Below are 55804 nucleotides of genomic sequence, written 5' to 3'. Positions count from 1 at the left end.
ACGGCGAGCCGGAGCGCAACGACATGGTCCAGTACTTCGCCGAGCACCTCGACGGCTTCGCGACCACCGTGCACGGCTGGGTGCAGTCCTACGGCTCCCGCTGCACCCGCCCGTCGATCCTGTGGGGCGACGTCAGCCGGGAGGGCGAGGGCCTGCGGGGCGAGGCGTTCACGGTCCCGTGGATCGGCCACGCCCAGTCCCTCACCGACAAGCCGGTCAAGGGCATGCTGACGGGCCCGGTCACGATCCTCGCGTGGTCCTTCGTGCGCGACGACCAGCCGCTCGGGGAGACGGCGAACCAGGTGGCGCTCGCGCTGCGGGACGAGGTCGCGGACCTCGAGGCCGCCGGGATCGGGATCATCCAGGTGGACGAGCCGGCGCTGCGGGAGCTCCTGCCGCTGCGCCGCGCGGACCAGCCCGCCTACCTCGGCTGGTCGGTGGACGCGTTCCGCCTGGCCACCTCGGGAGTGCGGGACGAGACCCAGATCCACACCCACCTGTGCTACTCGGAGTTCGGCGAGGTGGTCGGGGCGATCGACGGCCTGGACGCCGACGTGACGAGCATCGAGGCGGCCCGGTCCCGGATGGAGGTGCTGACCGACCTCGAGGCCGCCGGCTTCTCCCGGGGCATCGGACCGGGCGTGTGGGACATCCACTCCCCGCGCGTGCCCTCCCAGGAGGAGATCGAGCAGCTGCTCGAGCGAGCCCTCGAGCACGTCCCCGCGCGGACCCTGTGGGTCAACCCGGACTGCGGCCTGAAGACCCGCGGCTACGAGGAGACCAGGGCGTCGCTGGAGCACCTCGTGGCGGCCGCCCGGACCGCGCGCGAGCGGGCGGCGCAGCCCGCCGGTCTGCCGCTGATCGTCCAGCACGGCGCGCGCGGCTGACCCCGAGCGAACCGGCCGGCCCGCGGGAGCCGGCACGACCACGAGCGTTCGTGGTCGTGCCGGCTCCCGCGGGTCAGGCGACGGTGGCGTGCTCCGGGCCGGTCCGTGCGGCCAGCAGGGCGAACGGGCCGCCGGCCCCGCGCAGCTCCCGCGGCGCGCCCCGCTCGACGATGCGGCCGCCCGCGACCACCACCACCTGGTCGGCGCGCTCGACCGTGGAGAGCCGGTGGGCGATGGTCAGGGTGGTGCGGCCAGCGGCGAGCCGGTCGAGGGCCTCCTGGACCTGCGCCTCGGTGGTGTTGTCCAGGGCGCTGGTGGCCTCGTCCAGGACCAGCACGGGCGGGTTGCGCAGCACGGTCCGCGCGATGGCCAGGCGCTGCTGCTCCCCGCCGGAGAAGCGGTGGCCACGGGCGCCGACCGGGGTGTCCAGCCCGTCCGGCAGTCCGGCGACGGTGTCGGCGATGCGGGCGGCCCCCAGGGCGCGCCACAGCTCGGCGTCGGAGGCGTCCGGATCGGCGAGCAGCAGGTTCGCGCGCACCGTGGCGTGGACCAGGTAGGTCTCCTGGGAGACGACGCCCACGATCCGGGCGAGGTCCGCCGGCTCGATGTCCCGCACGTCGACGCCGTCGATCGTCACCCGCCCCCTCGTGACGTCGTTGAGCCGCGGGAGCAAGGAGCCGAGGGTGCTCTTCCCCGAGCCGGTGGGCCCGACGACCGCCGTGGTGCTGCCCGCCGGCAGCACCAGGTCGATGCCGCGCAGGACGTCGGCCCCCTCCTCGTAGGCGCAGCGCACGCCCTCGAACCGGACCTCCCCGCGCACGGTGGCCGGGTCCAGCCGCACGGGCGCGGCGGGCGGGACGACCTGCGGCTCGAGGTCCAGGTACTCGAAGATCCTGCTGAAGAAGGCCAGCGCGGCCACCCACTGCACGCCGATGTTGAGCAGACCCATCACGGGCCGGAAGACGGCCCCCTGCAGGGCGGTGAACGCCACCAGGGTGCCGATGGTCATCCCGCCGCCGGTGGCCGGGAAGCCGGCGGCCAGGTAGATCACGGCGGGGATCGCGGCGAAGACGATCTGCATGGTGGCCATCCGCCAGCGGCCTGCCAGCTGGCTGCGCAGCTCCAGGCCCACGAGCCGTTCGGAGCGCTCGGTGAAGCGGGCCGCGTCCCGCCCGGTGGTCCCCAGGGTCTTGGCGAGCCGGACCCCCGAGACGGACAGGCCCTCCTCGACCTGGGTGTGGAGCGCGGCGAGCTCCCGCTGGCGCTCGTCGGTGACGTCCCGGCGGATCAGGGCCACGCGGCGGGAGAGCCAGACGGCCGGGGGCAGCACCAGCAGGGAGATCAGGCTCATCGCCGGGGACAGCGCCACCATGGCCACCGCCGTCGCCACGGCGGTCGTGAGGTTGGACGCCACCCCCGTGGCGGAGCTGGTGACCACGGACTGCATCCCGGCGATGTCGTGCGTGAGCCGCGACTGCACCTCCCCGCCCCGGGTCCGGGTGAAGAACCCCAGGGACTGGGCCTGCAGGTGGGTGAAGAGCCGCACGCGCAGCGCGTGCATGACCCGCTGCCCCATCGTGGTGGCCAGCCAGGTCTGAACCACGCCGATCACGGCGGTGACCGCCGCGACGCCGACCATCGAGGCGGAGAGCACCAGCAGCAGACGGGTGTCGCCGTCCGGCAGGGCGTCGTCGATGATGCCCCGGACCAGGAACGGCTGGGCGAGGTTGACCACCGAGGACGCGGTGATGAGCACGACGACGAGCGCGGTCGTCGCCCGGTGCGGGGCGAACAGCGCCGCGATCCGGCGCGGGCTGACGGGGCGCCGGGCGAGCTGCTCCCGGTCCGCGGGGTCCGGGCGGGCGGGGCGGGTGCCACCACCGCCGCCGGTCCCGCCACCGCCGCCGGGACCGGGCGTCCCGCCCGGTCCGTCGGCCGGGACGCCTCCGCCGCCGTGCGCCGGGGTGCGGAGGAGCCCGGTGCGGTGGGTCGTGGTCATGGGATCCTCCTCGGGGAATATCAAGGAGGTTACCTCTCTATGAGGCAGCCCGCAATGGGGATAGGATGGCGCCATGCCCCACGACGATCCCGACCCGGCCCGCCTCGGGGACCTGCTGCACGCCGCCTTCCGCCGGCTGCGCCGTCGGTGGGCCGAGCAGCTGGCCCCGTTCGGGCTGACCCCGCACCAGTTCCGGGCGCTCGACGCCCTGGCCGGGCACACCGGGACCCAGCGGCACCTGCACGCCGGGGCCGAGAACTGCCGCCCGAACGGCGGGCCCGGCCGTCTGCGCGTGAAGGACCTCGCCGACGCCCTGCGCATCGCTCCCCGCTCCGCCACCGAGGTGGTGGACCTGCTCGAGCAGAAGGGGCTCGTGGAACGGGTGCCGGACCCCTCCGACCGGCGCGCCACGCTGGTGGCGCTGACCCCCCGGGGCACCGCCCTGCGCGGCACGGTCCGGGAGGACCGGCGCCGGGAGTCCGAGGAGTACTTCGCCCGCCTGGCCCCGGAGGACCGGGTGGAGCTGGAGCGGCTGCTCCGGCTGCTCGCGACGGACGCCCCGGCCCCGGGCTGAGTCCGGGCGGGGCACCCGCCGGGACTCAGCCCAGCTGCGCCGACAGGTCCGGGAAGGCCTCCGCGACCCCGGCGTGCCGGATGCTCCCGGCGGCCGTGTTGAGCCCGGCCGCGAACTCGGGGTCGGCGGCCAGGGCCTGCTCCGGGCCGCGGGCCAGGCGCCGCAGATAGGGCGTGGTGGCGTTGGCGAGGGCGCGGGTCGCGGTGCGCGGCACCGCGCCGGGCATGTTCGCCACGCAGTAGTGGGTGATGCCGTCCACCTCGAACGTCGGGTCGTCGTAGGTGGTCGGGTGGGAGGTCTCGAAGCACCCGCCCTGGTCGATGGCGACGTCCACGAGCAGCGCGTGGTCGTGCAGCACCCCGAGGTGCTCGCGGCGCACGAGCTTGGGCGCCGCCGCCCCCGGGACGAGCACCGCCCCGATCACCACGTCCGCACCGGAGATCTCCTCCTCGAGCACGTGCTCGTCGCTCATGAGCACGCGGGCCCGGTGCCCGAGCAGGTCGGTGAGCTCGCGGATCCGCGCGCCGTTGGCGTCCAGCACCGTGACGTCGGCCATCAGCCCCGAGGCCATCAGGGCGGCCTGGGTGCCCACGGCCCCGCCGCCGATCACCACGACCCTGGCCGCGGCGACGCCGGGGACCCCGCCCATCAGCAGACCGGGGCCGCCGGCGTTGGACTGCAGGTGGTGGGCGGCGGACTGCGCGGCGAGCCGGCCCGCGATCTCGGACATGGGCTGGAGCAGGGGCAGCGTGCGGCCGGAGCGCACGGTCTCGAAGGCCACAGCGGTGGTGCCCGCCTCGAGCAGCGCCTCGGTCAGCGGCCGGTCGGCGGCCAGGTGCAGGTACGCGAAGAGCGTGAGGTCGGGGCGCAGGAACCCGTACTCCTCGGCCACCGGCTCCTTCACCTTGACCAGCAGCTCCGCCCGCTCCCACACGGCGGACCGGTCGACCACCTCGGCCCCTGCGGCGGCGTAGGCGTCGTCGTCGAACCCGGACCCCTCCCCCGCGCCGGTCTCCACGAACACCTCGTGGCCGTCCCGCACGAGCTGGGTCACCCCGGCGGGCACGAGGCCCACCCGCTGCTCGGCCGGCTTGATCTCTCGGGGAACTGCTACGCGCATGGTCGGCGCTCTCCTCTCGTCGTGGTGCTCCGGCACGGGCCCGCGGCGCCGTCGCCGCGGGCCCCGCCCCCCGTCAGGGGGAGCGGATGTAGCCGGCGTCCTTGTCCACCTGGTTGACCAGCTGCTCCCCGGCCGTCCAGCGCCGGAGGTTGTCCTCGAACTGGGCGGCGAGCTCGTCCCGCCACCCCTCCACGTCCCCGCACATGTGCGCGGACACGTGCACATTGTCCATCTCCCAGAAGGGGTGGTCCGGCGGGAGGGGCTCCGTGTCGAAGACGTCCAGGGTCGCGGCGGCCGGGCGCCCCGCCCGGAGGGCCTCGCGCAGGGCGTCCTCGTCCACCAGCGCTCCGCGGCCCACGTTCACGAGGTGCGCGTGCGGGGCCATGGCCGCGAGCACCCGGGGGCCCACGAGTCCGCGCGTCTGCTCGGTCAGCGGGGCGGCCAGCACCACGTGGTCGGCCCAGCCGACGTGCTCGGCCAGCTCGGCGGCGGGGACGACGGTCCCGAAGTCGGGGTCCCCCGTCCGGGCCGTGCGCCCGGCGCCGCGGACGTCCATCCCCACGGCCCGCAGCAGGCGGGCGGTCTCGCGGCCGATCCCCCCGGTGCCCAGCACGAGGGCCGTGGAGCCCTGGGTGCGCCGCAGCTCCCGGTGCACCCACCGGTGCTCGTCCTGCAGGGCCCGGCTGCGGTGCAGCTGCTTGTCCTGGGCCAGGACCGCGGCGAGGACGAACTCCGCGATGGGCCGGTCGAAGACCCCGTGGGCGTTGGTCAGCCGGACCTCGCCGGCACGCAGGGCCGGGAACAGCATGGCGTCCACGCCGGCCGCCGCGACGTGCACCCAGCGCAGCCCCGTCGCGGCGTCCCACGCGTCGGCGAGGGCGTCCGAGAAGAAGTCCCACAGCAGCAGCACCTCCGCGGGACGCTGCCCGCCGGTCCCCGCCAGGGCCTCGGCGAGCCTCTCCCGCGTCACCACCGTGACGTCGGCGAGGCCCCGGAGGGCGGCCTCGTTGGCGGGCGGTGGTGTGCCGTCGGCGGTCAGCACGACGACACGGGGCGGCTCGCGCACGGTGCTCATGGGGCCACCCTACGGGCCGGTCCGATTGTTGACAATCTGCACGGGCTGTTCCCATGATGAGCCATGACCTCACTGAGCCCTCTCCTGAAGCAGGCGACCCCGGTCGTCGTCGACTCCGCCCGGGGGTGCTGGATCCACGGCACGGACGGGCGGGACTACCTGGACTTCACCACCGGGATCGGCGTGACCAGCACGGGCCACTGCCACCCCCGGGTGGTCGAGGCGGCCCGGGAGCAGGTCGGGCGGGTCATCCACGCCCAGTACACGACCGTGATGCACCCGCCGCTGCTCGAGCTCACCGAGAAGCTGGGCGAGGTCCTGCCCCCGGCCCTGGACTCCGTGTTCTACGCCAACTCCGGCTCCGAGGCGGTCGAGGCCTCCGTGCGGCTGGCCCGGATGGCCACGGGCCGGCCCAACATCGTGGTCTTCCAGGGCGGCTTCCACGGCCGCACGGTGGCCGCGGCGACCCTCACCACCGCGGGCACCCGGTTCTCCGCCGGGTTCTCCCCGCTCATGGGCGGGGTGCACATGGCCCCGTTCCCCTACGCCCACCGCTACGGGTGGGACGAGCGGACGGCGGTGGACTTCGCCCTGCGGGAGCTGGACTACCTCCTGGTGACCCGGACGGCGCCCCAGGACACCGCGGCCTTCCTCATCGAGCCCGTGCTCGGCGACGGCGGCTACCTGCCCACCCCGCCGGCCTTCCTCGAGGGGCTGCGGGAGCGGGCGGACCGGCACGGGATCCTGCTGGTCCTGGACGAGGTGCAGGCCGGGGTGGGGCGGACCGGGCGGTTCTGGGGCCACCAGTTCGCGGACGTGGTCCCGGACGTGCTGATCACCGCGAAGGGCCTCGCCTCCGGCTTCCCGATCTCCGCGATCGCGGCGCCGACCGCGCTCATGGAGCGGGGCTGGCCCGGCTCGCAGGGCGGGACCTACGGGGGCAACGCCGTGGCCGCCGCCGCGGGCTGCGCCACCCTCGACGTGGTCCGGGACGAGGGCCTCGTGGAGAACGCACGGGTCCGCGGGGACCAGCTGCAGGCCGGGCTGCTGCCCCTGCAGCAGCGCCACCCCGGGATCAGCGACGTCCGCGGCCGCGGGCTGATGCAGGGCATCGAGTTCGCGAAGGAGGACGGCTCCCCCGACCCGGCCGCCGCCCTGGCCGTGCAGCAGGCCACCACCGGCCACGGGCTGCTCACCCTGACCTGCGGACCGGCCGGCAACGTGGTCCGGCTGATCCCGGCCCTGGTGGTCTCCGAGGAGGAGATCCGCACCGGCCTCGAGCGCTTCGAGGCGGCCCTGGCCGAGGCCCTTGTCGGGTCGGCGGCGAGCGCATGAGCACCGCCGCCCTGCCCTTCCCGACCCGTCGCGCCGGTCCCGGGAGCACCGCCCCCGGGGCGCCGGCCGGCGGCGAGCTCGGCCGGCGCCTGCACGCGGCCGGCCTCGACGCCGACACCGGCTCCCGCCGGCTCGCGGAGTACGCCTACGACGCGTCCAACTACCGGGTGCGCCCCCGGGCCGTGGTCTTCCCCCGCTCCGCCGCGGACGTCGCCGCGGCGCTGGCCGTGTGCCGGGACCTGGGCGTGCCGGTGACCAGCCGCGGCGGCGGCACCTCGATGGCCGGCAACGCCGTGGGCCCGGGGCTCGTCCTGGACCTCTCCCGGCACCTGCGCGGGATCGGCGCCGTGGACGAGGACGCCCTGACCGTGGACGTGGAGGCCGGCGCGGTGCTCTCCGTGCTCGCCCGCGAGGTGGAGCGGCGCACGGACGGGCGGCTCACGTTCGCCCCGGACCCCTCCTCCCGCACCCGCGCCACGGTGGGCGGCTCCGTCGGCAACGACGCCTGCGGCAACCACTCGGTGCGCTACGGGCGCACGAGCGACCACACCGTGGAGCTCGACCTCGTCACCGCCGACGGCGCCCGCCTCACCGCCGGGCCCGGCGGGCTGCGCGCCACCGACCCGGCGGACGAGGCCTCCGCCCGGCGGGCCGGAGAGCTCGCCGGGGCCCTGCGGGACGTGGCCGCCGCCCACCTGGCCGAGCTGCGCGTGGAGCTGGGCCGGATCCCCCGGCAGGTCTCCGGCTACCACCTCCAGCACCTGCTGCCCGAGCGCGGCTTCGACGTCGCCCGCGCCCTCGTGGGCTCGGAGGGCACGTGCGCCGTGGTGGTGGGGGCCCGCATGCGCCTGGTGCCCCGCCCCCGCAGCGCGCTGCTGCTGTGCCTCGGCTACGAGGACGTGGTCGCGGCGGCCCGGGACGTGCCGATCCTGCTCGAGGAGCAGCCGGCCGCGGTCGAGGGGATCGACGACAAGATCGTCGCCACGATGCGGTGGCGCCGGGGCGCGGACGCGGTGGCCGCGATGCCCCGCGGCGGCGCCTGGCTCTACGTGGACCTCGACGGGGACGATGCCGCCGAGGTAACGGAGCGCGCCGAGGCCCTGCTCGAGCGGCTGCTGCGCGAGGGCCACGCCCTGGACGGCCGGACCGTGCCGGACCCGGTCGAGCGGACCTCGCTGTGGCGCGTCCGGGAGGACGGAGCGGGGCTCTCCTCGCGCCTGGCCCCGGACGCCGCCCTGGACCGCAGCGAGTCGTGGCCCGGCTGGGAGGACTCCGCCGTGGCCCCCGAGCGGCTCGCCGACTACCTGGCCGAGCTCCGGGCCCTGCTCGAGGAGCACGGCCTCGACGGCGTGGTCTACGGCCACTTCGGCGCCGGCTGCCTGCACATCCGGATCACCTACGACCTGCGCTCCGACGAGGGACGGGCCGTGTTCCGCGCCTTCACCGAGGACGCCGCGCGGCTCGTCGTCGCCCACGGCGGGTCCCTCTCCGGCGAGCACGGGGACGGCCGGGCCCGCTCGGAGCTGCTGGGCCTCATGTACTCCCCGCGCGTGCTGGGCGCCTTCGCCGCCGTCAAGCGGGCCTGGGACCCGCACGGGCTGCTCAACCCCGGCGTGCTCGTCGACCCGGCCGCCCTCACCGCGGACCTCGCCCTCGAGGGCGTGCCGCAGCGGCAGTGGCCGACGTCCTTCCCGCTCGGGGAGCTGCGCGCCGGGGAGGACCGCCAGGACCCCTTCGTGCACGCCGTGCAGGGGTGCATCGGGGTGGGCCGTTGCCGCGCGGACACGGGCGGGGTGATGTGCCCCAGCTACCGGGCCACCCTGGACGAGCGGGACTCCACGCGGGGACGCGCCCGCGTGCTCCAGGAGATGGTCCGCACCGCCCCCGACCAGGAGGCGGGGTGGCGCTCGCAGGACGTGCGCGAGGCCCTCGACCTGTGCCTGTCCTGCAAGGCGTGCGCCACCGACTGCCCGGCGGGCGTGGACATGGCCACGTACAAGTCCGAGTTCTTCGACCACTTCTACCGGCGGCGCCTCCGGCCCTTCAGCCACTACACCCTGGGCCGGCTGCCCCGGTGGCTCGGGCTCACCGGCCGGTTCTCCCGCCTGCTCAACGTCGCGCTGCGCGACCGGCCCGCCACCCGCCCCCTGCTGCGGGCGGGGATGCGGGTGGCCGGGCTGACGCCCGAGCGGCCGCTGCCGCGCTTCGCCGGGGCCGCCGACTGGATCCGCCAGGTCGCCGGGGCCGGGGTGGCCCGCCCCGGTGCGGGCACCGGGGAGACGGTCCTGTTCGTGGACAGCTTCACCCGCGGCTTCCGCCCCGAGGTGGCCGGGGCCGCGGCCCGTGTCCTCGCCGGGTCCGGGCGTCCCGTCGAGTGCGCGCCGGACGCCTGCTGCGCGCTGACGTGGATCTCGACCGGCCAGCTGGGCACGGCGCAGCAGGTCCTGCGCCGCACGGTCGAGGTGCTCGACGACGGGTCCGCGCGCCCCGTCGTCGTCGTCGAGCCCTCCTGCGCCGCCGCCCTGCGCCACGACCTGCCCGGGCTCGTGCCCACGGACGCGGCCCGCCGGGTGGCCGCCCGGGTGCGCAGCTTCGCCGAGCACGTCGCCGAGCTCGCGCGGGACGGGCGGCTGCCCGCCCCCGGCACGCCGCTGCCCCCGTCCGTGGTGGTCCAGACCCACTGCCACGAGTACTCCGCCTTCGGCGCCGCGGTCCAGCGCAGGGCCCTGGCCGCGGCCGGCGTCGCCGAGGTCCGGGAGGCCACCGGCTGCTGCGGGGTGGCCGGGAACTTCGGCTTCGAGGCCGCCCACTACGAGGTCAGCCTCGCCGTGGCCGAGCAGGCCCTGGTCCCGGCCCTGCGGGAGACGGAGGACTCCGTGCCCGTCCTCACCGACGGCTTCTCGTGCCACGAGCAGGTCCGCCACCTGCGTCCCGACCGGCCCGGCCGGCACCTCGCCCAGCTCCTCGACCCCCGCCCCGAACCCCGTGACGATTCCCGTGACGACTCCCGTGACGGTCTGCGCACCCGTTCCGACCGGAAGGACAACCCGTGACCACCTCCGCCACCGCCCCCACCACCGCCTCCGACGACGTCCTGCGCCGGTCCCGGGAGGCCGTCGCCGGGGTCAGCACCGGGGTCTTCATCGACGGCGTCTGGGCCGAGGCCGCCTCCGGCCGCCGCTTCGACGTGGTGGACCCTGCCACCGAGGAGGTCGTCGCCACCGTGGCGGACGGCGGCCCCGAGGACGCCGCCCGGGCGATCGAGGCCGCGGGGCGGGCCCAGAAGGACTGGGCGCGGACCGCGCCCCGGGAGCGCGGGGAGATCCTGCGCCGCTCCTACGACCTGATCATGGCCCGCCAGGACGAGCTCGCCCTGGTGATGTCCACGGAGATGGGCAAGCCCCTCGCCGAGGCCCGCGGGGAGGTCGCCTACGCCGCCGAGTTCTTCCGCTGGTTCTCCGAGGAGGCCGTGCGGATCGGCGGGGACATGACCCTCTCGGGCGACGGCAGGACCCGGATCCTGGTGTCCAAGGAGCCGGTGGGGCCCTGCGTGCTGGTCACCCCGTGGAACTTCCCGCTGGCCATGGGCACCCGCAAGATCGGCCCGGCCGTCGCGGCCGGCTGCACGATGGTCTTCAAGCCCGCCAATCTCACCCCGCTGTCCTCCCTGGCGCTCGTGGACATCCTCGTGGAGGCCGGCCTCCCGGCGGGCGTGCTCAACGTGGTGTGCACCTCGAAGGCCTCCTCGGTGGTCGGGCCCTGGATGTCCTCGGGGATCGCCCGCAAGATCTCCTTCACCGGCTCCACCGAGGTGGGGGTCCGCCTGCTCGAGCAGGCCGCCCAGCACGTCATGCGCTCGTCCATGGAGCTGGGCGGCAACGCCCCCTTCATCGTGTTCGAGGACGCCGACCTCGACGTGGCGGTCGAGGCCGCGATGATCGCCAAGATGCGCAACATGGGCGAGGCGTGCACCGCGGCCAACCGCCTGTTCGTCCACCGCTCCGTGGCCGAGGAGTTCTCCGCCCGCCTCGCCGAGCGCATGGGCTCCCTCACCGTGGGCCACGGCGTGGCCGAGGGCACCCAGGTGGGCCCCCTCGTCGAGGAGAAGGCCCTGGCCAAGGTGGAGGAGCTCGTGGACGACGCCCTCACCCGGGGGGCGTCCGTGCTGTGCGGGGGCCGCCGGCCCGGGGGCCGGGGCTGGTTCTACGCCCCCACCGTCCTGTCCGGGGTCAGCCCCGACGCCGAGCTCATGTCCCAGGAGATCTTCGGGCCGGTGGCGCCCGTGGTGCCGTTCGACTCCGAGGAACAGGTGCTCGGGTGGGCCAACGACACCCCGTGGGGGCTCGTGGGCTACCTCTTCACCCGCGACGTGGACCGCAGCTTCCGCGTGAGCGAGGCCCTCGAGGTCGGCATGGTCGGGGTCAACACGGGACTGGTCTCCAACCCGGCGGCGCCCTTCGGCGGGGTCAAGGCCTCGGGCCTCGGGCGCGAGGGGGGCCGCGTGGGGATCGAGGAGTTCCTCGAGACGAAGTACACGGCGGTGCCCCGTGGCCGATGACACCGTGACCGACAGCGCCGTGACGGACAGCCCCGTGACGGACGACACCATGGCGGACGACACCACGGACGGCGGAGCCGTGGCCGACCCTGACGTCCGCCCCGCGCTGTTCAGCGACGAGGAGTACGCCGCCCGGCTGCGCGCGGTGCGGGAGAAGATGACGGAGCAGGGCCTGAGCGCGCTGATCGTGACCGACCCCGCGAACATGTTCTACCTGACGGGCTACGACGCCTGGTCGTTCTACACCCCGCAGCTGCTGTTCGTGCCCATGGAGGGCGAGCTGCTGCTGTTCCTGCGGGAGATGGACGCCAACGGCGCGTTCCGCACGGCCCGGCTGCACCCCGAGCAGATCGTCGGCTACCCCGAGCGCTACGTGCACCGCCCGCACCTGCACCCGTTCGACTGGGTGGCCTTCGCCCTGCGCCGCCGCGGCCAGGTCGCCCCGGCCGCCCGGGGGTGCGTGGGCCTGGAGATGGACTCCCACTTCTTCTCCCCCAAGGGCTACCGGTCGCTCGTCAACGCCCTGCCCGAGTGGACCCTCGTGGACGCCTTCGACATCGTGAACTGGGTGCGCGCCGTGAAGTCCCCGGCGGAGATCCAGTACCTGCGCACGGCCGCCCGCGTCACGACGGCCGCGATGCAGGCCGCGATCGACGCGATCGAGCCCGGCGTCCCGCAGCACCGCGTCGCGGCGGAGATCTCCCGGGCCCAGGTCGAGGGGGTCGGCGACGCGTGGGGCGACTTCCCGGCCATGGTGCCCATGCTGCCCACCGGGGCCTCCGCCGACACCCCGCACCTCACCTGGTCGGACCGGGTGCTGCGCGAGGGCGACGCCGTCGTGGTGGAGCTGGCCGGGGTGCACCGGCGCTACCACGTGCCGCTGGCCCGCACGGTCATGCTCGGTCCGCCCACGGCCGAGCTGGGCCTGCTCGAGGAGGCCGTCGCCTCCGGGCTCGAGGCCGTCCTCGACGTCACCGCCGCGGGCGTCCCGGTGCGCGAGCTCGCGAGCACCTGGAACTGGGCGCTCGCGGAGTTCGGGCTCGAGAAGCCCAGCCGGCTCGGCTACTCCGTGGGCATCGGCTATCCCCCCGACTGGGGCGAGCGCACCATCAGCATCCGCTCGGAGGACGAGAGCGTGCTCGCCGAGAACATGACGTTCCACCTCATCTGCGGCATGTGGATGACCGGGTACGGCTACGAGGTCTCCGAGTCGATCCGCATCACCGCCACCGGGACGGAGGCCCTGACCTCCTTCCCCCGAGCACTCATCAGGAAGTGATCCCATGACCACCACCGCCACGTCCCTCACCACCGTCGACAGCCTGCTCACCAAGCCCACCGCGGGCGTGGGCGGCGACCCCGCCCACGGCCTGCTGCCGCTGGCCCGCCGGGCGGACGGGCTCGTGGGGTCGGTCATCGACTCCTCGACGTCGCTGCTCGCCGCCCAGAGCCACGACATCGTCCGCTTCGCGATGGGCGCCCCGGCCGCCGAGGTGATCCCCACGGGCGAGTTCCGGCGGATTGCCGCCGAGGTCCTCGACGACAGCTCGTTCACGTACGGGGCCACGGAGGGCGAGCCCGGTCTGCTCGAGACCGTCGTGGCCCACCCCTCCACGACCCCGGAGCCGACCCGGCCCGAACGGATCGTCATCACCTCCGGCGGGATGCAGGGCCTCGACCTCGCGTTCAAGCTCTTCGTGGACCCCGGGGACCTCGTGGTGGTCGAGTCCCCCACCTACACGAACGGCTCCGGGACCGCCCTCAGCTACGGCGCCGACGTCCTCGAGGTCCCCGTGGACCAGGACGGCATGGACGTGGACGCGCTCGAGACGCTGGTCGCCGAGACCGGGCGCACCCCGCGGGCCCTCTACACGATCCCGAACTTCCAGAACCCCTCCGGCACCACGCTCAGCGAGCCGCGCCGGCGGCGCCTGCTGGAGCTGGCGCACCGGTGGGGCGCCGTGATCATCGACGACGACCCGTACGGGGGCCTGCGCTTCGCGGGGGAGGACATCCCCGGCTTCCGGGAGATCAGCCCGGACGACCCGCTCGTGTTCTCGGTGCGGACCTTCTCCAAGGTCCTCGCCCCCGGCCTGCGCGTGGGGTGGGTGGACGCGGACCCGAGGCTGCGCAAGCTGCTGATCGCCGGCAAGCAGGCCATGGACACGTGCACGAACGTGCCCGCCCAGCACATCGTGGAACGGTTCGTGCGCCAGGGCGGCTACGACGACCACCTGGCCTGCCTGCGCACGGAGTACCGGCGGCGCAAGCAGGCCATGGACGCCTCGATCGCCCGCCACCTCGGCTCCCGGGTGGTCACGACCGACCCCGAGGGCGGCTTCTTCCTGTGGGTGACCCTGCAGGGCGACGACGCGGCCGTGGCCACTCCCCGGCTGTTCGAGATCGCGCTGGCCGAGGGCGTCGCCTTCATCCCCGGCCCCGCGCTGTCCCCCTCCGGCCGCTTCCAGGACGCCTTCCGGCTGTGCTTCGCGTCCACGAGCCCCGAGCGCACGGAGGTGGGCGTGCGGCGACTGGCCCGGGCCCTGGACATCGCCCGGGCGGAGCTTTCGGACCGGTAGCACCCCGCCGGACGGGCCGGGCGGCGGCCCCGCACCGGGCCGCCGCCCTCACTCCGCGCCGGCGTCCTGGTAGGGGTAGGAGGCGATGACCTCCCGGACGCGGTCGAGGGCCGGCCCGTCCAGGCCGTGGCCCGGCAGGACGGCGGCCCACGCGTCCACGGCGACGTCCCCGTAGTTGTGCCCGTGGCCGGCCGGGACGGCCTCGCCCAGGACCATGTCCACGGCCAGCTGGAGGTAGGTCAGGAGCGGGACCCACACCATCGCGTCGCTCACGTCGGCGGCCCGCCCGCCCTCCGCGCTCGAGCCCGCCAGCCACTCCGGCCGCTGCCCGATCACCGCGGGGTCCAGCCACGTGATGGGGTCCGTGGCGTGCTGGAGGTAGGCGATCCGCGGACGCTCCCACGGGCCGGGCACCGCATCGAAGTCCCCGGGCACGGAGAGCCAGCGCACGGTCCGCCCCTGGTCCAGGACGGGCTGCCACACCGGGCTGCCGGGATCGCGGCGCTCCTGCAGGCTCCGCCAGGGCTGCGCGTTGTTGGGCGGCCCCGTGAACACGGCGCCGTCCGTGCGGCGGGTCATCTCCGGCACGTCCGCGAACACGGACTGCATCCCGGAGGCGCCGAGGCTCAGCCCGTACACCACCAGCTGGGGGCGGTCCCCCGCCGGCATCCGCTCCCACTCGGCGTGCACGGCGTCGAACAGCGTCCGGCTCGAGGCGCGGGGGAGGTCGGGGGCGAAGAGGAACGAGACCCAGCTGGGCTGGTAGGAGTACTGGGTCGCCACGATCGCGGTGCTCCCGGCGTTGAGGTACTCCACGGTGTCCACGGCCTGGCGCTCGAGCCAGCCCGAGCCGGTGGGCGCGGCGACCACCAGGACCTCGCGCTCGAAGCCGCCGGTGCGGCGCAGCTCGGCCACGGCCAGGGCCGCGCGCTCCTCGGCCGTCTCCGCCTGGGCCAGGCCCACGTAGACCCGCACGGGCTCCTGCGCGGGACGGCCCGTCACCTCCTCGATCTGCGCCGGGGCGGGCCCGCCGCCGACGAAGGCGCGGCCCTGCATGCCGAGCGCCTCCCATCGCACCGGCGAGTCCTCGCCCGCCGAGCGCCACCGGGAGCCGGGCTCGACGACGCCCTCGGGGGTCGTCGCGTCCCGCGCCGCGTAGACCCGGTCCGCCGCGGCCAGCACGCCGAGCACCACGAGCAGGACGGCCAGGAGGACGGCCGTGCCCGCGGCGGCCAGGGAGACGGCCGCGGCCGTGCCCGCACCGGCGCCGCGCCGGCGGGCGAGGTCGCGGGCGCGCCGGCGCACGGCGCCCAGCGCGCCCAGGAGCCCCAGTCCCGCCGCGGAGGTCAGCACCCAGGACAGCAGGAACGGAACCAGCTCGGCGGCGGCCCGCGGGGGCATGTCCACGTTCGCGCGGACGTCGTTCTGCCACTCGACCACCAGGGCGGACAGGGCCACCGTGCCCAGGACCACGAGGCCGGCGGCGGCCGCCCACCCCCACGCGGCGGCCCGGCGGGAGGCACGGGCCGGTGGCGGCTGCCCGCCGGTGCCGCGGGCAGCGGCTCCCCGGGCCAGGAGCCCCACCAGGAGGATCCCGGCGCCGTAGCCGAGCGTGAACCCGACCCCGGCGAGAAGACCCTGGAAGACCGGGGGCCGGGGCAGCAGGGAGGGCGTCACGGCGGCCACGGAGAGGCTCAGCCCGAGCACGAGGCCGATCGGGCGCGCCACGGCGGGGCCGGGACGGGAACCGGGGTCCATGGCACGAGCGTAGCCGCCGCCCCGCCCGGCACCTGCCGTGCGCCTCACGCGCGGGCCGCGGGGGCCGGACCGGCACGGTCGGCGCGTGCGGCCAGGAGCCGGTCGGCCACCAGGGACAGCACGGCGGTGAAGACCGAGAGGAGGAGCGCCGCCAGCGCGGCGGAGACCGGACCGGAGACGGTCATCAGGCCCGTCACGGTGGCGAAGGCCCAGATGAGCGCCGCGTTCACCGCCAGCGTGAGCAACGCCAGCAGCACCACCGACGCGGGCTGGGGCAGCCGGCCGGTGACGAACGGGACGAGCACGTTGCAGAGCCCGATGAACAGCGCCACCACCAGGTGGGACACCACCCCGCCGGTGACGGCGACCCCGGGGAGGACCCACGCGGTGAGCTCGACCGCCCCCGCCAGCACCACCCACCGCGCGAGAAGCGACACGCCCATGGCCGTCTCCTGTCCTGTCCCGCCCCGCGCTCTGCCGGACGGTGCTCCCACTGTCACGCCCACCGCCCGGGGCCGCATCACCCGCGACGGGTGATGCGGCGGGGCCGGCAGGACACCGTGCCACCGCCCGTCCCCCTGGAGTAGCCTCGGACCATGAAGGGCGCACCGAGCGGGGCCCGTCCGCCCGTGCCGGACCCGCTGTCCGCCACGCGCTCCTCGATTCCCCGGGTGCCGGCCAGAATGGTGCGGCGCCCGCGTCTCGACCGGCTGCTCGACGACGGGGTGGCCGTCGGCGCCGTCGTCGTGTCCGCCCCGGCAGGATCGGGCAAGACGCTGCTCCTGTCGGGATGGGCCACCCCGCACCGGCCGCCGGTCGCCTGGCTGTCGGTGGAGCCCGAGGACGGGGACCCCCAGCAGTTCTGGGCCCGGGTCCTCGGCTCCCTGCAGGCCGCGCCCGATGTCGGCCCGGCGAGCGCCCTGGCCGGTCTGCGCGCTCCCCCGTCCCACGACCCCCGGTTCGTCGACCTCCTGGTGGACGCCTGTGCGCGGCTCCCCGCACCCCGGGTGCTCGTGCTCGACGACCTGCACCGGATCGCGGGCTCGCCCGCCGCGGAGTCCCTGGCGGCGGCGGCCCGGAAGGACCTCGGCGCCCTCAGGCCGGTGATCGCCACGCGCAGCGACCCGGGCCTGCCCGTGCCGAGGCTGCGCCTGAGCGGCCGGCTGACGGAGATCCGCGCCGAGGACCTCCGCTTCGACCCCGCCGAGGCCGTGGAGCTCCTCGCCGCCCACGCGGTCGCCCCCACACCACCGCAGCTCGCCACCCTGCTGACGAGGACGGAGGGCTGGGCGGCAGGGCTCCGCCTCGCCGCCCTGTCCCTCCAGGACGCCGAGGACGTGGACGCGGCCGTCCGGGGGCTGGGCGGGGACCAGCGCGGCCTCGCCGACTACTTCACGGAGGAGGTCCTCGAGCACCAGGAGCCCGAGCTGACCCGGTTCCTGCTCGACACCTGCGTGGTCCGGCGCGTCTCGGCCGAGCTCGCCGACACCCTGACCGGCCGCGCGGACGGCCGGCGGCTGCTGGCCAGGCTCGAACGCGAGAACCTGTTCGTGGTCGCCCTGGACGACCGGCGCGAGTGGTACCGCTATCACCACCTCTTCGCGGACCTGCTGCGCCACGGCCTGCGGGCGGAGGACCCCGCGCGGCAGGCCGTCCTGCACCGCCGCGCCGCGGCCTGGTTCGCCGCCCACGGGGAGCCGCTGGAGGCGGCCCGGCACCTGCGCGCGGCGCAGGACTGGCCGGCGCTGGCCCGGTTCGTCCTGCGCAGCGCCGGCGCGGAGGCCCTCGGGACGGACCGACCGGCCCTCGTCGCCCTGCTCAACGGCGTGCCCGACGAGCTGGTCGCCCGGGACTGCGAGGTGGCCGCCGCGGTCGCGGCCGTGCGTTACGCCGCCTACGACCCGGTGGGGGTCGCCTCCCACGCCGCCCGTGCCCGCGAGCTGCTGCCCCGGCTGTCCGCGGAGGACGCACGGCTGACCACGGTGGTGCTCTGCACGCTCGATGCCGTCCTCGCGTGGATGCACGCGGACGCCACGGAGCAGGTGCGCTGCGCCAGGACCGCGATCCGGCGGCTGGACGAGGTGCTCCCCGAGGAGCTCCCCGCGGCCCCCGTGTACCGCATCGCCACGACCACGGTGCTGGCCATGGGCCTGCTGTGGACCGGCGAGCTCGGTGCCGCCGAGGTCACGCTCACCAGGACGCTCGCGGCCCTCGCCGACCGCTCCGCCATGACCCCGGTGCTCGCCCTGCACCTGCACGGGAACCTCGCCGTCCTGAAGGCGATGCGCGGCCGGCTGCAGGAGGCGCGCCGCGAGGTGGACGTCGCGCTGGCCGTCGCGGAGGAGTCCGGCTGGACGTTCCAGCCCCTGACGGCCACGGCGTTCCTCGCGGAGGCGCTGATCCGGCTCCTGCAGCACGACGTCGGCGCCTGCGCCTCCGCGCTCGAGCGCGGCCGGGCGTGCGTGGGCCGGGTGCCGGACCGCTACGCGGAGACCGGTCTGGCCCTGGTGGGCGTGCGGCTCGAGGTCTCGAAGGGGGACGTGGCGGCGGCCCGTCACCTCCTGGGACGGCTGCGCCGAGGGACGCAGGACTGGGTGATGCCGCGCTTCCTCGCCCGGTGGTGCGAGCTGGTCCGGGCCGAGATCCTCCTGGCGGAGGGGCGGCCCGGCGATGTCCTGGCCCTGCTGGTCGATCCCGCAGGCACCTCCTCGGCCCCTGGGCGCCCCCACGGGCACCGGGTCGTCCTGCGGGCCAGGGCGCTGCTGGGGGCCAACGACCCCGGGCGGTGCCTGCAGCAGCTGCAGGACCTGTTCCGGGAGACCGACGTCGACGGAGGGCCCGCCGCGGAGGCCTGGCTGCTGGCCGCCCTCGCCCACGACCGGCTCCGCGACGAGGCGCAGGCCCAGGCCTGCCTCGAGCGCTCCCTGGGCGTGGCCGCCCCCGAACGCATCGTGCGTCCGTTCCTGCTCGTGGACGACGACCGGGTCCGGAGACTGCTGCGTCTCCACGAGCGGGCCGTGGGCACGCACCGGCCGTTCGTCGAGACCGTGCTGGTCCTCCTCGGCGGCGGAGCCGCCCCCTCCCACGCCCCGGCGGGGCCGGAGCCGTTGACCAGCCGGGAGCGCAGCGTGCTCCTGCTGCTGCCGACGATGATGAGCAACGCGGAGGTCGCCGCCGAACTCTGCCTGTCGGTGAACACCGTCAAGGTGCACCTGAAGTCCCTCTACCGCAAGCTCGGCGTCGGCACCCGGCGGGAGGCCGTGCTCCGCGCCCGGGAGCTCGGCCTGCGGGACGTCCCGGTCCTCGACGGTCCCGCCGGATCACCCGCACCGGGTGAGGCCGCTCCTCCGGCGGGGCGGGACCCTGGAGAGGGCTCCGGGGACGCCGCGGGCCCCGCCGGACCGAGGAGGACCCGATGAGTTTCTGGGAGTTCGTGTGGCTGCTGGTGATCTGGACACCGGTGGCCCTGCTCTGGGGAGTGTCGCTCGTCGACATCACCCGTCGCGATGACGTCGGGGGCGGGACCAAGGCGCTGTGGACGGTGGTGATCATCCTGCTGCCGTTCGTGGGCCCGCTGATCTACCTGTTCACCCGCTCCGTCGGCGTCGCCGAGGAGGACCGCGCAGCGGCGGGCCGGTCGGGCCGCGCGCCGGTGGCCGGGCACGCGCAGGGCAGCCGCGCCCACCAGCTCACGCTCCTGGCGGACCTGCGGGACCGCGGCGCCCTGACCGCCCGGGAGTTCGACGTCGAGAAGGCCCGGCTCCTGGGCGACCGTTCCCCGGACGCGGACGTGCCGGACACGGGCGTGCCGGACACGAACGGTGCCGGCACGGACGCTCCCGCGGCGGCGGACGAGGAGGGCGCGGGCCGGCCCACGGCGCGGACGGCCTGAGGCCCCCGGACCGGGGACCGTCCCCCGGTACGCTTTGCAAATGAGATCCAGCGCCCCGGGCCGCCGCCTGCTCCGTTCGTTCGCCGTCCGCTCCGTCGTGGGCATGCTGGCCGTGCAGGCGGCGGTGGTGGCCACCCTGGTGGCCACCGACGCGGTCCAGCGCCGGAGCCGCTCGCGGCGCTCCGGTTTCCCACGCCCGGGCACGTTCGAGCACACGGTCGCGGAGACCGGCACCACGGTCTACACCTACGGGGAGGACCTCTACCGGGACATGCTCGCCGCGATCCGGGGCGCGGAGCACCGGGTCCAGCTGGAGACGTTCATCTGGAAGGACGACGCGGTCGGCCGTGAGTTCCTGGACGCCGTCAACGCCGCCGCCGCCCGCGGCGTCGAGGTGCACGTGATGTACGACGGGTTCGGCAACCTCGTGGTGCCCCGCCGGTTCTACCGCTTCCACCCGGACGTGCACGTCTTCCGGGTCCCCGTCCTGCGCCCGCGCCTGCTGCTGAGCCCGCTGCAGGCGACCGGGCTGACCCACCGCAAGCTACTGGTCGTCGACGACGAGATCGGGTTCGTGGGCGGCTACAACATCGGGTCCCTCTACGCCACGCAGTGGCGGGACACGCACGTGCGGCTCACCGGCCCCGCCGCCTTCGAGCTGGGCCACTCCTTCGCCGCGGTGTGGAACCACCCCTCGGCCCGCCGGACGAAGCTCCCGCACGTGAACCCGGGCTCCTGGGACTCCCGGGTGCACGCCATCAACAACATCCCGGCCAGCCTGGTGTACCCCATCCGCAGCGTCTACCTCGACGCGATCCACCGGGCCACGGACCACATCTACCTGACCACCGCCTACTTCATCCCCGACCAGCAGATCCTCTCCGCCCTGATCGAGGCGTCCCGGCGGGGCGTGGACGTGCGCGTCATCCTGCCCGAGGACTCCAACCACGTCCTCGCGGACTGGCTCTCCCGCGGCTTCTACTCCACGCTGCTGGCCGAGGACATCACGGTGCTGCTGTACCGCCACGCGATGATCCACGCCAAGACCGCGACCATCGACGGGCAGTGGTCGATCATCGGCACCGCCAACATCGACCGGCTGAGCCTGGGCTTCAACTACGAGACGAACCTGGAGATCCACGACCGGGACTTCGCCGCGGACATGGAGGAGGTCTTCGCCGCCGACAGCGAGAACTGCCGGGAGCTGACGGCCGGCCAGTGGGACGAGCGGCACCCCGCGGCCTGGTTCGCCGAGACCGTCCTGGTGCCGCTGCGCCCCTTCCTCTGAGCCCTCGGGGGCCTCAGCGCGGTGCGTCCTGCTCTCCGCGGTCCGGTGCGGGCTCGTGCTGCGCCCTGCCGCGGGCGTCGTGCTCCGTGGCCCCCAGCCGGCTCCCGAGGCGCTGCTGGTAGCGCATCCGCTGGTACTTCCACCGCTCGGCCATGCTCGCCCTGGACCGGGCGGTGCCCTGGGGATCGAGCGGGTCCGGTCCCAGCACCGGGTCCTCGCCCGCCTGGTACCGCCCGCTCCACACCTGGATCACGGCCCAGGCCACCGCGGTGATCGGCACGGCGAGGACGGCCCCGAAGATCCCGCCCACGATGGTGCCCACGGTGAGGGCCAGGAGCACGACGATCGCGTGCAGGCTCAGGGTCCGGCCCATCACCACCGGCTGGAGGAGGTCGCCCTCGACCTGGTTGACGACGACGACGACGCCGACGACCACCAGCGCGATCACCGGGCCGTTGGTCACCAGCGCGACCAGGGCCGCCAGGATCCCCGCGGCCGTGGCGCCGACGATCGGGATGAAGCCGCCGATGAACACGATGACGCCCAGCGGCAGCGCCAGCGGCACCCCGAGCAGGGCCAGGGGGACCCCGATGAACAGCGCGTCGACGGCGGCGACGACCGCGGTGCCGCGCACGTAGCCGCCGAGCACCTGCACGGCCCGGTCCCCGGACTCCGCGAGCCTCGCCCGGGTCTCCCCGTGGAACCAGCGCAGCGTGAAGTTCCACATCGTCGCCCCGTCCTTCAGGAAGAAGAACAGGACAACGATCACGAGCACCACCCCGGCGAGGAACTCGGTGGCCGCCGTGAGCCCGCTGATGGCCCCGCCGGCGAAGGCGCTGGACAGCAGGAAGTCCGTGGCCCGCTGGAGCAGCGCGTCCAGGGAGGCGGTGTCCACGGGGAGGGGCCCGGACATGATGAAGCGCTGCAGCTCCTCCCAGCCCTCCACGACCGAGGCCGCGAGATTGTCCCACTCGCTGCGGACCGCCAGGACGATGCCCGTGACCACCCCGCCCACCAGGGCGAGGATGCCCAGGAAGGCCGCCACGGTGGCCAGCAGCCCGGACCAGCCCCTGCTCCTCAGCCACCGCACGAGCGGGCTCACGGCCGAGGCCAGGATGAGCGCCACGAGCACGGAGATCACCACCAGCGACACGCGGACCAGGATCCACACCAGCCCCACGAGCACGGCCGCGACGAGCAGGACCTGGGCGGAGCGGGAGCCGGCCCGTCCCAGGGGGTCCGACCACGGGCCCGCGGCGGAGAGCGCGCGGGGAACGGCCCCTGGCCCCGTGGACCCCGCCGGCGGTGTGACGGGCGGGGCGGCGGGCGGTGCGGCGGGCGGGGCGGACGCGGAGCGGGCCGCGGCGGCCTCCGCGGCGACGTCGGCGCGGGTGGATCCCGTCCCGGGGCGGGAGGACAGCGGGTCGGAGGACAGCGGGTCGGAGGCGGGTGAGGTGCTCATGGGACAACTCCTGGTGGCGGGCCGTGCCGGTCGGGCGGCCGGCACGGGACGTCGTGCCGGTGCTCCCCCGTCCAGTAGAGCACCACCGGCGCGGCCGCGGGAGCCGGGTGCTACCCTTCGGGCGTCGGTGGGCCGTGGAGGAGGTGGGCGGGGTCGTGGTGGCTGTGGAGGACCTGGATCCGAGCGTGGCGTTCGACGTCGTCGACCTGCTGGGCGTGCTGACCAACGGCATCCTGGGCGGGGCGGTGGCGCGCCAGCTGAAGATGGACCCCGTCGGCTTCGCGTTCCTGGCCATCGTCTCCGCGCTCGGCGGGGGTCTGCTGCGCGACACCCTCCTGCAGGTGGGCTTCCCCGTGGCCCTGACGAACCCCGCGTACCTCATCACGGCGATCGCCGGTGCCACGATCGCGTTCTTCCTGCGTCTCCAGGGGAAGTGGACCAACCGCGTGCTGGTCGTGGCCGATGCCCTGGCCGTGGGCTGCTGGGCGGCCACGGGCACCGGGAAGGCGCTCGACGTGGGACTGACCTGGCTGCCGGCCGTCATGATCGGCGTGATCACCGCCGTGGGCGGCGGGATGATCCGCGACATCGCGGTGGGGCGGGTGCCGATGATCTTCGGCGGGAACACCCTCTATGCCACGGGCGCGGTGATCGCCAGCGCCGAGATGGCGGTGCTGCACGGCCTCGGCTACCCCAACTGGGGCATGGCCGCGGCGATCCTCACGGCCGCCACGGTCACCGTCGTGGCCCGGCGCCGGGGGTGGCGGCTGCCCGGGGCGGGCGAGTGGAACGTGCGCCTGCCCCGGCGGGACTGGCCGCGCCCGTCGTGGCGTCCGCGCGGGCCCGGCCGCCGGAACGGCGGGGGGCGCCGGACCGCCGACGGCGGCGGCGACGGTCCCGGCCGCGGCACGGACCCCGGCACGTCCTGACCCGCACGGGAGGCGGCCCGGCGTCCGGTCAGACGCCCAGGACCCGCTCGAGGCCGTCCTGCATGTGCGCCCGCAGCAGGCAGTCCGCACGGTCCCCGTCCTCCGCGTCCAGCGCCTCCACGATCTCGACGTGCTCCCGGAGGCGGGCGTCGGCGGACTCGTAGGTCCCCTGCATGCCGGTCAGGGACATCCGGATCTGGGTGAGCAGCGTCCGGTGCATGTTGAGCAGCCGGGGGCTGCCGGCGAGCTCCACGAGCAGCTCGTGGAAGTGCAGGTCCGCCTCCGACATCTCGTGCCCGTTCGGCTCCGGGGCGGCCTCCCGCATCTCGGCCAGCGGCACGGCCAGGGCCTCGGCGGCCCCGGCCCCGGTGCCCGTGGCCACGATCCGGCGCACGGCCGCGCACTCCACGGCCTCCCGGGCGAGGTACATGTCCCGGACGGCCTCCTCGGTCAGCTCCATGACGAACAGGCCGCGGTTGCGGTGGCCCACGAGCAGGCCCTCCTGCGTCAGCCGCTGCATGGCCTCGCGCAGCGGCCCGCGGCTCACGTTGAGCTCCCGGGCCAGCTCCTGCTCCACGAGCTGGCTCCCGGGCGGGAAGCGCCCGTCGGCGATGGCCTCCCGCAGGATCCTGGCGATGAGCGCAGGAGTCGACTCCTGGACCACGGGGGGAAGGGTCGACCGGGCTGCCATGCTGCTCTCCATCTGTTGCACGGCCCGGGGCGGGGCGCCCGGGCCGGGGATCCATCCTAGTCCGCGCCGCAGTGCCCGGCTCAGGGGTCCTCCGCGCGGGCGAACCGCAGGGTCTCGCCGCGGGCGCCGCCCATCCACACGTCCTGGCACGCGGCGGCCAGCTCGTCGAGGCCGTCCTCGATCGTGGCGAAGACGTTGCCCGGCACCCATCCCACGTCGCCGTTGAGCAGCAGGTTGTTGCGCCCGTAGAAGACCGCGAGGTCGATGAGCAGGCGGTGCTCCGAGGTCCCGGAGGAGGCGTCGTAGCCGTAGGCGGGGTTCTCGAGCACCCCGTCGAAGCTGAAGTAGCAGAGGTCCCCCGGGATGGGCGTCACCGTCTGGTTCTCGGGCCCCGGTTCCTCGGGCGCGAACGCGGGGACCAGCGCGTAGATCTCGTTGCGGGCGAACTTCCCGTGGAAGACCTGCCCGGCCAGGGGCAGCGCCTGCCAGACGGCCTCGGCGGTCCGGGGCGCCTCGCGGTCGAGGAGGCGGGCGCGGGCGGTGACGGCGCGCCGCTCCAGGGTGACGGTGAGGTAGCGGGTCACGGGGTGCTCCCTTCGGGGACGGCGGCGGAGGACCGGGCGGCGACCGGCGGGCGCGGGGCGCCCCGGCCGGCCGCGGCCTCGTAGGCGGCCGCGACGTCGAGCACCCGCTGGTCGCCGTGGCGCGGGCCCACGATCTGCAGGCCGACGGGCAGGCCCTCGTCCGTGAGCCCGCACGGGACGGTGACCGCGGGCTGCTGGGTGAGGTTGAAGGGGTAGGAGTACGGCGTCCAGCTGGTCCAGTCCGGGCTCGGGGACCCGGCCGGGACGTCCGTGCCGGCCTCGAAGGCCGTCCGGGGCAGCGTGGGGGTCACCAGGACGTCGTAGCGCTCGTGCAGCAGACCCATCCGGCGGCCCCAGGCCATGCGGCAGGCCGTGGCGTCGAGGTAGTCCTGGGCGCTGTATCCGCCGTGCCGCTCGAGCGCGGCGCGCAGGGAGGGGTCGATCCGCTCGCGCGCGCCGGCCCCGTAGCCGGCCACCACGGACGCCGCGCCGCTGAACCAGAGCACGTGGTAGGCCCACGCGGGGTCCTCCTCGCCCAGCTCCACCTCCTCGACCACCGCCCCGAGGTCGGCCAGCACCCCGACGGCGGCCCGGACGGCGCGCTCGACCTCGGGGTCGTTGACGCCGTACCCCAGGTCCGGGCTGTAGGCCACGCGCAGGCCGGCCGCCCGCTCCGGGCCGGCCAGCCGCTCGAGGAAGCTCCCGGTGGGGGTCGGCAGCGCCGACCAGTCGCGGGGGTCGTACCCCGAGAGGACGTCGAGCATCGCGGCGGCGTCGGCCACGGTGCGGGCCATCGGTCCGGCGTGGGCCAGCGTGCCGAAGGGGCTCGCCGGGTACAGGGGCACCAGCCCGTAGGTGGGCTTGAGCCCGACGATCCCGCAGAAGGAGGCCGGGATGCGCACGGACCCCCCGCCGTCGGTGCCCACCGACAGGGCACCGAGCCGGGCCGCCACCGCGGCGGCCGAGCCGCCCGAGGAGCCGCCGGCGGTCCGGGTGGTGTCCCAGGGGTTGACCGTGACGCCCGTGCGGGGGCTGTCCGTGACGCCCTTCCAGCCGAACTCCGGGGTGGTGGTCCTGCCGACGAGCACCGCGCCGGCTTCCTGGAGCCGCGCCACCGACGGCGCGTCCTCCTCCCACGGCCCGGTCTCCTCGATGAGCAGGGAGCCCCGCAGGGTGGGCCGGCCGCGGGCCAGGAGCAGGTCCTTGACCGTGGTGGGCACCCCGTCCAGCGGTCCGCGCCCCTCGCCGCGGGCCCAGCGCTCCCGGGACTCCCGGGCGCCGCGCAGCGCCGCGTCCCCCTCGACCTGGCAGAAGGCGTTGAGGACCGGGTCCACGGACCCGATCGCGCGCAGCGTCGCCTCGACGACCTCGACGGGCGACAGCTCGCCCGTCGCGTAGGCCGAGGACAGCTGCACCGCGGACAGTTCCAGCACGTCCTGCACGGGACCTCCTCCGGACGCTACGATTGTCGACAATCAAACTGTAAGCTTTTCGCCGATCCGGTCAACCCCGTGGGGAGGAGGTGCCGAGGCCGTGCACACGGTGGTCATGCTCTATCCGGGACACAGCGCGGAGGACGACTACGAGGTGCTGGAGCGTCTCGTGCCGGACGCCGCCTTCCCCGTGGTGCGCACCTGGGAAGGCGGCACCGCGCACGACGTCGAGGCGCTGCTGGCCCTCGGCTCCCGCCGCCACCTGGAGCCCGCGGCCCGGCGGGCTCGCGCCCACGCCCCGGACGCCGTGCTGTGGGCCTGTACCTCGGGCAGCTTCGTGCACGGCCGGGAGGGGGCACGGGTCCAGTCCGGCTGGGTGGGCGAGGCCAGCGGGGCTCCCGCCTCCTCGACGTCCTGGGCGTTCTCGGCGGCCGTCCGGCACCTGGGGGCCCGCCGGGTCGCGGTGGCCGCCACCTACCCGGCGGACGTCGCGGCCCACTTCACGGCCTTCCTGGCCGGCGACGGGATCACGGTCACGGCGCTGTCCGCCCACGACGTCCCCAGCGGCGAGGACGCCGGGCGCCTCGACGCCGAGTGGCTGTTCGGGGCCGCGCGCGCCGCGGACGTGCGGGGCGCCGAGTGCCTGCTCGTCCCGGACACGGCCCTGCACACGGTGGCCGCCCTGCCGGGGCTCGAGCGGGCGCTCGGGATGCCCGTGCTGACCGCCAACCAGGTGACGGCGTGGCACGGGCTGCGGCTGGCCGGGCACCCCGCCCGCGCCGACCGGCTCGGTATCCTCTTCGGGGCGTGACCCCGGCGCCGCCCGGGCCGGGGCCGCGCGGTCAGGACAGCTCGACCTCCCGGGACGGCAGGGCGCACAGTCGCTGCCCCGGCCCCTCCGGGGCCAGGCCCAGCCGGCGCAGGCCCGCCCAGAGCGTCACCTGGTTGGCGGTCAGCACGGGTTTGCCCAGCTCCTGCTCGAGGGGCGCGATGAGGTCGTAGGTGGGCAGGTTGGTGCAGGCCACGAACACGGCCTGGGCCCCCGGCCGGTCCGCCCGGCGGACGAGGTCCGCCGTCACGGCGTAGGGGACGTGCCAGATGAGCCGGTCCAGCCCCAGTCCCGCGCAGGCGACGACGTCCTTGCCGCCCTCCGCGAGGAAGTCCTCCAGCCGCTGCGTGAGCCGCTCGACGTAGGGGGTGGCGATCGCGAGAGCGGTCACGCCCAGGGCGTCCAAGGCCTCCAGCAGCGCCTCGGACGTGGTGACGGCCGGGACGCCGGCCTCCTCGGCGAGGGTCCCGGAGATCCGCCGGGCCCCCTCCCGGCCGTGCACGAAGCTGCCGGACGTGCAGGCGTAGACGACGGCTTCCGGGGCCACGGCTCCGAGGGAGCGGGCCGCGGCCCGGATCTCGGCGTCGTCGCCGATCCGCGCGGCCATGAGCTCGTCCACGACCATGGGGTGGAACGGCGTGCGCGCCACCGCGAGGGACGTCGTCGCCGGCATCCACCGCCACATCTCCCGGTCGAGGGCCATGTCGTAGGGGTTCACGACGCCGAGCACGCGGTGGACGCCGGGGCCTTCCGGGATGGGCATCTGCAGGGCGGCCATGCCTCCATGCTGGCACCGCGCGGCCCGGTCGACAACGGTCGTGACCGCGCACGACGAAGGCCCGGGGACGTCCGACGTCCCCGGGCCCGGTCGACCGCCGGGTCAGCGCTGCAGCTGCTCCGCCGCCGTGGGGTCGGAGTCGTTGAGGAACTTCTGGATGCGCTCGGCCTCGTCGAACTCGCCGATCGCCGCGGCCGCCCGGCCCAGGGCCGCGAGCGCCCGCAGGAAGCCGCGGTTGGGCTCGTGGGAGAACGGGACGGGCCCGTGGCCCTTCCAGCCGTGGCCGCGCAGGGCGTCGAGGCCGCGGTGGTAGCCCACGCGGGCGAAGGCGTAGCCCTCGAGGGTGCGGCCCTCGGCGAGGGCGTCCTCGGCGCACATGGCCCACGCGAGGGAGGCCTTCGGGAAGCGCGCGGCGAGGTCCTCCGCCTCGTCGCCCGCCTCGATGCGCTCGACCAGGCCCGGGTCCTCGGTGAGGTAGGTGGGCTCGGGGCCGCCGAGCAGGTTCTTGCCGGTGAGGGACATGCTGTGTGCTTCCTAGGTCTCTGTGCGGTGGGGCCTGGACCCCGAATGATCATGTCTCAGCCTACGCGGCGGATGACCCCGGCATGTCGCGGCCACTACAGGTGAGGCCCTCGCCGGCATCAGAGCTGCAGCAGGGGAAGGACGAGAGAGGAAGGCTGGCGGAAGGACGTGCTTACCACTGGTCGCTCATTGCCATCCTCTTCAGCGCCTCCTCGACCTGCGAGGCAAACCGACACAGCTGTGCGGCGCGCAGACGCCCGGGCAGGTCGACATCGTCCGGACTTCGCCTGCTCCAATATCCGAGCTGATCTTCGACCAGTGCGAACAAGAGTCCGGGCGAGCTGTCCGCCATGAGCACCAGGAAGTCGTCCGGCGTCCACACTTCGTAGGGCAAGCCGTCGAGGACATGGTTGTCGACCGCATGGAAACCTGAGTCCTGCGTGATCACCATGTCAACCCCGGCATGGACTGCGGCTGCATGAACATGAGCGTCGTTCGGATCGGTGAAAGGCGAGTCCTTGATCACGTAGCCGGTGATCAGGGCCCGCGGAAAGGCCCCTTCCAGATCCCGCCTCTTCTGACCGATGCTGTTGTCAGGCGCCGCAGGATTCTTCCGCCGCAATTGGTACATCCACTCGGACAGGACGTCCTCCGTCCAGTGGGGTACAAACATTCCTTCCCGGCACAGCAGTGCTCCACGAGCGATCCAATCCCGGCACGCACGGGAGAACAGGACACTGGCGTCGAGGAGGACGTGAGTGGGGCCAGCATTCATGATCGTGAGTCTATGAGGGCCGGCCCCCCGCGCACGATGTCACCGCGCTAGGGCGCCATCTCGAGGTCCCCAGAAGGATCGCGCAGACGTTCGAATGCTTGGTCCCGTACGTCCCAAACAGATTTCCTGTATGCGAGGACGTCCTGTGTGCGAAGACGGGTGTGCTTACCCACCGGGCGCGACGGGATTCTGTGCTCTCGCACCAGCTTCATCAGTGTCGGGCGGGACATCCCCAGCATCTTGGCCGCAACCGTCGTGGTGACTTCCTCCGGCGCACCCCCGACCGATACGTGCTGGCCTTGGGCCACTCGCTTCAGCAGATCTTCCACGAGCCCGGCAAGCTGAGCCGGAACCTCGTGGGAGCTTTCACCTATCTGGATCCGCACTGTCGGGTTCGTCTGGCCTTCGAGAGCTGAGACGACTTCACGCGCCTGTTCGATCTGGACCTTTGTAGGGTCGAGGATCTCGAGCGTCGATGTCTTGGACATGGTTCCTCCTCGCTGACTGAATCATCTCACTTCTGTGCAACATGTGCAATAAGTGAAATATCTGAAAATGACAGAGAGGGAACCTCTGCACCTACACAGAAGGACGACGGCGGCGCCCCGCTCGGGCAGGACGCCGCCGTCGCCGCGGCCGCGGAGGGCGGCCGCGGTGGGTGGAGCGGCTACTTGACGGAGGTCCCGGCGGAGCCGAGGTTCTGGCAGGCCTCGACCACGCGGGCGGCCATGGACTCCTCGGCCAGGGCGCCCCACACGCGCGGGTCGTACTTCTTCTTGTTGCCGACCTCGCCGTCGATCTTCAGGACGCCGTCGTAGTTCGCGAACATGTGCCCGGCGATGGGCCGGGTGAACGCATACTGGGTGTCGGTGTCCACGTTCATCTTGACCACGCCGTAGGAGACCGAGTTCGCGATCTCCGCGGCCGTGGAGCCGGAGCCGCCGTGGAAGACGAGGTCGAAGGGACGGTCCTTGCCGACCTTCTTGCCGACCTCCTCCTGGATCTGCTGGAGCAGCTCGGGGCGCAGCTTGACCCCGCCGGGCTTGTACACCCCGTGCACGTTGCCGAAGGTCAGGGCGGTGAGGTAGCGGCCGTTCTCGCCGGCGCCGAGGGCCTCGACGGTGGCGAGACCGTCCTCGACGGTGGAGTAGAGCTTCTCGTTGATCGCGTTCTCGACGCCGTCCTCCTCGCCGCCGACCGCGCCGATCTCGACCTCGAGGATGATCTTGGCCTTGTTCGTGCGGGCCAGCAGCTCCTGGGCGATCTTGAGGTTCTCGTCGAGCTCGATGGCGGAGCCGTCCCACATGTGGGACTGGAAGATCGGGTCCTCGCCGCGGGCCACGGCCTTCTCGGACTCCTCGAGCAGCGGCAGCACGAAACCCTCGAGCTTGTCCTGCGGGCAGTGGTCGGTGTGCAGGGCGATGTTGACGTCGTAGTTCTTCGCGACCTCGCGGGCGAAGGCGGCCATGGCGAGCGAGCCGGTGACCATGTCCTTGACGGAGGCCCCGGACCAGTAGGCGGCGCCGCCGGTGGAGGCCTGGATGATGCCGTCCGAGCCGGCCTCGGCGAAGCCGCGGATGGCGGCGTTGAGGGTCTGGGAGGAGGTGACGTTGATCGCCGGGTAGGCGAAACCCTTCTCCTTGGCCCGGTCGATCATCTCGGCGTAGACATCAGGGGTTGCGATGGGCATGCTGGCTCCTTCGGTTCGGGTGTGGCCTGGCTCCCACTCTAGCCAAACCGCCGCCGCTGGACGACGGGTGGACGCCGCGGGTCGCCCGTCAGGCGACCGGCTGGCCGAACACGTGCCGCCGGATCCAGGCGTGCATCGCCACCGCGGCCGCGGCGGAGGCGTTGACGGAGCGGGTCGAGCCGAACTGGGCGATCGACAGGGTGGTCCCGGCCGCGGCGTGCATCTCGGGGCTCAGTCCCGGCCCCTCCTGGCCGAGGACCAGCACGCAGCGCTCGGGCAGGTCGTAGGTCTCCAGCTGCTGCGAGTCGGGGAAGTTGTCGATCCCGATCACCGGCAGGCCCTCGGCCTGCGCCCAGGCCGCGAACTCCTCGACGCTCGTGTGGTGGCGCACGTGCTGGTACCGGTCGGTGACCATGGCTCCGCGGCGGTTCCAGCGCCGCCGGCCGACGATGTGCACCTCCCGGGCGAGGAACGCGTTGGCGGTGCGCACCACGGATCCGATGTTGAGGTCGTGCTGCCAGTTCTCGACGGCCACGTGGAACCCGTGCCGGCGGGTGTCGAGGTCGGCGACGATCGCGTCCATCGTCCAGTACCGGTAGCCGTCCACGACGTTGCGCCGGTCCCCGTGCTCGAGCAGCTCCGGGTCCCACTGCTCGCCCTCGGGCCAGGGGCCCCCCCAGGGGCCGACGCCGACCTCCGGGCCGGTCGCCGGGACGCCGGCCTCGTCGACGGGGTCAGTCAAGCCCGAGCTCGTCCTTGGTGAAGGCGTAGAGGCACGGCACGCCCGCCGTCTCCTCGATGCGCTCCTTGGCGCCGGTCCGGCGGTCCACGATGATCGCCACGGCCACCACGTTGGCGCCGGCCCGCTGCAGGGCCTCCACCGCGGTGAGCGCGGACCCGCCGGTCGTGGAGGTGTCCTCCACCACGACGACGTCGCGCCCCTGCACCGGGGGCCCCTCGACCTGACGGCCCATCCCATAGCTCTTCTGGGCCTTGCGCACCACGAACGTGTCGACGGCCCGGCCCTGGTCACCGGCCGTGCGCATGATCGCGTGGCCGACGGGGTCCGCGCCCATGGTCAGCCCGCCCACGGCGTCGCAGGAGATCCCGGCGTCGTCGAGCAGCGCCAGCATCACCTGGCCCACGTAGCGGGACGCCTCGTGGTGGAGGGTCACGCGGCGCAGGTCCACGTAGTAGTCGGCCTCGATGCCGCTGGCGAGCGTGACCTTCCCCCGCACCACGGCGAGGTCGATGATCAGCTGGCGGAGGCGGTCGCGGGCCGTCGCGAGGTCGACGGGCGAGAGGTCGGTGGTCATGGGCCCCAGTCTATGGGCCGCGCGGACCTGCCTCCGCTCTGCCTCCGCCGCGAGGGGTCGCGTCCTGCGGGAGAGAACGCGCCTTTCCGGCAGGACGCGACCCGCCGGCCCGGAGCTGTCCCGAAGACGCCCCCTCAGCGCGGGGCCATGCGCAGGGACCCGTCCAGGCGGACGGTGGCCCCGTTGAGGTAGTCGTTGTCGACGAACGAGCCCACGAGCCGGGCGAACTCCTCCGGACGGCCCAGCCGGTGCGGGAAGGGCACGCCGGCGGCCAGCCCGGCCCGGAACTCCTCGCCCAGGCCGGCGAGCATCGGCGTCTCCAGGACGCCCGGCGCGATCGTGTTGACCCGGATCCCGGAGCTCGCGAGGTCCCGTGCGGCGGTGATGGTCAGGCTGTGCACCCCGCCCTTGGACGCCGCGTAGGCGGCCTGGCCCACCTGGCCCTCGAAGGCCGCCACGGAGGCGGTGTTGACGATCAGCCCGCGCTGCCCGTCGTCGTCGACGGGGTCGGTGGCCGCGATCCGCTCGGCGGCCAGCGTCAGGACGGTGAAGGTGCCCAGCAGGTTGACCCGGACCACCGTCTCGAACAGCGCCAGGTCGTGGGGCCCTTTCCGGCCCAGGACGCGGGCGGACGGAGCGATGCCGGCGCAGTTCACGACGGTCCGCAGCGGCCCGGCGTCCGCCGCGGCGGCCACGGCGGCGCGCACCTGGTCGTGGTCCGTCACGTCCGCGGCCACGTAGCTGACGCCGTCCACGGCGGGGGCCCTCTCGAGGCCCGCGGGCAGGTCGAGGCCGGTCACGCGCACGCCCCGGGAGGCGAGCATCACGGCGGTGGCCGCGCCCAGGCCGGAGGCGGCGCCGGTGACGAGGGCCGAGGTGTCGGTGATGTCCATGCGGGTCCTTTCGGGGACGGGGTGGCTCGGGCGGGGACTCGGACGGGCGGCTCAGACGAACGCGGAGACGCCCGTGACGGCGCGGCCCACGATGAGGGCGTTGATCTCGTAGGTGCCCTCGTAGGTGTAGAGGATCTCGACGTCGTTGAAGAGCTTGGCCATCTCGTGGTCGGTGACCACGCCGTTGCCGCCGAGCAGGTTCCGGCCCAGCGCGGCCGACTCCCGGGCCAGGGAGGTGGTGGTGGCCTTGGCCAGGGCGGCGTGGGGCATGTCGAAGCCGCCGCCCTCCTGCAGCCGGGCGATCTGGGCCATGAGGCCCAGGGCCGCGGTGGCGTTGCCGAGGATCCGGGCGAGGGGCTCCTGCACCAGCTGGAACCGGGCGAGCGGGCGGCCGAACTGCTTCCGGGCCAGGGCGTAGTCGCGGGCGACGTCGAAGATCGCGAGCTGGACCCCGGCCGCCTGCCAGCCGACCCAGGCGCGGGAGTTGCGCAGCATCACGTTGGCGGCGGCGAAGTCCTGGGCCCCGGGCAGGGCGGCGGCGGCGGGGATCCGGACCTCGTCCAGGACGATGTCGGCGTTCTGCATGATCCGCAGGCCGATCTTGTGCTCGATCCTGGTGGCGGTCCACCCGGGCCGGTCGGTCTCCACGAGGAAGCCCTTGACCTTCCCGTCGGCGGTGTCCCGGGCCCAGACGATCGCGAGGTCGGCGATCGTGCCGGCGCCGATCCAGCGCTTGGTCCCGGTGAGCACCCACTCGTCGCCGTCGCGGGTCGCGGTGGTGGCCAGGCCGCCGGCGATGTCGGACCCGTGCTCGGGCTCGGTGAGCGCGAACGCGCCGAGGGCCCGGAAGCGGCGCAGCTCCGGCAGCCACCGGTTCTTCTGCTCCGCCGAGCCCAGCGCGTCGATCAGATCGACGATGAGCTCGTTGTGGATCCCCACGAGGGCGCTGAGGGAGACGTCGGCGCGGGCGACCTCGGCGTAGGCCAGGCCCCGGAACAGCCGGCTCGCCCCGGAGAGCTCGAGCTCGCCGAGCCCGTGGGCGGCCAGGCCCGGGAGCAGGTGGGACGGGAACTCCTCGCGGTTCCAGTACGGCGTGACCACGGGGCGGACCTGCTCCTGGAGGTACGCGTGCAGCTCGGCCAGCCGGGCGCGCTCGGGCGGCGGCAGGAGGGCGGCGAAGCAGAAGAGGTCGGCGTCCGGGAAGGGGATGCCGGAGCGCTGCTCCACGGACGGGGATTCCCCGCGCAGGACCGGGTTCATGGGATGTCCTTTCGTCGGTCCGGGCGGAGGGGTGGCCCGCCGGGACCGGTCGAACCGTACGGTGGTGAGCACATCGTACTGTGACCCACCTCACCGGGGCGGAGGCTGGCCGCCTCACCCCGGACCGGCGACCCGGCCGTTCTCGAGCACCACGACGTGCTCGGCCAGGGCGGCGGCGTCCCCGGGGTCGTGACTGATGACCAGGGCCGTCCGGCCCTCCAGCACCCGGACGAGCAGCTCGCGGAGGAGGGGCCGGGCGGCCGTGTCCAGGGCGGAGAAGGGCTCGTCCAGCAGCAGCAGCTGCGGCTCGGCCGCCAGGGCCCGGGCGATCGCGACGCGCTGCGCCTGGCCGCCGGAGAGCTGGGCCGGCCGGCGGTCGGCGAGCTGCTCGGCCCCCACCTCGGCGAGCCAGTGCCGGGCGGCGGCCCGCGACCGGGCGCGGCCCGTCCCGCGGCTGCGCGGGGCGAAGGCCACGTTGTCGAGCACGCTCAGGTGCGGGAACAGCAGCGGCTCCTGCGCCATGAGCGCGATGCCGCGCTCGTGCGGGGGCACCCAGCTCCCGCGCCCGGAGTCGTCGAGGTCGAAGAGCACGGACCCGGCGAGGGTGCACCGGCCGGTGTCCGGCACGAGCAGCCCGGCGAGGACGGCGAACAGCGTGGACTTCCCGGCGCCGTTGTGGCCGGTCACCGCCACGGTGGCCCCCGGCGGGACGGTCAGCGAGAGGGCCACGTCCCGTGCGGCCAGCCGGGCGGTCACGGACAGCCCCTCCGTCATCGCCGGCCCGGTCATCGCCGGCCCACCGTCCGGCGCACGGGGGCGGACAGCCCCACGACGAGCACCGCCACGACCACGAGCACGAGCGAGAGGGCGACGGCGGCGTCCGGGTCGGTCTCCCGCAGCAGGTAGATCTCCAGGGGCAGGGTCCGGGTGGTCCCCTGCAGACTGCCCGCGAAGGTCAGGGTGGCCCCGAACTCGCCCAGGCAGCGGGCGAAGGAGAGCACCGCGCCGGAGGCCAGCCCGGGCAGCACCAGGGGGAGGGTGACGCGTCGCAGCACGGTGGTGGGCCGGGCCCCGAGCGTGGCCGCGACCTCCTCGTAGCCCGCCGCCGCGCTGCGCAGCGCCCCCTCGAGGCTGACCACGAGGAACGGCAGCGCCACGAACGTCTGGGCGAGCACCACGGCCACGGTGGTGAAGGCGATGCTGATCCCGGCCAGTTCGAGGTAGCGCCCGACGAGCCCGTAGCGCCCGAAGGTGTGGAGCAGGGCGATCCCGCCGACCACGGGCGGCAGCACCAGCGGCAGCAGCGCCAGCGACCGCAGCAGCCGCGCGCCGGGCAGCCGCGCGCGGGCCAGCACCAGGGCCATCGGGGTGCCCAGCAGCACGCACAGCGCGGTGGAGACGGTCGCGGTGCGCAGGCTCAGCCACAGGGCGGTGCGGGAGGACTCCGAGGTGATCAGGCCGAGGAAGCCGTCCCGGTCCACCCGGGCGAGCATCCCGAGGACCGGCAGGACCACCACCAGGGCGCCCAGGGCCGCCGGGATCCACACCCAGCCGGGGACGGTGCTGAAGCCGCGGGGACGACGCCGGGTCACGGCGCCCCGAACCCCGCCCCGGCCAGGACCTCCCGGCCGGGCTCGCCCGCGACGAGCTCGAGGAACTGCCGGGCCGGCTCCGTCGCGTCGGAGTCCGCGAGCGCGGCGACGGACAGGCGGTTGACAGCCCGGGAGGCCCGGGGGACCTCGACGACCTCGACCGCGTCCCCGGCCGAGCGGGCGTCCGTGACGTAGACCAGACCGGCGTCCGCCTGGCCCGAGACGACCTTGCCGAGCACGCCCGTCACGGAGCCCTCCTCGCTCACCGGGCTCAGCCGCACGCCCGAGGTCTCCTCGACCCGCTCGGCGGCGGCACCGCACGGCACCTGCGGCGCGCACACCACGACCTGCACGCCCGGGTCCGCCAGGTCCCGGAGTGAGCCGACGCCGGCCGGGTTGTCCGCGGGCACGACCACGGTCAGGACGTTGGTCGCGAAGACCTCGGGCTCGCCGTCGACGAGGCCGGCGTCCACGGCCCCGGCCATGCTCCGCTCGTCGGCGGTCGCGAGGACGTCGGCAGGCGCGCCCGCCGAGAGCTGCTGGACCAGGGCGGAGGAGCCGGCGAAGTTCAGCGACACCTCGACCCCCGGGTGCTGCGCCTCGAACTGCTCCGCCAGCTCCGTGAAGGTGTCCGTGAGGGAGGCGGCGGCGTGGACGTCGAGAACGGTGGCGGGGGGCGAGCCGGACCCGCAGCCGGTGACGCCGAGCCCGAGGCAGGTCAGGAGGACGGCGAGGACGGAGGCCCGGGCGTGCACCATCTGCCTCACGCCCCGGGGGTCTCGACGACGACGTCGGTCGACTTGACGACGGCCGTGGCCACGCGGCCGGGCTCCAGGCCCAGGTCCCGGACGGCCTCGGTGCTCATGAGCGAGACCACCCGGTGCGGGCCGCACTGCAGCTCCACCTGGGACATCACGGTGTCCGAGACGACCTCGGTGACCAGTCCCACGAACCGGTTGCGCGCCGAGCTGGCGACGCGCGCGGGGTCCTCGGGCCGCACGGAGCGGTCCTTGAGCAGGCGGGCCAGCTCCAGACCGTCCACCACGGTCTGGCCGGTGGCGCTCCGGGTGCTGCGCAGCGTGCCCTGGTCGATCCAGCGCCGGACGGTGTCGTCGCTGACGCCGAGGAAGCGGGCGGCGTCGGCGATCCTGATCTCGGTCATGACGACACCATATCCGCATCTGCGGTTTTTCGCCCGGTATATGGGGCGCAGGTGCGGGAATTCAGCCGCCGGTGACGACGTCGCAGACGGCCTGGCCGTAGCGCTCGAGCTTGGCGTCACCGACGCCGGAGATGCCGCGCAGCTCGCCCAGCGAGCCGGGCCGGCTCTGCGCGATCGCGGAGAGGGTCGCGTCGTTGAAGACGACGTACGCCGGCACGCCCTGCTCCTTCGCCACGGTGGAGCGCCAGGCCCGCAGCTGCTGGAAGAGCTCCTGCTGGGGCTCGTCGAGGACCGGCGCCGCGGCGGCCGTCCTCGGCCTGCGGGCGGCCTTCCCCCGCTCGGGCTCGCGGCGCAGGCGCACCTCCTTCTGCCCGCGCAGCACCTCCCCCGCCGCGTCGGTGATCGCCAGGACGCCGTACTCGCCCTGCACCTGGAGCAGGCCCTGGGCGAGCAGCTGGCGCACCACCCCGCGCCACTCCTGGTCGCTCAGCTCGGTGCCGATGCCGAAGGTGGTGAGCTCGGTGTGGCGCATCCGCACCACCCGCTCCGTCTCCCGGCCGAGCAGGATGTCCACCAGGTGCCCGGCGCCGAACTGCTGGCCCCGCTCCCGCTGCAGCCGCACGATCGTGGACATGAGCTTCTGCGCCGGGACCGTGCCGTCGAAGGCCTCGGGCGGGTTCAGGCAGGTGTCGCAGTTGCCGCACGGTCCGCTCGCCTCGCCGAAGTAGCGCAGCAGCTGCTGGCGGCGGCACTGCACCGTCTCGCACAGCGCGAGCATCGCGTCCAGGTGGAGCGTCTGGGCGCGCTTGCGCTGCCGGTCCCCCTCGCCGTCGTCGATCATCCGCCGCTGCTGGACGACGTCCTGCAGCCCGTAGGCCAGCCACGCCGTCGACGGCAGGCCGTCGCGCCCGGCGCGACCGGTCTCCTGGTAGTAGCCCTCGATGCTCTTGGGCAGGTCGAGGTGGGCGACGAAGCGCACGTCGGGCTTGTCGATCCCCATGCCGAAGGCGATGGTCGCGACCATGACGACGCCGTCCTCGCGCAGGAAGCGGGTCTGGTGCTGCCGGCGCAGCTCGGCGGGCAGGCCGGCGTGGTACGGCAGCGCGGTGACGCCCTGGGCGGCCAGCCACTCGGCCGTGCGCTCGACCGAGGCGCGGCTGAGGCAGTAGACGATGCCGGCCTCGCCGTCGTGCTCGGTCCGGATGAGCTGCAGCAGCTGCCGGCGGGCCTCCTGCTTGGGCCCCACGCGGTACTGGATGTTGGGCCGGTCGAAGCTGGAGACGAAGACGCGGGCACCGCCCAGGTGGAGGTTGCGGACGATCTCCTCGCGCGTCTCCTGGGTCGCGGTGGCCGTGAGGGCGATGCGCGGAACGTCGGGCCAGCGTTCGTGCAGGATCGTCAGCCCGAGGTAGTCGGGGCGGAAGTCGTGGCCCCACTGGGCCACGCAGTGCGCCTCGTCGACGGCGAAGAGCGCGACGCGGGCGCGGTCGAGCAGGTCGGCGGCCGCCGGCAGGCGTTCGGGCGCGAGGTAGAGCAGGTCGAGCTCCCCGGCCAGGAGACGGCGCTCGACGTCGCGGCGCTGCTCGACGGTCTGGGTCGAGTTGAGGTACGCGGCGTGCACACCGAGCTGCTCGAGGGCGTCGACCTGGTCGTGCATGAGCGCGATGAGCGGGCTGATGACCACCCCGGTGCCCTCCCGGACGAGCGCGGGGAGCTGGTAGCACAGGCTCTTGCCCCCGCCGGTGGGCATGAGCACGAGCGCGTCCTCGCCCCGGGTGACCGTCTCGATGATCTCGGCCTGCTGGCCGCGGAAGGCGTCGTAGCCCCAGACCCGGGTGAGCACCTCGAGCGGCGCGGACGACGTCGCGCGCGGGGCGGCGGGCGTCTCGCGCGGGGCTGCGGTTCCGGTCGCGAAGGCGGCGGCCACCTCCGGGTCGGTCACGTCCCACCCGTCGGAGGTCTCCGGCGGAGGCTCCGCCCAGCCGGTCTCCGGTCCGTTCCACGTCTCACCCACACGGCCAGGGTAGCCGGTGCGGGCGGGACGGGCTCACGGGGTGCGGGGCGCCCGCGGGGCGCGGCCCGGTGGCTGGCGCGGCGCGGGGGTGGGCGGGCGGGGGGTGTGCAGCGGGACGCGCGCGGGGCGGTCGGCCGTGAGGGTCAGGGGCTCGTCGTCGATCCGCAGCGCCACCTCGCCGGGGGCCTCGTCCAGGAGCCGCACGACCGTGCCCGTGCGGGTGACCTCCACGCCGATCCGGTGGCCGCGCCACCGGAGGCGGAAGGCGATCCGGTGCAGCCGCTCCGGCAGCCGGGGAGCCAGGCGCAGCTCGTCCCCGCCCGTGTCCAGCCCGCCGAAGCCGCAGACCACGGCCAGCCACGACCCGGCGGCGGAGGCCAGGTGCAGGCCCTGCTCGGCGTCCTGCTGGATGTCCCGCAGGTCCACGAGGGCGGACTCGCGCAGGTGCTCGAGGGCGAGGTCCAGGTGGCCCACGCGGGCGCAGACCACGGCCTGGACGCAGGCCGAGAGGGACGAGTCGCGCACGGTCCGCTGCTCGTAGTAGTCCAGGTCCCGGGCGGTCTGCTCGGGGGTGAACGCCTCGGCGCACCACCACAGGGCCAGGACCAGGTCCGCCTGCTTGACGACCTGACGGCGGTAGATCTTGGCGTAGTGGAAGTGCTCCTCCACGGGGTAGCCGTCGCGCTTGGCCTCGAAGTCCCACTCGCGGTAGGTCGTGAAGCCCTCGTTGGAGGGGTGCACGCCGAGCTCGGCGTCGTAGGGGACGTGGATCGCGTCCGCCAGGGCCCGCCACCGCTGGAGCTCGTCCGCCGTCACCGACAGCCGCCCCACGTGCTCGGGGTGCTCCTCGCACGCGTCGGCGGCCGCCCGGAGGTTGCGCCGGGCCATGAGGTTGGTGAACACGTTGTCGTCGACCACGCCGGTGTACTCGTCCGGGCCGGTCATCCCGAGCAGGTGGACGCGGCCCCCGTGGTCCTCGTGCACCATGGCCGCCCACACGCGCGCCGTCTCCACGAGGACGTCGACCCCGCCGACCGTGGTGAGGTCCTCGCCGGTCACGTCGGCGTACCAGCTGAAGGCCCGCGCGATGTCGGCGTTGACGTGCATGGCCGCGGTGCTGGCCGGCCAGTACGCCGACGTCTCGTGCCCGTCGATGGTGCGCCACGGGAAGGAGGCGCCGTCCAGGTCCAGGACCTGCGCCCGCTCCCGCGCCCGGTCCAGGGTCGAGGAGCGCCACCGCAGGAGCCGCGCGGCGTCCCGGGGGCGCAGCAGCGACAGGGCCGGCAGCACGAAGCCCTCGATGTCCCAGAAGGTGTGCCCGCTGTACCCGCCGCCGGTCAGACCCTTCGCCCCGACCGGGGCCCGGCTGACGCAGGCCGCCGCCTGCAGGAGCTGGAACAGGTCGAAGCGGACCGCCAGCTGCAGCTCGGGGTCGCTGTCGATCTCCACGTCCGCGCCGTCCCAGTACTCGTCCAGCTCCGCGCGCTGGTCGGCGAGCAGCCCGTCCCAGCCGCGCCGCCGCGCCCCGGCCATCGCGGCGAGCACCTGTCCGCGGAGGTCGTCGGCGGGGTCGTCCGCGGCCGAGGAGTGGCACAGGTACTTCACGAGGCGCACGCTCTCGCCGGGTCCGACGTCGGCCACGAGTGTCGTCACGACGTGGTCCTCGTCGCACTGGGTGCTCACGGCGCCGCCGGCCGGCAGCACGGCGTCGTGCTCGACGGCGGCCGCGACCCCGATGCGGCTCTGCGCGGTGCGGTGGACCAGGACCCCGCCCGTGTCGTGGCAGTGGTGGATCTCGGGGCGGAACGGCTTCTCCAGGGCCGCCGCCACGCGCGGGTCCTCGTTCTCCACCTTGGGCGGGGTGCCGTTGACCACGAGACCGGACCGGAGCACCACCTGCACGGGCCGGTCCACCGCCTCGACGACGTAGTGGACCGCCGTCACCGGGCGGTGCACCAGCGAGACGAGCCGGGTGGACGTGAGGCGCATCCGGGCGCCCCGCGGAGTGGTCCACTCCGTCGCCCGGCGGACCGTGCCCGCGCGCAGGTCGAGCACCCGGTCGTGCTGCTCCGGCGGCGACTCCCGTACGTCCAGGGGGACGCCGTCGACCTGCAGGTGCACGGTGCTGCCGTCGGCCACGCCGATGACGGCCTGCCCGTGCTCGGGGTGCCCGTAGCCGCCCTCGGGGTAGGACAGCGGGTGGTACTCGTGGACCCCCGACATGAAGGTGCCGCGGGAGGTGCTGGGCTGCGCCTCGTCCAGCGTCCCCCGGACGCCGACGTACCCGTTGGACAGGGCGAAGACGGACTCCAGGGCGCCGCCCGCGGCGGCGTCGAGGGCGGACTCGCGGACCTGCCAGGCGGAGGCTTCGTTCGACGGTTCAGGCATGGCACCACGTTAGCTCCCGCGGCCGGGCTGCACCCGGTCGGGGCGGGGACTCAGCGGTGGGTGAACCGCGGCTCGCGCTTCTCCGCGAACGCCGCCATGCCCTCCTTCTGGTCCTCGGTGGCGAACAGGGCGTGGAAGAGCCGGCGCTCGAGGTGCACCCCCTGTGCGAGGGTGGTCTCGAACGCCGCGTCCACGGCCTCCTTGGCCGCGAGGACCGAGGGCAGGGACTTCGCCGCGATGGTCCCGGCGACGTCCAGGGCCTCCTGCAGCAGGTCCGCGGCGGGCACCACGCGGGAGACGAGGCCCGCCCGCTCGGCCTCCGCGGCATCGAGGTGCCGGCCGGTGAGGACCATGTCCATGGCCTTGGCCTTGCCCACCGCGCGGGCCAGGCGCTGGGAGCCGCCCATCCCGGGGATCACCCCGAGGTTGATCTCGGGCTGCCCGAAGCGGGCCGTGTCCGCGGCGATCAGGAGGTCGCACATCATCGCCAGCTCGCACCCCCCGCCCAGGGCGTAGCCGGACACCGCCGCGACGACGGGCGTGCGCACCCGGGTGAAGGCGTCCCAGCCCGCGAACCAGTCGGCGAGGTACATCTCCGGGGCGCTGCACCCGGCCATCTCCTTGATGTCGGCGCCCGCGGCGAAGGCCTTCTCCGAGCCGGTGAGGACGATCGCCCCGATGCCGGGGTCGGCGTCCAGGGCGGTGGACGCGGCGACGACCTCGCGCAGGGTCGCGGCGTCGAGGGCGTTGAGCGCCTTCGGCCGGTTCAGGGTGATGATCCCGACCCGCCCGCGGGTCTCGACCAGGATGTTCTCCGGGCGGTCGGCGGTGCTGCTCTCCGGGGTGCTCCGGTGGTCGGTCCCGTGCTGGTCGCTCATGCTGCGCTCCTGGTTCGCTCGGTCGGTCGGATCTCGGTGCTCCCGGCCGCGGTGGCGGGGCGGTGCAGGGGCATGGCCCGCATCCTACGCAACTCCCCCGCCGTTTCCCGGACGTGCCCCCCCTTGCTCTCCCGGGAGCGCCCCGCACTAGCATGGGGCGCATGCGGACACTGCAGGCAGCAATCATCGACGAGATGGGCGTGAAGCCCGAGATCGACCCCCAGCAGGAGATCGAGGCGCGCGTCCAGTTCCTCTGCGACTACCTCCGGACGAGCGGCACCCGGGGCTTCGTGCTCGGGATCAGCGGCGGCCTGGACTCCACGCTCGCGGGACGGCTCGCCCAGCTGGCCGCCGAGAGGCTGCGCAGCGAGGGTGTCGAGGCGCAGTTCGTGGGCGTGCGCCTGCCCCACCGGAAGCAGCACGACGAGGAGGACGCCCAGGCGGCCCTGCGCTTCGTCGCCGCCGACCGCACCATCACCTACGACATCGCCCCGGCGGTGGAGGGCTTCGAGCACGGCTTCGAGGGCGCCACGGACCGGGAGATCTCCGACTTCAACAAGGGCAACATCAAGGCCCGCATGCGGATGATCGCCCAGTACGCGATCGCCGGGGAGCACAACTACCTGGTGATCGGCACCGACCACGGCGCCGAGTCCGTGACCGGGTTCTTCACCAAGTACGGCGACGGCGGGGCGGACGTCCTGCCGCTGTTCGGTCTCGACAAGCGGCAGAACCGGCTCCTCGCGAAGACCCTCGGCGCCGAGGAACGGCTGTGGGCCAAGGCCCCCACGGCGGACCTGCTCGACGACGCCCCCGGCCAGACCGACGAGGCGGAACTGGGGCTGTCCTACGACGACATCGACGACTACCTGGAGGGCCACGAGGTCGACGACGCCGTGGCGGAGAAGATCGAGCACCGCTGGCGCACCACCCGGCACAAGCGCACGACCCCCGCCACGATCCTCGACGACTGGTGGCGGGACTGACGCCCGGAGCACCCGCGGAGCGACGGAGCCGCGCACCCCGATCGGGGTGCGCGGCTCCGTCGTCGTCGGGGCCCCTCAGCGGGTGGCCCAGGTCCGCCCGGCCGCGTAGTGGACGGTGTAGCCCTTCGAGAAGCGCTGGCGCACCTCGGCGCCGTACCGGTACTCGTCGGTGACGGGGAAGCCGTAGCCGCGCTCACGGCCGGCGGCCTTCCAGGCCCGGCCGATCGCGCCGTACAGCTTGATCGCCCGGGAGCCCGTGCCGGGGCTCCACATGACCTGGGTGGAGCGCCCGTCGCGGCGGAAGACCTGGTAAGCGCCGCCGGTGGCGGGGCGCTCGTCCGTGGCGGGCAGGCCGAAGTTGTGCTCCCGGCCGGCCCCGATCCACTTCCGTCCGATCGAGCCGTAGTTCTTCACGGCCATCGCCCCGTAGCCGGGGGCCCAGTAGATGGTGGTGGTGCGGGTGCCCTTCCGGAACTGCTGGTAGACACCGCCGTGCACGAGACCGCCGCGCTCGCTCATGGTGGGCTCGCCGAGCACGGCGGCTCCGCCCAGGCGGTGGTACTTGGTGCCGATGGCGCCGCGGACGGTGTGGGCCGGGGCGGTCACCGGGGGCACGAAGCCCTGCGCCGGGGTCGGGAACGTCCCCGGCACGGCCTGCCCGGCCGGATAGGCGTAGTAGTAGATGGTCAGGTAGGTCTCCCAGCCGGGTCCGTCCGAGCCCGACGTGGCGACGTGGCTGACACCGATGCCGAGGTGGGTCAGGTCCCGGGCGAACTGGTCGGTCCCCTCGCGGGGGTAGAAGTCCAGCAGGTAGTGGGCGAGGGCCTCGACCGCGTCGACGCCCTCGAACGCGCCGGTGAAGACGCCCTTCCCGTAGTACTGGTCCATCCGGACGCCGCCGGAGGGGGCACCGGCCCAGGGGTCCGGGTTGCGCGACTCCTTCCGGGCCCCGGCCATGGTCTCCGCCCACTGCTGGGCGTTGCGGGACAGCGCGGTGTTGTAGACCAGCGGGGCGCGCCGCGCCTGGCTGCGGTGGTCGTTGACGATCTCGAAGGCCTCGGTGATGTCCTCGACCGTGGTCGGGTGGGCACCGGCCGCCGCCGCCCCGGCCAGGCCGCCGGCGGCGAGGCCCCCGGCGGCCGGAGCCTCCGGGACCTCCGCGGGGCTCGCCGGGGCGACGTCGCCGGCCGAGCCCCCGGACAGGCGAGGGGCGGGCGCGCCCGCGGGGCCGGACAGCTCGGGAGGCCCGGACAACCGAGGCGGCTCGGGCGGAGGAGTCGGCGCTGCGAGCGCCGCCGGGACGCCGCCGAGGAGGAGGGCGAAGGCGGTGGACACGACGAGCGCGGTCCGTGCGAGGTTCATGGGGGGTCTCTCCCTGCTGGGGACGGCGCCGCCGGGGGCACGGGCCAGCAGGAAGTTAGCATATGCAATCACCGGAGGGAAGGGGTCCGCAGGCAATCGCCGACCGGGCGGGCGGGCGGCCCGCCCCGTGGGCGGGGGCGTCCGGGCCAGCCGGTAACGTGGGGACCATGAGGATCGCCACCTGGAACGTGAACTCCGTCCGCGCCCGCGCCGACCGCGTGGAGGCGTGGCTGCAGCGCTCGGACGTGGACGTCCTGGCCATGCAGGAGACCAAGGCGAAGGACGAGAACTTCCCCTGGGAGCTCTTCGAGTTCATGGGCTACGACGTCGCCCACTTCGGCCTCAGCCAGTGGAACGGCGTGGCGATCGCCTCCCGGGTGGGCCTCGAGGACGTGGAGCGCACCTTCCCGGACCAGCCCGCCTTCGGCAAGCCCGGCGAGGAGCCCGTGCAGGAGGCCCGCGCGATCGGGGCCACGTGCGCGGGGGTGCGCGTCTGGTCCCTCTACGTCCCCAACGGCCGCGGCCTGGAGGACCCGCACATGCCCTACAAGCTCGAGTGGCTGCGCGTGCTCAAGGACCACGCCAAGCAGTGGGTCGACGAGGACCCGCAGGCGCAGGTCGCCCTGGTGGGCGACTGGAACGTGGCCCCGCAGGACGAGGACGTGTGGGACCTGCAGTTCTTCCTCGACAACGGCCTGACCCACGTCAGCGCGCCCGAGCGCGCCGCCTTCCGCGCCTTCCTCGAGGAGGCCGGCTACCAGGACGTGGTCCGCCCCCGGCACCCCGGCCCGGGCGTCTACACGTACTGGGACTACAAGGGGCTGCGCTTCCCGAAGAAGGAGGGCATGCGCATCGACTTCCAGCTCTACTCCCCCGCCCTGGCCGGCCGCGTCACGGACGCGTCGATCGACCGCGAGGAGCGCAAGGGCAAGGGCGCCTCGGACCACGCCCCCGTGATCGTCGAGATCGCCTGAGCGGCCGTGTCCCAGCTGCTGCAGGTCGGCCGGACGTTCCGCTCGGCCACCGGGATCCCCCACCAGTTCGCCCTGCGGGTGTACGTGCCCGCCGAGGAGCTCGACGCCGTGTACGCCCCGCTGCTGCCCCGGGCGCTGTCCCCCGAGGAGGCCGGGGTCAACGAGCTGACCGAGCAGCTCGCCCGCCTGGCCGAGCCCGGTGAGGAGCCGCTGCCCCCGGCCGTGGAGCCGTTGTGGACCCTGCCGTTCTCCGCGGCGCCCCGGGGCCGGGACATGCTCGCGGCGGGGGTCGGCGACTTCCCCGTCTACCACCCCCCGCAGCGGCTGCGCCGCTCGCTGCGGCTCGTGGCGCTCGCCGAGGAGGAGGGCGGGCAGCCCCTGCCCAACCTGCTCATCCCCGAGGACGCCGTCCGGGCCGCGGGCGAGCGCGTGAGCCGGGAGCACTTCGTGCCCGTCCACGCGCGCCAGTCGGCGTTCACGGTGCCCATGGCCTGGTTCTCGCTGTTCACCGCCCAGGACCACACCGAGAGCTTCCACCACGGCAACCGCGTGCACCGGTGCGCGGTGCCGGTGGACCTCGCGACCCGGCGGGTGGTGCGCGCCGCGCAGGTGGTGGAGGACGCGGGCGGTGAGGACCTGGAGGACCTCGCCGAGGACCTCACGCACCTGGGCCGGTGGCTCGGGGCGTTCTCCGCCAACTCCCTCGTGGTCCTGCACTACGGCTCGCTCGCGGACGCGTTCCAGCCGGACGAGAGCCCGCAGGACTTCGCGGACGCCGTGGAGCTGCTGGCCGCGCAGGACGCCCACGGCGCCGCCGTGGCGTTCCGCCGGCTCATGCACCGCTGGCTGCCGCTGGCGCACCTCGAGAACGCCAGCTGAGGCGTGGTCGGGAGTGCCCGGCGGTGTCTGCGCACGATCACACCCGGTTCCCTCGTCGTGCTGTCGGAGAGGACTCACGACGCCGAAGTGCACCCGTAGCGTGGTTCGCTCGGTGTTCCGGCGGAATGGCGCCGGCCCGTCCTGGAGCGGCGCACGGTCACGGCCTCACTCGGCCCTTATTTCGCGGCTGACCGGGGTGGCCTGTGCGTGGCCGCCCTACCCGTCGGTTGGGGAAATATGCGCAGCTCAGTCGTCGGATCCTTGCCCGCAGGAACACCGGATCCCTACCGTGAGCGAGGGTCGGCACCACGGCCCGCAAGGTTCCCGGCATGCGATGAAGGATGCTTCCCCATGGACCACAAGCTCTCCGTGCTCGTCCAGGTCGACCTCGACGGGGCCTACGTGCGCCTGGTCGTGACCGGGTGCCTGACCGGGGCCAACCATCACGTTCTGTATCCGCTGGTGCGCCGGGCGCGGACCCTGATCCCGCCGGTGACGGTCACCGTCGACCTCACCACCGCCGGGCATGTCGAGGAGGGCGCAGTGGATCTGCTCCGCTGGGCACTCGAGCACGACGGCCCCACCCCCGGGGCCGGACCGGCGAAGGTCCTCGCCCCTGTCCAGGTGCGTGCTCACCGGCCGGCACGCCGACACGTGCCCGTACCTGACGGTGGATGAGCCCGGGGCGGTCCTGGCCCGGGTGCGTATCCGGCCCGGCACCGCTCCGTGAATGCCCGCTCAGCCCGCGCGGGGAGCTGTTCCTCCTCGAGGATCTCCCCGCTCGAGGCCATGATGCAGGGCTCGCCCACTGAGTCGGCGCAGAGCTCGTCCTCCCTGTCGATCCCGAGCTCCTCCGCGGCGGCGCCGAGGCCGCGGTCGTGAGAGGCTCCCGGCGTGGTGCCCATCGACCCTCAGCACGCGGTTGATCGAATCACAAGGATCATCCCGGAGTTGTCCGCGACTTCCGGGCGCATCGTGAGGACATCGTTACCCCACGTCATACCGGGAACGAGTCGACCGGTCGCTGCCGTCCTGGCACGGACGACCGTGCGTGGCGCTGAAGCAGCGCTGGGCCGGACAAGGCTTCCGAACCCCGGTAGGGCGGGCTACGGTCGAGTCTGTGAGGGGTGACCGGGTTCACCGGCTCGGATCCGGGTGTCGCACCCATGCCTGCAGTGTCCGGACGTAGGAGCGAGACCATGATGCATGTGCCATCGATGATCAAGAGCTACCCGAAGGACCTCGGCAAGGTGGACGAGGTGAAGCTGGCGGCCTGTATCGCCGCCTGCATCGAGTGCGCCCAGACCTGCACGGCCTGTGCTGACGCGTGCCTGTCCGAGGACTCGGTGGGGGAACTGACGCAGTGCGTCCGCACCGACCTGGACTGCGCCGATCTGTGCGCAGCCACGGGCAACGTACTCTCCCGGCACACCGGTCAGGACCTGAACATCACCCTGGCCGCGCTGCGGGCGTGCTGGATGGTGTGCAAGGCCTGCGCCGACGAGTGCGAACAGCACGCCGACAGGCACGAGCACTGTCGGATCTGCGCGGAGGCGTGCCGCCGGTGCGAACAGGCGTGCATGGACCTGATCGCGGAGCTGGGCTGACCTGTGGCGGACAGCAAGGAGCACACGGACGGGCGGTCCGCGCACGAGAAGAAGTCGATGTCGATGTACGCGAAGTTCGGCATCATCATGGTGGTCAGCCTCGGGCTGATGTGGGTGCTGTCGATGTCGATGGTGCGCACCCTGGACCACTTCTACTTCAATCTCAGCAACTTCTACATGGCCCTGATCATGGTCTCCGCGATGGGCCTGGTCATGGTGGTGGGCATGTGGTCGATGCTGAAGAACACCAAGGCCAACATCGCCATGCTGGCCGGGTTCGCCGCCCTGTTCGTGCTCGCCCTCTCCCTCGGGCGCACCGAGACGTTCGTGGGCAACGAGGCCTTCCTGGAGTCGATGATCCCGCACCACTCCCGGGCCATCCTGGTCTGTCAGGAGTCGGCCATCACCGACCCGGAGATCGAGCAGCTGTGCGAGGCCATCGTGGAGACCCAGCGCGAGGAGATCGCCCAGATGGAGCAGATCCTCGGCGAGGACTGAGCACATCCCTTCGACAACGGGAAGGACCACCATGAACACCACCCACCGCCCCCTCGAGTTCCGGAAGCTGGCCACCGTGCTGACCCTGGCCACGGCCGCCGCCATGACCGCCGGCTGCGGCACCGGCGACTCCCCGGCACCCGGCACCGAGGCGGAACCCAGCCCCACCCAGCAGGAGCCGACCCCGGGTGCGGCGACCGCCAACGCCTACACCGGGCCCTACGACGAGGAGTTCCGGACGGAGGTCTCCTCCTATGCCGGGCAGGAGGTGACCCTCACCGGGGAGATCGCCGATCTGGTCCCCTCCCGCTCCGCCCTGGTTCTCACCGACCCCCGGAACCCGGACCTGGACCCGCTGCTGGTCAGCGCCCGGTACGCCTTCCCCGACGCCGAGGAAGGCGCGGTCGTCGAGGTCACCGGCACCGTGCAGACGAACTTCCAGGCGCGGGTCGATCAGGACGACCAGGACAACGAGGCCGGGTTCTACGACCGCCACATCGGCCAGCCCTACCTGGACCAGGCCGACCTCGGGGCTGGATAGTTCCTCGGGCCGTGACCAGGCCGGTTCAGGCCGGGTGCAGCTCGATGGTGAGCAGCTGGGGCGGGGCGTTGATCCGCACCGGCAGCAGGCTGAACCCGATCCCGCAGGTCACGTACATCTCGTTGCCCTCGGCCCCGTAGCCGGCAGGGGCGAAGCCGTCGGCCACGAGCTCCTCCTCCTCGGTCAGTCCCAGATAGGACCACCGGGACAGCAGGGGCAGGGCGATCTGGCCGCAGTGGGTGTGCCCTGCCACTGCCATCGGCGCGGTGTCGGCGGCCAGCTCCGGGAACGTGGTCGGGTTGTGCATCATCACCAGCCGTGGCGCCGTCTCCGGGACGTCGTCGGACGCTGCCCGTGGGTCCGCTTCCCCGACCGCGGCCGGGCCCACCCCCACGAGGAACAGTCCCGGTCCGGGGGCGCCGCCGGGGGCGGGCACGACAGCCGCCTCGTTGGCCAGGACCTCGATGCCGTGCTCCTCGAAGGCCGCGGTGAGCTCGTCCACGGCCTCGACGGCGTAGTCGTGGTTGCCCATCACCGCGTACACCGGGATCTCGGCTGCGGTCAGGGGTTCCAGCAACCGGGTCACGTCGCTCACCCGTTCCTGGATGCTGGCCTCGCTCTGGTAGAGGAAGTCCCCGGGCAGCAGCACCGCCTCCGGTCGTGCGGACACGGTGCGCTCCACCACGCGCTCGATCATCGAGGTGTTGTCCCACCACATCCCCACCTGCAGATCGGAGAACACCATCACCTGCGCCCCGTCCCAGTCCGGGCCCAGCCCCGGGACACGGGCCTCGATGCGCCGTTCGTCGAGGATCAACCGAGGCTCGATCGCCACCCCGTAGCCGGCCACGAGCAGGCCCAGGGCGATCACGACCGCCACCAGACCCGTGCCGACGCGGCGAAGACGGCGGCGCCCGCGGCCGCCGGGCCGGGCGCCGTCGCCCCGGGCAGCTGGATGGGCCATCGGAATCCTCTCGTGGGTCACCCGGCCGGCACAGGACAGCTGGGCGGTGGACGAACGGCCTGTCGATGCCGCCCCTCGTGCGCCTCCACCCTAACGGTCCCCCTTCGTGCCCCCATCGGTTGCTGCGCTGCGGCCTCCGGTGGAGGGAAGGACGACCCGGCGGTGGCGTGACGTGCGGCGAGAGGCGTTCGGTCCCGCTCGACCGGTCCCGCCGGCGAGCTCGACCGGCCCTCCTGCCGAGGCGGCAACGGCGGCTAGTGTGGCAGGACACCGTCCGACGACACGCCAACCCGAACAACCGCCACCCAGAACAACCGCCACCGGAGCACCGAGGAGCACGCTGATGACCCACCGCACCCTGACCCTTGCCGCGGCTGGCCTGACCGGGGCGCTGCTGCTGACCGGATGCCAGGACGAGACGAGACTGACCCAGCTGGACCAGTCCGAGGTCGCCACCGAGGAACTCGTCGGGAAGGAGATCACCCTCACCAACGAGGTGGAGGGGATCTACGGCGAGGAGTTCCTGACCATGGGCGACGAGCAGACGGTGGTCTTCGTGCGCGAGATGCCCGCCGACCTGCGCCCCGGCGACGAGATCGAGGCCACCGGCACCGTCGAGGCGGGCGACCTGTTCAGCGAACCCGGCGACCGTGACCGGCTGATGCGGCTCACCGACGAGGAGACCGCCAACCACCTCGTCAACCGCGAGTCCGAGCCCTACCTCACCGAGGCCACCGTCACCGTCGTCGAGTAGGCACCCGCCCCACTCGACCACCCCCGACAAGAAGGTCTCGCTCGGCAGCTGCCCTCTGTTCGGTCCGCGGCCGGTGCAGGGCAGGATCCCACGAGAGAAACCCTTCCCGCCGCAGCGGCGGGAAGGGTTTCTCTCGTCCTGGGGCCACGGTCTAGTTGTCCTCGATGACCTGGATCTCGTCGGCGACCACGCCGAGGTCGAGCTCGCGCTCGATGAGGTAGGACGTCTCGGCATCTTCGAAGTCGACTCCCCAGTCGGTCTCGAGGTCGGTCTCCACGATCTGGCGGACGGTGCCGGTGACCTGGACCATGTCCCCGTCCTGAAGGTCCTGGTCGGCGGCGTCGCCCCCCACGACCGGGGTGTCGTCCTCACCGACGGTGAACAGGTTCGGGCCCACGATCTCGGTGACCTCGTTCTGCATCGTGACCGTCTCGTTGAGGATCGCCGCCTGGGCGGAGGCATCCCCCTCCTGGGCCTCCTGGACCGGGGTCTCCTCGGCGCAGCCGACCATCAGCGCGGAGGCGAAAGCAGCCGCTGCCGGCAGGGCGAACTTCTTCTTCGAGCTGGTCAACATGATGTTCTCCGTTCGATCGGATCGTTCGCTACTGACCTTTCCACCGTAGAAGCCCGGTCTTCTCCATTCCTCCGAATGGGGTCACACGGGCATCACGATGCCCTGGGCATCGTGTGGACGCGAGCTCGTCAAACGCTCCACGCCCGTCTTCCGTCCACCGTCCGAACGGGGTGGACACTCCTGCTCACTGGAGGGCGGAGGTGAGGCGGGCGGTGTTGTCGAGGTACTTCTGGTACCAGGGCCGAGCCAGCCAGTCCGCGAGCTCCAGTTCGTGGCTGTGCTGTCGGTAGTCGTCCACGAGTTCGTCCAGACAGCTCACGAAGTCCTGGTCGACGACCAGGAGGTTGACCTCGTGGTCGAGCACGAAGGAGCGGATGTCCATGTTGGAGGAACCGACCACCGCGGCGTCGTCGTCGATGAGCACGAACTTCGAGTGCAGCACGTAAGGCGCCCGGTAGAGGAAGATCCGGATCCCGTCGCGGATGAGCATCTCGTAGAAGGAGCGCTGGGCGTGGTGGGTGAGGGCGTGGTTGGAGGTCTCACCCATGTACAGGTGCACCTCCACGCCCCGGCCCACCGCGGTGCGCAGGGTGTTGTACATCGAGTCGTCGGGCACGAAGTAGGGGCTGCACACGGTGATCCGCTCCCGCGCGGAGGCGAAGAGGTGGTTGAACAGCTGCTGGTTGGACTCCTGGCCCAGCCCCGGCCCCGACGGCAGCACCTGACAGACCAGCTTCCCGGGAGAATTCTCGCCCCGGCCGCCAGCCGGGGCCTGGTCCGCGCCCAGAACCAGGTCATCCGTCTCGCAGTACCAGTCCGTGGCGAACAGCGCGTCCAGGTGCCCCACGGCCGGGCCGTGGAGACGGACCGTCATCCCGATCCACTGCAGGCCCTGCTTCCGGTTCTTCTTCTTGTTGTAGCTGCGGTCGATGACGTTCTGAGACCCGGTGAACGCCACGACCCCGTCGACCACGAGGATCTTGCGGTGGTTGCGCAGGTCCGGCCGCTGGTACTCCCCGCGCCAGGGCCGCACCGGCAGCATCCGCCGCCAGTCCATCCCCGCCGCCTCCAACCGGCGCACGAGGTCCTTGTACCCGGGGTACCCGGCCGAGCCGAGGTGGTCGATGAGCACCCGCACCGTCACTCCACGAGCGTGGGCCTCCTCCAGGGCCGCGACCACCGGCTCGGTCGTGTCATCGGCCACGGCGATGTAGAACTCGAAGTGCACGTAGTGCTCGGCGCTCCGGATCGCCTCGGCCATCGCGGCCAGCGAGATGTCGTAGTCGTCGAGCACCTCGATCCGGTGACCCCCGGCCACGGGGAACGCCCCGTTGTGCTGGTTCAGCCGCACCGTCTCGGCCAGCCAGTCCGGCATCGCCTGAACCTCCTGGGCGCCGGTGCCCGGGCCGTGTACATCGACCAGCGCCGCCGCCTCGCGCTGCTTGGCCTTGCGGCCCTCGGGCAGGTCCGCCCGGCCCAGGAGCAGGAACACCAGCCCGCCCAGAATGGGGAAGAAGAAGATCACCAGCAACCAACCCCAGGCCGCCGAGGGACGCCGGTTGTGCGGGATCGTGCCCAGCGCCACGAGACGGATGAGCAGGTCCACGGCGAAGACCGCGGCCCCCGCCCACGGCGGGACGGTGCTCCACAGCCACTGGGCGATGTCCATCCGCCCACCCTACGGGCAGACCGCTCGCAGAACCCCGCTCCCTGGTGCAGAGCAGAGCTGCTCGCGCGGCTCCCTGCTCGGCGGGTGGAGGGGACCCAGCCCGCCCTCGTCATCCGGCCGGTCCCAGTACGGAGGGGGAGGACAGGAATCGTTCTGGGCCTCGTGAGGGCTCCGACCGATTCATCGATCCGCCGAAGAGCGGCGAGAGGGCTGATTGCTCCTGGACCGCCGGCGGAGTAGGTGTGGGGCATGAGCGCACCGGACCCGGACGAGATCTACGACCGCGCCAAGGACGAGGGGGCGCGACGGCTGTCCATGCCGCCCCTGGAGCAGGCCCCCACCGGGTTCATCGCCGGGGTCACTATCGTCTTCGGCATCGTCGCCCTGTCCATGGCCGAGGAGCTGATCGCCCCCGGTTTCGGCCCCGGCCCGGGCAAGCTCGCCGGGGCCCTGGCCTTCGGCACCGGAGTGGTCTTCCTCGTGATCGGCCGGTCCGAGCTGTTCACCGAGAACTTCTTCGATCCCGTCGCCGCGGCCATCGACCAACAGGGGGCCTCGGTCTGGTTCCGGCTGGGACGGCTGTGGCTCCTGGTGCTGGTGCTCAATCTGGTGGGCGGGACGGTCATGGCTGCGATCTTCACCGTCGAGGGTGCGCTGCCGGCCGGGGCCCACGAGGTCCTCGTGTCGGTCGCCGAGGAGATCGCGGCCAAGAGCGGGTGGGCGACCTTCGCCCGCGCCATCGCCGCAGGCACGCTGCTGACCCTGCTCTCCTACCTGCTGCACGCCGCCGACTCGGCCACCGCCCGCATCGTGCTGGCCTACCTGGTCGGGGTCTTCCTGGCTCTGGGTCCCTTCGACCACGTGGTCGTCTCCGCCCTGCACCTGCTCTTCGGGATCTGGCTCGGCGCCGCCGTCACCGTCGGGGACCTGGGACAGAACTTCGCCCTGGCGGTCGCCGGGAACCTCGTCGGCGGGCTGCTGCTGATGACTCTCACCCACACCGTGCAGGCCAAGAGCTCCCCCGGATCGGGCTGAGTTCTCACCCCCGCCCCACCCTCCGTGCGACCGCCGCTGAGCCGGAGGGCGCCACTCCGGGCACCTGACGGCGGACCGACGAGATGCTGACGGGTGCGAAGCCGCCGGCCGGCTCTCTGGTGAGGCCGGGCCGCCGCCACGAGGATCCACACCACGTCAGGCGCCCGGGCCAGTGCCCGATGCCTGGGTCCCTCAGGTGGTTCGTGCGCCGGGGGTGGATGAGGGACCCAGCGCCCTCGGTCCCCGCGTCCGTCCGCACCGATCGGGTCGCCGCGGTGTGCCGGTTGCAGCGCGGGCGGCGCACCGCCGCGACGACGTTCGGTGCCGCCTCCGAGCAGCTGGTGCGATGGGTCCTGCGCCGCTGCGGCCACCGCTCGTTGCACCTCGACGACGCTGCCGGCCCCGGCCCGGCTGCGGTCCTCAGCGGTCCAGGGTCCGGCTCGGTGTCGTTCCGTAGAGCTGCCGGTAGTACTGTGCGAAGCGCCCCGGATGGGTGAAGCCCCAGCGGGCGGCGATCCCCTTCACCGTGTCCCCGCGAGCCGGGTCACCGTCCTGGAGGTCGCGGTGGGCGGCGTCCATCCGCGTCCGGCGCAGGTACTGGGCCGGGGTCAGCGCCAGGGGATGGTTGGCGCGGAACGCCTGCACCAGGTTCTTCGTGGTCGTCCGGGCGGCGCGGGCGGCGTCCTCCACGGTGATCGGGTCGGAGGCGTGGTCGTCGAAGAACTGGGCCGCGACCCGGTAGCGGTGGGCCTGGGCCTCCATGGACAGGTACCGCTCCTCGCGGTCCCCGAGCAGAGGGAAGCACTCGAGCAGGCCCACGGCCAGGCGACGGGTGAGGTCGGCGCGCACCATGGGTTCGTCGAAGGCCGGTGTTCCCAGCACCTCGGCACCGAGGCGCACCAGGCCCGACCAGTACTCGCCGAGCCGGGCGCTGACCGGTGCGGAAGCAGTGAAGCCCACCGGGGTCTCGGCGCCGTAGACGGTGTCGGCCGTGGCCTGCACCAGCGGCACGGGCAGATGCGCCATGGTCACGTCCACGTCCTGCGCGACCACCAAGGAGGGGTGGTCGGGGCGGAACAGCACCGATGAGCCCGCTGCCGCGGTACCGGTCTCCGCACGGATCTGCCAGTCGTACCGGATCCCCCGCACGTGGGCCACCGTGAACACCTCGGTGTCCCCCCACAAGGACATCGTTCCGCCCACGTGCACCGAGGACACCGCGAGCTGCTCGTCCCCGGCCCGCGACAGCCGGTAGGAGAATCCGGGATCGGCGGAGCTGTAGCCGAAACGCATGCCGGTCCGCTCGCCGAGAGCGGGCAGCACCTCCGGGTCCGAGACGATGAGCTCGTGGCGGAACACCTCACCCATGTGCCAGCACCGCCTTCCGTCCAGGACCCGCCCCACGGGGGCCCTGCTCCGAGTCTCCATTCTCCGGACCCGCCGGAGAACCCGCACCATTGTGACCCCATGCATCCCGAGGGCGCCCCGTCCCGGCGGCACGCATCGAGGCAGCGCGGGTGCCGGCGCGGATCGAGGCGGCGCCGGGGCACCCCCGCGTCCGGCGGGGACCGGGCGTCCCGAGAGCTGTCCTGTCCTCCCCGCACCTCCGTGCCGTCGCACGTCGTGATAGAACGAGCCGGTGCGCCAGTCCACCCCGCCCCCCGACCGTTCCCCCTCCCCGCCCCGTGTGCCGGCGTGGC

At 73.7% G+C, this 55804-nt stretch carries 52 protein-coding genes (2 of these 52 running past the window's edge); 22 read left to right on the top strand and 30 right to left on the bottom strand.

Translation table 11 applies throughout. From position 1 onward, the window contains the following. A protein-coding gene (gene metE / locus Q0817_RS04610; protein WP_298584922.1) for a 5-methyltetrahydropteroyltriglutamate--homocysteine S-methyltransferase crosses the window boundary here: on the top strand, positions 1-887 show its 3' end. It extends 1519 nt beyond the left edge of the window; the window shows 887 of its 2406 coding nt (coding positions 1520-2406); its start codon lies off the left edge, out of view; its stop codon occupies positions 885-887. Positions 888-960: 73 nt separating this feature from the next. Here the strand turns inward: metE and Q0817_RS04605 are convergent, their stop codons facing one another. Further along, complete coding sequence (locus tag Q0817_RS04605) at positions 961-2886, bottom strand: ABC transporter ATP-binding protein (protein WP_298584920.1); 1926 nt, start codon at positions 2884-2886, stop codon at positions 961-963. 73 nt (positions 2887-2959) lie between these two features. On the opposite strand from Q0817_RS04605, the gene Q0817_RS04600 reads away from it, so the two are divergent. Next, a complete protein-coding gene (locus Q0817_RS04600) occupies positions 2960-3460 on the top strand; it encodes a MarR family winged helix-turn-helix transcriptional regulator (RefSeq protein WP_298584918.1) in 501 nt (166 codons plus the stop codon). A gap of 25 nt (positions 3461-3485) precedes the next feature. Here Q0817_RS04600 and ald read toward each other — a convergent pair whose 3' ends face one another. Together ald and Q0817_RS04590 are read right to left on the bottom strand one after the other, a co-directional pair. Further along, the gene (gene ald / locus Q0817_RS04595) at positions 3486-4580 is read right to left on the bottom strand and encodes an alanine dehydrogenase (protein ID WP_298584916.1); all 1095 of its coding nucleotides are present in this window, start codon (positions 4578-4580) and stop codon (positions 3486-3488) included. Positions 4581-4653: 73 nt separating this feature from the next. After that, positions 4654-5655, bottom strand: coding sequence for a D-2-hydroxyacid dehydrogenase (locus Q0817_RS04590; protein ID WP_298584915.1), 1002 nt, complete (start codon positions 5653-5655; stop codon positions 4654-4656). A 63-nt stretch (positions 5656-5718) separates the two neighbouring features. Here Q0817_RS04590 and Q0817_RS04585 point away from each other — a divergent pair, with 63 nt between their 5' ends. From Q0817_RS04585 to Q0817_RS04565, 5 genes are read left to right on the top strand one after another with little or no spacing between them, the layout of a single operon-like run. After that, the gene (locus tag Q0817_RS04585; RefSeq protein WP_298584913.1) at positions 5719-6990 is read left to right on the top strand and encodes an aspartate aminotransferase family protein; all 1272 of its coding nucleotides are present in this window, start codon (positions 5719-5721) and stop codon (positions 6988-6990) included. Next, a complete protein-coding gene (locus Q0817_RS04580) occupies positions 6987-10043 on the top strand; it encodes an FAD-binding and (Fe-S)-binding domain-containing protein (protein WP_298584911.1) in 3057 nt (1018 codons plus the stop codon). Before Q0817_RS04585 ends, Q0817_RS04580 begins: the two co-directional genes overlap by 4 nt. After that, on the top strand, positions 10040-11548 hold the full coding sequence (locus Q0817_RS04575; protein WP_298584909.1) for an NAD-dependent succinate-semialdehyde dehydrogenase: 1509 nt from the start codon (positions 10040-10042) through the stop codon (positions 11546-11548). The genes Q0817_RS04580 and Q0817_RS04575 overlap by 4 nt, the downstream gene beginning before the upstream one ends. Before the next feature lie 49 nt (positions 11549-11597). Next, the gene (locus Q0817_RS04570; RefSeq protein WP_298584951.1) at positions 11598-12827 is read left to right on the top strand and encodes a M24 family metallopeptidase; all 1230 of its coding nucleotides are present in this window, start codon (positions 11598-11600) and stop codon (positions 12825-12827) included. A 4-nt stretch (positions 12828-12831) separates the two neighbouring features. Next, positions 12832-14127: a PLP-dependent aminotransferase family protein gene (locus tag Q0817_RS04565; RefSeq protein ID WP_298584907.1), complete on the top strand. Its 1296-nt coding sequence runs from the start codon at positions 12832-12834 to the stop codon at positions 14125-14127. 48 nt (positions 14128-14175) lie between these two features. Here the strand turns inward: Q0817_RS04565 and Q0817_RS04560 are convergent, their stop codons facing one another. Then, a complete protein-coding gene (locus Q0817_RS04560) occupies positions 14176-15885 on the bottom strand; it encodes an alpha/beta-hydrolase family protein (RefSeq protein WP_298584905.1) in 1710 nt (569 codons plus the stop codon). Positions 15886-15929: 44 nt separating this feature from the next. Beyond that, the gene (locus Q0817_RS04555) at positions 15930-16328 is read right to left on the bottom strand and encodes a phage holin family protein (RefSeq protein ID WP_298584902.1); all 399 of its coding nucleotides are present in this window, start codon (positions 16326-16328) and stop codon (positions 15930-15932) included. 153 nt (positions 16329-16481) lie between these two features. Here Q0817_RS04555 and Q0817_RS04550 point away from each other — a divergent pair, with 153 nt between their 5' ends. From Q0817_RS04550 to Q0817_RS04540, 3 genes are read left to right on the top strand one after another with little or no spacing between them, the layout of a single operon-like run. Then, entirely contained in the window at positions 16482-19304 is a 2823-nt protein-coding gene (locus Q0817_RS04550; protein WP_298584899.1) for a LuxR C-terminal-related transcriptional regulator, read from the top strand. After that, positions 19301-19777, top strand: a complete 477-nt coding sequence (locus Q0817_RS04545) for an SHOCT domain-containing protein (RefSeq protein ID WP_298584897.1) — start codon at positions 19301-19303, stop codon at positions 19775-19777. The genes Q0817_RS04550 and Q0817_RS04545 overlap by 4 nt, the downstream gene beginning before the upstream one ends. A gap of 40 nt (positions 19778-19817) precedes the next feature. Next, positions 19818-21065 carry a phosphatidylserine/phosphatidylglycerophosphate/cardiolipin synthase family protein gene (locus Q0817_RS04540; protein WP_298584895.1) on the top strand — a complete coding sequence of 416 codons (1248 nt, stop codon included), beginning with the start codon at positions 19818-19820 and terminating at the stop codon, positions 21063-21065. Between the two features lie 13 nt (positions 21066-21078). On the opposite strand, the gene Q0817_RS04535 is transcribed toward Q0817_RS04540, so the two are convergent. After that, positions 21079-22527 (bottom strand): AI-2E family transporter, encoded by a 1449-nt coding sequence (locus tag Q0817_RS04535; protein ID WP_298584892.1) that lies wholly within the window; start codon positions 22525-22527, stop codon positions 21079-21081. A 155-nt stretch (positions 22528-22682) separates the two neighbouring features. On the opposite strand from Q0817_RS04535, the gene Q0817_RS04530 reads away from it, so the two are divergent. Then, a complete protein-coding gene (locus Q0817_RS04530) occupies positions 22683-23456 on the top strand; it encodes a trimeric intracellular cation channel family protein (RefSeq protein ID WP_298584890.1) in 774 nt (257 codons plus the stop codon). A gap of 28 nt (positions 23457-23484) precedes the next feature. On the opposite strand, the gene Q0817_RS04525 is transcribed toward Q0817_RS04530, so the two are convergent. The 3 genes from Q0817_RS04525 to Q0817_RS04515 form a co-directional block, all read right to left on the bottom strand. Beyond that, positions 23485-24147 (bottom strand): GntR family transcriptional regulator, encoded by a 663-nt coding sequence (locus Q0817_RS04525; protein WP_298584889.1) that lies wholly within the window; start codon positions 24145-24147, stop codon positions 23485-23487. Positions 24148-24227: 80 nt separating this feature from the next. Then, positions 24228-24731 carry a DUF3830 family protein gene (locus Q0817_RS04520; protein ID WP_298584887.1) on the bottom strand — a complete coding sequence of 168 codons (504 nt, stop codon included), beginning with the start codon at positions 24729-24731 and terminating at the stop codon, positions 24228-24230. Beyond that, a complete protein-coding gene (locus tag Q0817_RS04515) occupies positions 24728-26173 on the bottom strand; it encodes an amidase (protein ID WP_298584886.1) in 1446 nt (481 codons plus the stop codon). The genes Q0817_RS04520 and Q0817_RS04515 overlap by 4 nt, the downstream gene beginning before the upstream one ends. A 91-nt stretch (positions 26174-26264) precedes the next feature. Between Q0817_RS04515 and Q0817_RS04510 the strand changes: the two genes are divergently transcribed. Continuing rightward, positions 26265-26975 (top strand): maleate cis-trans isomerase, encoded by a 711-nt coding sequence (locus Q0817_RS04510; protein WP_298584885.1) that lies wholly within the window; start codon positions 26265-26267, stop codon positions 26973-26975. A 31-nt stretch (positions 26976-27006) separates the two neighbouring features. Here the strand turns inward: Q0817_RS04510 and Q0817_RS04505 are convergent, their stop codons facing one another. The 16 genes from Q0817_RS04505 to Q0817_RS04430 form a co-directional block, all read right to left on the bottom strand. After that, a complete protein-coding gene (locus Q0817_RS04505) occupies positions 27007-27771 on the bottom strand; it encodes an Asp/Glu/hydantoin racemase (protein ID WP_298584882.1) in 765 nt (254 codons plus the stop codon). A gap of 102 nt (positions 27772-27873) precedes the next feature. Next, a complete protein-coding gene (locus Q0817_RS04500) occupies positions 27874-28293 on the bottom strand; it encodes a DUF3151 domain-containing protein (protein ID WP_298584880.1) in 420 nt (139 codons plus the stop codon). A gap of 172 nt (positions 28294-28465) precedes the next feature. Beyond that, positions 28466-29068, bottom strand: coding sequence for a PIN domain-containing protein (locus Q0817_RS04495; RefSeq protein ID WP_298584878.1), 603 nt, complete (start codon positions 29066-29068; stop codon positions 28466-28468). Positions 29069-29115: 47 nt separating this feature from the next. Further along, positions 29116-29556: a helix-turn-helix domain-containing protein gene (locus tag Q0817_RS04490; RefSeq protein ID WP_298584875.1), complete on the bottom strand. Its 441-nt coding sequence runs from the start codon at positions 29554-29556 to the stop codon at positions 29116-29118. 179 nt (positions 29557-29735) lie between these two features. Next, a complete protein-coding gene (fbaA, locus tag Q0817_RS04485) occupies positions 29736-30758 on the bottom strand; it encodes a class II fructose-bisphosphate aldolase (RefSeq protein WP_298584873.1) in 1023 nt (340 codons plus the stop codon). 88 nt (positions 30759-30846) lie between these two features. Then, entirely contained in the window at positions 30847-31500 is a 654-nt protein-coding gene (locus tag Q0817_RS04480) for a TrmH family RNA methyltransferase (protein ID WP_298584871.1), read from the bottom strand. Next, positions 31493-32074, bottom strand: coding sequence for an orotate phosphoribosyltransferase (gene pyrE, locus Q0817_RS04475; protein WP_298584869.1), 582 nt, complete (start codon positions 32072-32074; stop codon positions 31493-31495). Before pyrE ends, Q0817_RS04480 begins: the two co-directional genes overlap by 8 nt. 134 nt (positions 32075-32208) lie before the next feature. Further along, positions 32209-32967 carry an SDR family NAD(P)-dependent oxidoreductase gene (locus Q0817_RS04470; RefSeq protein WP_298584867.1) on the bottom strand — a complete coding sequence of 253 codons (759 nt, stop codon included), beginning with the start codon at positions 32965-32967 and terminating at the stop codon, positions 32209-32211. Positions 32968-33018: 51 nt separating this feature from the next. Further along, the gene (locus tag Q0817_RS04465) at positions 33019-34227 is read right to left on the bottom strand and encodes an acyl-CoA dehydrogenase family protein (protein ID WP_298584865.1); all 1209 of its coding nucleotides are present in this window, start codon (positions 34225-34227) and stop codon (positions 33019-33021) included. 114 nt (positions 34228-34341) lie between these two features. Continuing rightward, the gene (locus tag Q0817_RS04460) at positions 34342-35016 is read right to left on the bottom strand and encodes a sulfate/molybdate ABC transporter ATP-binding protein (protein WP_298584863.1); all 675 of its coding nucleotides are present in this window, start codon (positions 35014-35016) and stop codon (positions 34342-34344) included. Next, positions 35013-35819 carry an ABC transporter permease gene (locus tag Q0817_RS04455; protein WP_298584861.1) on the bottom strand — a complete coding sequence of 269 codons (807 nt, stop codon included), beginning with the start codon at positions 35817-35819 and terminating at the stop codon, positions 35013-35015. The genes Q0817_RS04460 and Q0817_RS04455 overlap by 4 nt, the downstream gene beginning before the upstream one ends. Then, positions 35816-36577 carry a molybdate ABC transporter substrate-binding protein gene (gene modA, locus Q0817_RS04450; protein WP_298584949.1) on the bottom strand — a complete coding sequence of 254 codons (762 nt, stop codon included), beginning with the start codon at positions 36575-36577 and terminating at the stop codon, positions 35816-35818. The genes Q0817_RS04455 and modA overlap by 4 nt, the downstream gene beginning before the upstream one ends. Positions 36578-36582: 5 nt before the next feature. Then, positions 36583-36981: a molybdopterin-binding protein gene (locus Q0817_RS04445; protein ID WP_298584860.1), complete on the bottom strand. Its 399-nt coding sequence runs from the start codon at positions 36979-36981 to the stop codon at positions 36583-36585. Between the two features lie 61 nt (positions 36982-37042). Then, positions 37043-38824 (bottom strand): DNA helicase RecQ, encoded by a 1782-nt coding sequence (gene recQ, locus Q0817_RS04440; protein WP_298584947.1) that lies wholly within the window; start codon positions 38822-38824, stop codon positions 37043-37045. A gap of 204 nt (positions 38825-39028) precedes the next feature. Continuing rightward, the gene (locus Q0817_RS04435; protein WP_298584859.1) at positions 39029-41383 is read right to left on the bottom strand and encodes a glycoside hydrolase family 65 protein; all 2355 of its coding nucleotides are present in this window, start codon (positions 41381-41383) and stop codon (positions 39029-39031) included. Positions 41384-41433: 50 nt separating this feature from the next. Continuing rightward, positions 41434-42261 (bottom strand): enoyl-CoA hydratase, encoded by an 828-nt coding sequence (locus Q0817_RS04430; protein WP_298584857.1) that lies wholly within the window; start codon positions 42259-42261, stop codon positions 41434-41436. Positions 42262-42422: 161 nt separating this feature from the next. On the opposite strand from Q0817_RS04430, the gene nadE reads away from it, so the two are divergent. Next, the gene (gene nadE / locus Q0817_RS04425; protein ID WP_298584854.1) at positions 42423-43247 is read left to right on the top strand and encodes an ammonia-dependent NAD(+) synthetase; all 825 of its coding nucleotides are present in this window, start codon (positions 42423-42425) and stop codon (positions 43245-43247) included. Between the two features lie 75 nt (positions 43248-43322). Here nadE and Q0817_RS04420 read toward each other — a convergent pair whose 3' ends face one another. After that, positions 43323-44609 (bottom strand): CAP domain-containing protein, encoded by a 1287-nt coding sequence (locus tag Q0817_RS04420; protein WP_298584851.1) that lies wholly within the window; start codon positions 44607-44609, stop codon positions 43323-43325. 167 nt (positions 44610-44776) lie between these two features. Between Q0817_RS04420 and Q0817_RS04415 the strand changes: the two genes are divergently transcribed. The 6 genes from Q0817_RS04415 (at position 44777) to Q0817_RS04390 (ending at position 49108) form a co-directional block, all read left to right on the top strand. Continuing rightward, positions 44777-45583: an exodeoxyribonuclease III gene (locus Q0817_RS04415; protein WP_298584848.1), complete on the top strand. Its 807-nt coding sequence runs from the start codon at positions 44777-44779 to the stop codon at positions 45581-45583. Between the two features lie 6 nt (positions 45584-45589). Further along, positions 45590-46462, top strand: a complete 873-nt coding sequence (locus Q0817_RS04410; protein WP_298584845.1) for a hypothetical protein — start codon at positions 45590-45592, stop codon at positions 46460-46462. Between the two features lie 351 nt (positions 46463-46813). Further along, positions 46814-47140 (top strand): hypothetical protein, encoded by a 327-nt coding sequence (locus Q0817_RS04405; protein WP_298584843.1) that lies wholly within the window; start codon positions 46814-46816, stop codon positions 47138-47140. A gap of 521 nt (positions 47141-47661) precedes the next feature. After that, positions 47662-48069, top strand: a complete 408-nt coding sequence (locus Q0817_RS04400) for a four-helix bundle copper-binding protein (RefSeq protein ID WP_298584841.1) — start codon at positions 47662-47664, stop codon at positions 48067-48069. Between the two features lie 3 nt (positions 48070-48072). Further along, a complete protein-coding gene (locus tag Q0817_RS04395; RefSeq protein WP_298584839.1) occupies positions 48073-48567 on the top strand; it encodes a DUF305 domain-containing protein in 495 nt (164 codons plus the stop codon). Between the two features lie 31 nt (positions 48568-48598). Beyond that, a complete protein-coding gene (locus Q0817_RS04390) occupies positions 48599-49108 on the top strand; it encodes a hypothetical protein (RefSeq protein WP_298584837.1) in 510 nt (169 codons plus the stop codon). Positions 49109-49133: 25 nt separating this feature from the next. Here the strand turns inward: Q0817_RS04390 and Q0817_RS04385 are convergent, their stop codons facing one another. Next, a complete protein-coding gene (locus tag Q0817_RS04385) occupies positions 49134-50072 on the bottom strand; it encodes a metallophosphoesterase (RefSeq protein ID WP_298584835.1) in 939 nt (312 codons plus the stop codon). A 343-nt stretch (positions 50073-50415) separates the two neighbouring features. Here Q0817_RS04385 and Q0817_RS04380 point away from each other — a divergent pair, with 343 nt between their 5' ends. Continuing rightward, positions 50416-50826 carry a hypothetical protein gene (locus Q0817_RS04380; RefSeq protein ID WP_298584833.1) on the top strand — a complete coding sequence of 137 codons (411 nt, stop codon included), beginning with the start codon at positions 50416-50418 and terminating at the stop codon, positions 50824-50826. A 151-nt stretch (positions 50827-50977) separates the two neighbouring features. On the opposite strand, the gene Q0817_RS04375 is transcribed toward Q0817_RS04380, so the two are convergent. Together Q0817_RS04375 and cls are read right to left on the bottom strand one after the other, a co-directional pair. Beyond that, positions 50978-51400, bottom strand: a complete 423-nt coding sequence (locus tag Q0817_RS04375) for a hypothetical protein (protein WP_298584831.1) — start codon at positions 51398-51400, stop codon at positions 50978-50980. 184 nt (positions 51401-51584) lie between these two features. Then, positions 51585-53069 (bottom strand): cardiolipin synthase, encoded by a 1485-nt coding sequence (gene cls / locus Q0817_RS04370; protein ID WP_298584829.1) that lies wholly within the window; start codon positions 53067-53069, stop codon positions 51585-51587. 249 nt (positions 53070-53318) lie between these two features. On the opposite strand from cls, the gene Q0817_RS04365 reads away from it, so the two are divergent. Continuing rightward, complete coding sequence (locus Q0817_RS04365; RefSeq protein ID WP_298584828.1) at positions 53319-54104, top strand: formate/nitrite transporter family protein; 786 nt, start codon at positions 53319-53321, stop codon at positions 54102-54104. A gap of 420 nt (positions 54105-54524) precedes the next feature. Here Q0817_RS04365 and Q0817_RS04360 read toward each other — a convergent pair whose 3' ends face one another. Then, positions 54525-55472, bottom strand: a complete 948-nt coding sequence (locus tag Q0817_RS04360; RefSeq protein WP_298584827.1) for a helix-turn-helix transcriptional regulator — start codon at positions 55470-55472, stop codon at positions 54525-54527. Positions 55473-55743: 271 nt separating this feature from the next. Between Q0817_RS04360 and Q0817_RS04355 the strand changes: the two genes are divergently transcribed. Next, on the top strand, positions 55744-55804 hold the start of the coding sequence (locus Q0817_RS04355; RefSeq protein WP_298584824.1) for an MFS transporter. Its footprint extends 1187 nt past the window's final position; only the first 61 of its 1248 coding nucleotides appear in the window; the start codon lies at positions 55744-55746; its stop codon lies off the right edge, out of view.

The sequence above is a fragment of the uncultured Kocuria sp. genome, assembly GCF_947500125.1.
Taxonomy (GTDB): domain Bacteria; phylum Actinomycetota; class Actinomycetes; order Actinomycetales; family Micrococcaceae; genus Kocuria.
This window is presented reverse-complemented; position numbering and strand designations above follow the sequence as displayed.

Bases quoted from the DNA above. Each gene is read 5' to 3' on its own strand.
- Q0817_RS04375 (WP_298584831.1), bottom strand. From the start codon at position 51,400: ATGTTGACCAGCTCGAAGAAGAAGTTCGCCCTGCCGGCAGCGGCTGCT.
- Q0817_RS04460 (WP_298584863.1), bottom strand. From the start codon at position 35,016: ATGACCGGGCCGGCGATGACGGAGGGGCTGTCCGTGACCGCCCGGCTG.
- modA (WP_298584949.1), bottom strand. From the start codon at position 36,577: ATGGTGCACGCCCGGGCCTCCGTCCTCGCCGTCCTCCTGACCTGCCTC.
- Q0817_RS04360 (WP_298584827.1), bottom strand. From the start codon at position 55,472: ATGGGTGAGGTGTTCCGCCACGAGCTCATCGTCTCGGACCCGGAGGTG.
- Q0817_RS04545 (WP_298584897.1), top strand. From the start codon at position 19,301: ATGAGTTTCTGGGAGTTCGTGTGGCTGCTGGTGATCTGGACACCGGTG.
- Q0817_RS04560 (WP_298584905.1), bottom strand. From the start codon at position 15,885: ATGGACCCCGGTTCCCGTCCCGGCCCCGCCGTGGCGCGCCCGATCGGC.
- Q0817_RS04500 (WP_298584880.1), bottom strand. From the start codon at position 28,293: ATGTCCCTCACCGGCAAGAACCTGCTCGGCGGCCCCGAGCCCACCTAC.
- fbaA (WP_298584873.1), bottom strand. From the start codon at position 30,758: ATGCCCATCGCAACCCCTGATGTCTACGCCGAGATGATCGACCGGGCC.
- Q0817_RS04495 (WP_298584878.1), bottom strand. From the start codon at position 29,068: ATGAATGCTGGCCCCACTCACGTCCTCCTCGACGCCAGTGTCCTGTTC.
- Q0817_RS04430 (WP_298584857.1), bottom strand. From the start codon at position 42,261: ATGAGCGACCAGCACGGGACCGACCACCGGAGCACCCCGGAGAGCAGC.
- Q0817_RS04465 (WP_298584865.1), bottom strand. From the start codon at position 34,227: ATGAACCCGGTCCTGCGCGGGGAATCCCCGTCCGTGGAGCAGCGCTCC.
- Q0817_RS04365 (WP_298584828.1), top strand. From the start codon at position 53,319: ATGAGCGCACCGGACCCGGACGAGATCTACGACCGCGCCAAGGACGAG.
- Q0817_RS04385 (WP_298584835.1), bottom strand. From the start codon at position 50,072: ATGGCCCATCCAGCTGCCCGGGGCGACGGCGCCCGGCCCGGCGGCCGC.
- Q0817_RS04580 (WP_298584911.1), top strand. From the start codon at position 6,987: ATGAGCACCGCCGCCCTGCCCTTCCCGACCCGTCGCGCCGGTCCCGGG.
- Q0817_RS04420 (WP_298584851.1), bottom strand. From the start codon at position 44,609: ATGAACCTCGCACGGACCGCGCTCGTCGTGTCCACCGCCTTCGCCCTC.
- Q0817_RS04600 (WP_298584918.1), top strand. From the start codon at position 2,960: ATGCCCCACGACGATCCCGACCCGGCCCGCCTCGGGGACCTGCTGCAC.
- Q0817_RS04550 (WP_298584899.1), top strand. From the start codon at position 16,482: ATGAAGGGCGCACCGAGCGGGGCCCGTCCGCCCGTGCCGGACCCGCTG.
- Q0817_RS04590 (WP_298584915.1), bottom strand. From the start codon at position 5,655: ATGAGCACCGTGCGCGAGCCGCCCCGTGTCGTCGTGCTGACCGCCGAC.
- Q0817_RS04565 (WP_298584907.1), top strand. From the start codon at position 12,832: ATGACCACCACCGCCACGTCCCTCACCACCGTCGACAGCCTGCTCACC.
- Q0817_RS04390 (WP_298584837.1), top strand. From the start codon at position 48,599: ATGAACACCACCCACCGCCCCCTCGAGTTCCGGAAGCTGGCCACCGTG.
- ald (WP_298584916.1), bottom strand. From the start codon at position 4,580: ATGCGCGTAGCAGTTCCCCGAGAGATCAAGCCGGCCGAGCAGCGGGTG.
- Q0817_RS04535 (WP_298584892.1), bottom strand. From the start codon at position 22,527: ATGAGCACCTCACCCGCCTCCGACCCGCTGTCCTCCGACCCGCTGTCC.
- Q0817_RS04400 (WP_298584841.1), top strand. From the start codon at position 47,662: ATGATGCATGTGCCATCGATGATCAAGAGCTACCCGAAGGACCTCGGC.
- Q0817_RS04570 (WP_298584951.1), top strand. From the start codon at position 11,598: ATGGCGGACGACACCACGGACGGCGGAGCCGTGGCCGACCCTGACGTC.
- Q0817_RS04505 (WP_298584882.1), bottom strand. From the start codon at position 27,771: ATGGCCGCCCTGCAGATGCCCATCCCGGAAGGCCCCGGCGTCCACCGC.
- Q0817_RS04525 (WP_298584889.1), bottom strand. From the start codon at position 24,147: ATGGCAGCCCGGTCGACCCTTCCCCCCGTGGTCCAGGAGTCGACTCCT.
- Q0817_RS04540 (WP_298584895.1), top strand. From the start codon at position 19,818: ATGAGATCCAGCGCCCCGGGCCGCCGCCTGCTCCGTTCGTTCGCCGTC.
- Q0817_RS04470 (WP_298584867.1), bottom strand. From the start codon at position 32,967: ATGGACATCACCGACACCTCGGCCCTCGTCACCGGCGCCGCCTCCGGC.
- Q0817_RS04445 (WP_298584860.1), bottom strand. From the start codon at position 36,981: ATGACCGAGATCAGGATCGCCGACGCCGCCCGCTTCCTCGGCGTCAGC.
- cls (WP_298584829.1), bottom strand. From the start codon at position 53,069: ATGGACATCGCCCAGTGGCTGTGGAGCACCGTCCCGCCGTGGGCGGGG.
- Q0817_RS04435 (WP_298584859.1), bottom strand. From the start codon at position 41,383: ATGCCTGAACCGTCGAACGAAGCCTCCGCCTGGCAGGTCCGCGAGTCC.
- Q0817_RS04415 (WP_298584848.1), top strand. From the start codon at position 44,777: ATGAGGATCGCCACCTGGAACGTGAACTCCGTCCGCGCCCGCGCCGAC.
- Q0817_RS04605 (WP_298584920.1), bottom strand. From the start codon at position 2,886: ATGACCACGACCCACCGCACCGGGCTCCTCCGCACCCCGGCGCACGGC.
- Q0817_RS04555 (WP_298584902.1), bottom strand. From the start codon at position 16,328: ATGGGCGTGTCGCTTCTCGCGCGGTGGGTGGTGCTGGCGGGGGCGGTC.
- Q0817_RS04490 (WP_298584875.1), bottom strand. From the start codon at position 29,556: ATGTCCAAGACATCGACGCTCGAGATCCTCGACCCTACAAAGGTCCAG.
- Q0817_RS04405 (WP_298584843.1), top strand. From the start codon at position 46,814: ATGGACCACAAGCTCTCCGTGCTCGTCCAGGTCGACCTCGACGGGGCC.
- pyrE (WP_298584869.1), bottom strand. From the start codon at position 32,074: ATGACCACCGACCTCTCGCCCGTCGACCTCGCGACGGCCCGCGACCGC.
- nadE (WP_298584854.1), top strand. From the start codon at position 42,423: ATGCGGACACTGCAGGCAGCAATCATCGACGAGATGGGCGTGAAGCCC.
- Q0817_RS04380 (WP_298584833.1), top strand. From the start codon at position 50,416: ATGACCCACCGCACCCTGACCCTTGCCGCGGCTGGCCTGACCGGGGCG.
- Q0817_RS04585 (WP_298584913.1), top strand. From the start codon at position 5,719: ATGACCTCACTGAGCCCTCTCCTGAAGCAGGCGACCCCGGTCGTCGTC.